Raw genomic sequence first — 54,749 nt, 5'->3', positions numbered from 1 at the left:
GCCCAGCACGTTGATGGTGAAGGCGATCACGCCCAGGTTGAAGACGAAGGCGGCGAGGCAGTGGAACAGCACCGTTTTCCGGATCTCCGTTCCCGTCACCGCCACGTCCGACGTCTGGAAGGTCATGCCCAGCGTGAAGCCGAAATAGAGAAAGTCCCAATAGCCGGGTTCCTCGACGCCGGGAAAATCCAGGCCGGCGCGATCCTTTCCCTTCCCGTCGGCCAGATACCAGATATGCGCATAGTGCATGGCATAGACGAGGTTGGAGAAGAGCCAGGCCAGCGCCAGCGTCGCCAGCACCAGCGCGATCGCGCCGGCACCGGCGCCCCCATGGCCCGCAACGGCGACTCCCACCGCGACCAGCACCACCAGCGACACGACGCCGGTCAGCAACAGCATCAGTTCGCGATTGGCGTCATTGGCCTGCGCCTTGCGCCGCATCTCCTGCGGATCGGCGCCGATCAGCGGCAGGAAGGCGATCAGGAAGGCGGCGGCGGCGATGTCGAACCCCGCCATCACGGCCTCGTGCCAGGGAATCGCCATGGCCAGCGGCACGGCGCTGAGCAGCAACAGCAGGAACATGCCATAGCGCCGGGGAAAGATGGGCGAGGCGGCGGCGCTGCGGTTCATGCACGCATAGAAGACCGCAAAGCGCCCCCGCGCAAGTCCCTCAGAGCACCGCCGCCACCAGGCCCATGGCCTGCGCCTCATTGGCTTCCAGATACCAGTTTTCCGGCGCCTTCTGCAGCAGCTCTTCCATCGTCACCTGCGATCCCAGGATCAGGTTCTGGAACCCCTCATTCTGGATCGCGATCGACGACTCGATCTCGTTCAGATTGGCCTTGAGCGTCGCGATGCAGGTGGACAGCGGTCCCGCCAGGTTGATCGTCTTGGTGATCAGCCGCTCGTGGATCATCAGCCGCGTGCCCCGCGTCAGATAGCGGTTCTCGGTCGCAAAGAAGCTCATGAAGGTCGCGCCGGCCGAATAGACCGCCGTCTTGCCCAGGAACACCAGCCGCCGCTGCGGATAGAGATCGGAATGGAAGCGGATGTCCTCGCCCATCATCCGCGCGATCTCGGGATCGCCGCCCAGCGTGGAAATCTCCACCACCACCAGCCCCTGCTGCGGCGCGGTGGACAGGCAGTTCTTGAAGTGCAGGTACATGCCGTGGTCGACGATGCCGGATAGCATGATCGCCGGAAATTCGAAATCCTTCGGGCCGAGAAGAGGCGCGGTCATGAATGTTTCCTCGTTGCAGATGGGGGATCGGGCTGCACTACGCACGGGGCGGCAGATATTTCCCGCTGGTGCCACGCGCATTTGGCTGTAAGGAACAGATCATGACCAAAGGGCATGGGGCATGATCGCGAAGCTGAAGGGGCGGCTGGACAGCACCGGCATCGACCATGCGATCATCGACGTGGGCGGTGTGGGCTATCTGGTCGGCGCGTCCTCCCGAACCCTCGCCGCGCTCGGCCCGGTCGGGGAAGCCGTCACCGTCCATACCGAAATGCTGGTGGCGGAGGATTCGATCCGCCTCGTCGGCTTCGCCCGGGCGGAGGAGCGCGACTGGTTCCGCCTGCTCACCGGCGTGCAGGGCGTGGGATCGCGCGTCGCGCTCGCCATCCTCTCGGCGCTGGAGCCGATCGAGCTGCACCGCGCGGTCGTCACGGGCGACAAGGCGATGATCGCCCGCGCCAACGGCGTTGGCCCCAAGCTTGCCCAGCGCATCGTCAACGAACTCAAGGACCGCATCGGCGCTGCTCCGACGCCGATGGGCGCCCCCGGCACGGCACCGATCGCAATCCCGGCCGCCGGCCATGCCGCCGACGCCCTCTCCGCCCTCCAGAATCTCGGCTTCAGGCCCGCCGAAGCCAGCACCGCCGTCGCCGCCGCGGAAGAGGAACTGGGTGAGGGCGCAACGCTCGACGCCCTCGTCCGCCTGGCGCTGCGGAAGGCGGCGAAGTGACCGAAGACCGTCTCCTCACCTCCTCCCGCCGGGCCGAGGATGTCGATGCCGCGCTGCGTCCGAAGTCGCTCGCCGAATTCATCGGCCAGCAGGCCGCGCGGGAGAATCTGCGCATCTTCATCGAAGCCGCGAAACAGCGCGGCGAAGCGCTCGATCATGTGCTCTTCTTCGGCCCGCCCGGCCTCGGCAAGACCACCCTTGCCCAGATCGTCGCGAAGGAAATGGGCGTCGGCTTCCGCGCCACCTCCGGCCCGGTCATCGCCAAGTCGGGCGACCTCGCCGCCCTACTGACCAATTTGGACGAGGGCGACGTGCTGTTCGTGGACGAGATCCACCGCCTCAACCCCGCGGTCGAAGAAGTGCTCTACCCCGCGATGGAGGATCGCGCGCTCGACCTGATGATCGGTGAGGGCCCCTCGGCCCGCTCTGTCCGCATCGACCTGCCGCACTTCACCCTGGTAGGCGCGACCACGCGGCAGGGCCTGCTGACGACGCCGCTGCGCGACCGCTTCGGCATTCCGGTGCGGCTGCAATTCTACACGGTCGAGGAACTGGAACTGGTCGTGCGCCGTGCCGCCCGGCTGCTCGACCTCGCCATCACCTCCGACGGCGCCATCGAGATCGCCCGGCGCTCGCGCGGGACGCCGCGCATCGCCGGGCGCCTGCTGCGCCGGGTGCGCGACTTCGCGCATGTCGCGGGTGCGAAGGCCGTGGACGCGAAGGTCGCCGACGCCTCGCTCAGCCGGCTGGAGATCGACCAGCTCGGCCTCGACCTGATGGACCGCCGCTATCTGATGATGATCGCCGACATCTATCGGGGCGGCCCGGTGGGCGTCGAGACGCTGGCCGCAGGCCTCTCGGAACCGCGCGACACGATCGAGGAAGTGATCGAGCCCTATCTGATCCAGCTCGGCCTCATCGCCCGCACGGCGCGCGGCCGCTGCCTCAATGGCCCGGGCTGGAAGCATCTCGGCCTCAACCCGCCCGCCGGATCGCAGGACGGACTGTTCGACTGACTTCGCCCATCCGAAACCCGTTCGGGCTGAGCCTGTCGAAGCCCCTTTCTTTTTTGAAGAGAAGTGCGGCCCTTCGACAAGCTCAGGGCGAACGGAGTGGAGGTTTAATCCGCCCGCATCGCCTCCGCCACCAGCGCCTCGGCCTCGATCAGCAGCGCATCGTCCACCGCGTGCTGCGCCACCTGCTCGCGCCCGATAAGGATCAGCACCGGCACCGCCAGCGGGCTCACCCGGTCGAGCGCGACATGCAGCATAGTCCCCGCCGCCCGGTCGATCAGGTCGCCCAGCCGGCCGACATCGGTCATCCGCGCCCGCGCATCGGCCCAGGCGGCCTGCAGCAGCATATGGTCGGGCTGGTACTTGCGCAGCACGTCGTAGATCAGGTCGGTGGAAAAGGTCACCTGCCGCCCGGTCTTGCGCTTGCCCGGATGCTGCCGCTCGATCAGGCCGGAGATCACCGCCACATCGCGGAAAGCCCGCTTGAGCAGGCTCGACTGCTCCACCCAGTCCACGAACTCATGGTCTAGGATGTCGGCGGAAAACAGGCTCTGCGGGTCGGTCACCGGCTTCAGGCCATAGACCGCCAGCGCATAGTCGTTGGACACGAAGCCGATCGGCATCAGCCCCAGCGCGTCCATGCGCCGCGTCAGCAACATGCCAAGCGACTGGTGCGCGTTCCACCCCTCGAAGCTGTAGCAGACCAGATAATGCCGCCCCTCATGGGGAAAGGTCTCCACCAGCAGCTGCCCCGGCTGCGGCAGCGCCGACCGGACCTTCTGCATCTCCAGCCATTCGCGCACATCCCCGGGAAAGCGGTGCCATTCGTCCGGCGAGGCGAGGAAATGGCGCACCCGGTCGGCGAGCCGGGTCGACATCGCCATGCGGGTCCCGCCCCAGCTGGGGATGCGGGCCTGTTTCGACGTCGCCCGCACCACGAGGTCGGTCGTGTCCATCCGCACCACCTCCACCGCCATGCCGGAAAAGAAGAAGCTGTCCCCCGGCCGCAACGTCGCGGCAAACGTCTCCTCCACCGTGCCGAGCTTGCGCCCGTTGGCGAAGCGCACGTCGAGCACCGGCTGGTCGACGATGATGCCCGCGTTCATCCGGTGCTGCTGGATGAAGCGGGGATGCGACACGCGCCATGTCCCGTCCGGATCGCGGGTCAGCCGCTTGAAGCGGTCATAGGCGCGCAGCGCATAGCCGCCGCCTTCGATGAAGTGCAGCACATGGGCGAAATCCTCTTCACCCAGCGCGCTATAGGGCGTGGCGGATCGCACCTCCGCCAGCAGTTCCTCCTCCCGGAACGGGCCGGCGCAGGCGATCGCCATCACATGCTGGGCCAGCACGTCCAGGCTCCCGGGCCGGAAATCGTCGGCATCGCGCTCGCCCGCCTCGATCGCATCGAGCGCCGCGCGCGCCTCCAGATATTCGAAGCGGTTGCCGGGGATCAGGATCGCCTCGCTCGGCATGTCGAGCCGGTGATTGGCCCGCCCGATCCGCTGGAGCAGGCGCGAGCTGCCCTTGGGCGCGCCCATCTGGATCACGCAATCGACATTGCCCCAGTCCACCCCCAGGTCGAGCGAGGCGGTCGCCACCAGCGCGCGCAGCTTGCCCGCCGCCATCGCGCTCTCGACCTTTCGCCGCGCCTCGATCGACAGGCTGCCATGGTGGATGGCGATCGGCAGGTTGTCGTCATTGGCCGACCACAATTCCTGGAAGATCAGTTCAGCCAGGCCCCGCGTGTTGCTGAAGACCAAAGTCGTCTGCCGCCGTGCGATCTCCTCCATCACCTGCTTCGCAGCATATTTGCCCGAATGACCCGACCAGGGCACCTTTCCTTCCGGGATCAGGATCGCGACGTTCGGCTCCGCCCCCGCCTCGCCCAGGACGGGCGTCACCGATCCGATGTCGCCATCGGGTGCCAGCCAGGCGCGATAGGCATCGACATCCGCGACCGTCGCCGACAGCGCCACCCGGCGCAGCCCGGGATTGATCGCCTGCAACCGCGCCATGGACAGGTTCAGCAGGTCGCCCCGCTTCTGCGTGGCAAAGGCATGGACCTCATCAACGATGACGGTGCGCAGATCGGAGAACAGCAGCGCCGCGTCCGGATAGGACAGCAGCAGCGACAGCGATTCGGGCGTCGTCAGCAGGATCTGCGGCGGCCGCACGCGCTGCCGTGCCTTGCGGTCGGACGGCGTGTCGCCGGTGCGGGTCTCGACCCGGATCGGCAGCCCCATCTCCTCGATCGGCGTCAACAGGTTGCGCCGCACGTCCACCGCCAGCGCCTTGAGCGGGGAGACGTAGAGGCTGTGCAGCCGGTCGGTCGGGTGAGCGATCAGGTCGGCCAGCGTCGGCAGGAACCCCGCCAGCGTCTTGCCCGCCCCGGTCGGCGCCACCAGCAACGCATGCTCGCCACGCTCCGCCGCCGCGAGCATCTCCGCCTGATGTGCCCGCACCCGCCATCCCCGCGCTGCGAACCAGCTTTCAAGGATGGAGGGGAGTGCGGGAGGCATTGAGGGAGATGTAGGGGGTACGCCCCCCGGACGGAAGTGGCTGCCGCCGTCCCCTGCCCCGCTGCACTCCGCTCAGTCGATCGTCACGCCCACGATGCGCCAGACGCCATCCTCGCGATCGAGCGAAACCGTCTCCACGGCATCGGTGGCCCTGTTGGCAAAGCGCGTGCGGAACTTCACCACCTCATAGCCATGCGGCGGCGCCGGCAGATTCTCCTGGCTGAGGAATGTGCGCGAGACCATCGCGCCGAGCGGCACCCTGCCCTTCTCCGACGCGTCGGCCCAGACCTGCACCGTGTTCATCTTGCGGAACGTCGCCCCGGTCGCCCGGTAGCTTTCCTCCCACCGCCCCTGATCGATCAGGGCCAGGAAGTTGCGGGCTGAATCCACCACCTCCGAATGGGCAGCCGCCTGCGCGGCGACCGGAGAGGGCGGGGAAGCGGCTTGGGGCAGGGCGGCAAGCGCCAGCAGGCCAAGAATCAGTGTCATGAGAAGACCTCCGATGATGATCCAGGGCTGGCGGAGCGCCCGCCCCGCGCCGCTGATCGGCGCGCTTCCCTGATCCTCCCCGGAACCGGCGGCGTCTTCCCCGATTCCCCTGTCCCCCGACAAATCGGGGGTCGCTGGTCCGAAATCGCCACCTTCCGCTTCCAGCAACAGGCGGGCGGCCTCGCGGCTGCTCGACACCGCCATCTTGCGTCGGGCATCGCGCAGCCGTTCGTTGATGGTATGGACCGACAGGCCCAGGCTGCGCGCGACCGATTTCGCGTCGTGCCCGCGGACGATCAGGCGAAGGGTCTGCTTCTCCTTCTCCGTCAGCGCCCAGAAATTCTCGTTCGCCTGCGCGTTCATGGCACGAGACCTAGGTCGGGCATCCTGCCGCAGCTACCCCGAAAAATTCGTATGCCCCCACAGATGGGCCGCCCGCCCATAATCCGGGCTATGTAGAAATATTCATGCCTGCCCGCGAAAGATTATATCTTTCTCCCTCTGGCTCCTTCCCCCGCTCCTGCGTTACACTCCTGTCACCCGAACGGCGCATCAGACGCCGCCGAACCGCAGGAGAAGCATATGACCGGCGAAACAGAAGCCGACCTCACCGGCGCCGAGCCCAGCCGCAACCGCCGCCGCCCCAAGCCCCCGATCATGGAGATCGACGGCCGCAAGCTGAAGCCGGCAACGCTGATGATGGGGCATGGCTATGACCCGACCCTCTCGGAGGGTTCGCTCAAGCCGCCGATCTTCCTCACCTCGACCTTCGCCTTCGAGAGCGCGGCGGCAGGCAAGCGCCATTTCGAGGGCGTCACCGGCATCCGTCCGGGCGGCGCGGAGGGCCTGGTCTATTCCCGCTTCAACGGCCCCAACCAGGAAATTTGCGAGGACCGCCTGTCAGTCTGGGAGGAGGCGGAGGATGCCCTGCTCTTTTCCAGCGGCATGTCTGCCATCGCGACCACGCTGCTGGCGCTGGTCCAGCCCGGTGACGTGATCGTCCATTCCGCGCCGCTCTATGCCGCGACGGAATCGCTGATCGGCCGCATCCTCGGTCGCTTTGGCGTCAAATGGCTGGATTTCCCTGCTGGCGCGACGGAGGAGGAGATCGGCGCGGTGATCGAGCAGGCGAAGGCCCTGGGCCGCGTCGCGCTGATTTATCTGGAAAGCCCTGCCAACCCCACCAACGTGCTGGTGGACCTCGATGCCGTAGTTGCGCGGCGCAACTTGTTGTTCGCGGCGGAGGCGCAACTGCCACCGATCGCCATCGACAACACCTTCCTCGGCCCGCTCTGGCATCATCCGATCTCGCACGGCGCGGACCTGGTGATCTACAGCCTCACCAAATATGCCGGCGGCCACAGCGACCTGGTGGCGGGCGGCGTGCTGGGGTCCAACGCGCTGATCAACACCATCCGCCTGATGCGCAACACGATCGGCACGATCCTCGACCCGCATTCGGCGTGGATGCTGCTGCGTTCGCTCGAGACGCTGGAACTGCGCATGACCCGCGCCGGCGAGAATGCCGCGAAGGTCTGCGCCTGGCTGCGCGACCAGCCGCAGGTGGAAAAGGTCGTCTATCTCGGCTTCCCGGAGGACGACCGGCAGGCCGACATCTACCGCCGTCATTGCACCGGCGCCGGCTCCACCTTCTCGCTCTACCTCAAGGGCGGAGAAGCGGAGGCCTTCGCCTTCCTCGACGCGCTCAAGATCGCCAAGCTCGCCGTCAGTCTCGGCGGCACGGAGACGCTCGCCAGCCATCCCGCCGCGATGACGCACCTGTCAGTGCCCGCCGAACGCAAGCGTGCGCTCGCCATCAGCGACAATATGGTGCGTATCTCGATCGGCTGCGAGGATCCCGACGACCTGATCGCCGACTTCGCCCAGGCGCTGCGGACCATCGCATGAGCGATCGTCCCGTGGTGCTGGTGGGACAGCCGCTGCTTGGTCCGCTGATCCCTCTACTGTCCGCGCACTATGATGCCGTCCCGCTGTGGGAGGAAACGGGCCACGCCCGCCTGGGCGAGGCGCGCGCCATCGTGTGGGCCGGCGAGTTCCCGCTGGAGCAAGCGCTGGTGGAGGCGATGCCCCGCCTCGGCCTCATCGCCTGCTTCACCGTCGGCTATGACGGCGTCGACCTGGACGATGCCCGCGCGCGCGGCATCGCCGTCACCCATGGCGGCGATGCCAATGCAGAAGATGTCGCTGACCATGCGATCGGCCTCATCCTCGCCCACCGCCGCTGGATCGTGGAGGGCGACCGCCAGCTGCGCGCCGGCGGCTGGACGATCGAGGCGAAGACCCGCACCCATTCGCTGGGCGGCGCCCGGCTCGGCATCGTTGGCATGGGTGGGATCGGCATGGCGACGGCAAGGCGCGCGGAAGTGATGCGCATGCGGATCGGCTGGTGGGGGCCGCGCGACAAGCCTGACCTGCCCTGGCCCCGCGCCGAAAGCCTGCTGGCGCTGGCGCAGGACAGCGACATCCTGCTGGTCGCGGCGCGTGCCGACGAGAGCAACCGGCGGATGATCGACGCGGGGGTGATGGACGCGCTGGGGCCGCAGGGCGTGCTGGTCAATGTCGCCCGCGGCCAGCTGGTCGACGAGCCCGCGCTGGTGGAGGCGCTCCGGTCCGGCCGCCTGGGCGGCGCGGCGCTCGACGTCTTCGATCCGGAACCCACCGATCCCGCGCGCTGGGCCGATGTCCCCAACTGCGTGCTCACGCCCCACACCGGCGGCGCCACGCATGAGGCGGTCGGCCGCATGGCGTCATCGCTGCTGGCGAACCTCGCCGCGCATTTCGCCGGGGATCCGCTCCCGAACCGGATCGCCTGACAGGGCGCGTGTCGCAGAGGGAAAGCTTATGCCCAGTCCACCCGCGGCCATCCGCGCGCCTGCGCCAGCAGGGCGAGCGGCTTGTGCGGATTGGCGGCGAAGGGCTCGTCGGCGAATTCCAGCATCGGCGCGTCCGACACATGGTCGGAATAGGCCCGGATATGCGCCTGGCTCCGGTCGATCGCCTCCGCCGCCATCCAGGCCTTGATCATGCGCAGCTTGCCCGTGTCGTAGCAATTTTCACCCGCGATCTTCGCTCGCACATAGCGCAGGTCCTGGCTGAGGTGATCGGTCGCGATCACCGCGTCGAAGCCCAGCCGCCGCGCGATCGGCTCCACATAGAGCCGGTAGGAAGCGGTCGCGAGCACCAGGGTGCAACCGTCGGCGCGATCCCTTTCGATCTGCGCCACTGCCCCGTTGCGCAGGTTGGTCGCGATCACCGTCTCCGCATAGCTCTCCACATGCGGCATCAGCTTTGCGCGTTCCACGTTGAACCCGATCATCAGCCCCTGATTCAGTTCCTTGAGCCGCGCCCGCGTCACCAGCCTCAGCACATAGGCAAGCATCAGCAGCAGGACGCCGGGGAACAGGACCAGCCGCCACGGCGCCATTCGCCGCGCGACGTGCAGGAGGAACCCCGTATAGGTCCCGCTGAAGGTGACCGTGCGGTCCATGTCGTATATCGCCAGCCTGCGCCTCATGCCGTTTCCGAAACTTTCTCGCTGCCCCTTCGTTCTGGCTTGCGGATGGGCCGTTTCGGCTTGCCGTGCAACCGATATTGGACCACTACTCCTCCCGCATGAACAAAGCCGCTGATCTGGTCGAGGAAACGCGTGACGGCAGCAGCGTCATCCGCCTTTCCGGCACGCTGTCGGTCGCCTGCCTGCGCGATCTGCCCGCGCGGCTGGATGCGGTGACGGGGCCGGTCGGCGCGATCGACCTGGGCGACATATCCCATATCGATACCATCGGCGCCTGGACCGTCCACCGCACCGCCCGGCGCCTCGGCGCGAAGGTCATCAACGCGAGCGACGATGCGCGCCGCCTGATCGACACCGTGGCCGGGTATGACGAGCCGATGGCCATCCGTCCCGACCATGTCTCCCCACTGCAGCGGATCGTCGGACAGATCGGCGAGGCGGTGATCAACTCCGGCACCACCCTGGTCGGCCTGCTCGGTTTCTTCGGGAGCACGCTGGTGGCCAGCTGGAGCCTGCTGCGCCATCCGCGCCGCTTCCGGCTCAATGCCGTCGTGCAGCGTTTCGAGGTCGTCGGCGTCTCGGCGCTGGGCATCATCGGCCTCATGAGCTTCCTCATCGGCATCGTCATCGCGCAGCAAGGCTCGGTGCAGCTCAAGCAGTTCGGTATGGAGGTGCTGACGATCAACCTGGTTGGCCGCCTCACCTTCCGCGAACTGGGCGTGCTGATGACCGCGATCATGGTTGCCGGCCGATCCGGATCCGCGTTCGCCGCGCAGCTCGGGACCATGAAGCTGACCGAGGAGATCGACGCCATGCGAACCATCGGCGTGTCGCCGATGGAGGCGCTGGTGCTGCCGCGCACCCTGGCGGTGGTGGTGATGATGCCGCTGCTCGGCTTCTATTCGTCGATCGTCGCGATCATCGGCGGCGGGTTCCTCTGCGCCGTGGCGCTGGACATTCCGCCCATCACCTTCGTCCAGCGACTGCGCGAAGTGGTGCCGATCACCGATCTCTATGTCGGGCTCATCAAGGCGCCGGTTTTCGGCGTCATCATCGCGCTTGCCGGCTGCTTCCAGGGGATGCAGGTCAAGGCCAATGCGGAGGAGGTGGGGCTGCGCACCACCGCCGCCGTAGTCCAGGCGATCTTTCTCGTGATCGTGATCGATTCCTTCTTTGCGGTTTTCTTCACCTGGGTGGGCTGGGTCTGATGGCGCCGCCGGCAGTCGAGGAGGAACGCGTCGAGTGCGCGGTCGAGCATGGCGATATCGCCATCTCCGTGCGCGGTCTCAGGAACAGTTTCGGCGACCAGCTGGTGCATGACGGGCTGGACCTCGACGTGCGCAAGGGCGAGATATTGGGCGTGGTCGGCGGATCCGGCACCGGCAAGTCGGTGCTGATGCGCTCCATCATCGGCCTGCAGACGCCCGATGCGGGCGAAGTCCATGTCTTCGGCGAATCAATGATCGGCCGCCTGGATGACGAGGCGCTGGCCATCCGCAAGCGCTGGGGCGTGCTGTTCCAGGGCGGCGCGCTGTTCTCGACCCTGACGGTGGCGGAGAATGTCGAGGTGCCGATCCGGGAATATTATCCCAATATCGGGCCGCAACTGCGCGACGAGATCGCCGCCTACAAGATCCGCATGACCGGCCTGCCGGAAGAGGCGGGGCCGAAATTCCCGTCCGAGCTGTCGGGCGGCATGAAGAAGCGCGCCGGTTTGGCCCGCGCGCTGGCGCTCGATCCCGATCTGCTGTTCCTCGACGAGCCGACCGCGGGGCTCGATCCCATCGGCGCGGCGGCGTTCGACGATCAGACCCGCAAGCTGCAGCAGACGCTGGGGCTTACCGTCTTTCTCATCACCCACGACCTCGATACGCTCTATTCGATCTGTGACCGGGTGGCGGTGCTGGCGGACAGGCAAGTGATCGCGGTAGGAACCATCCCGGAGCTGCTGGCGCTCGACCATCCGTGGATCCAGGAATATTTCAACGGCCCGCGCGGCCGGGCCGCCACGGCGGCGGTGGAGCGCGAACGCGACAGGTCCGCCGCCGCACAGGACGGCCAGGGGAACGGCCAAGGGAACGGAAAGCGATAGGATATGGAAACCCGCTCCAATCATGTGCTGGTCGGCGTCGTCACGCTGCTGCTGCTGGCGGCGGTCATGGTCACCGCCTTCTGGTTCTCGCGCCTGTCACAGGGCGACAACGCGGAATATGACATCTTCTTCAAGCAGTCGGTGAACGGCCTCGCCAAGGGATCGGGTGTCAATTATTCGGGCGTCCCCTCCGGCCAGGTCGAACGGATCGAGCTGTGGGACCGCGATCCCAGCTTCGTGAAGGTGCGCATTTCCGTGAAGGAAGGTACGCCCGTGCTGCAGGGCACCACCGCTACCATCCAGGGTGTCGGCTTTACCGGCGTGTCGGAGATCGTGCTGGACGGCGCGGTGAAGGGCGCGCCGCCCATCGGCTGCCCCGCCAACAACCCGCTGTCGGCCTGCCCCGACGGCGTCCCCGTCATCCCGACCAAGCCGGGCGCGCTCGGCGAGCTGCTCAACAATGCCCCGCAGCTGCTGGAGCGGCTCTCGACGCTTACCGAGCGCCTGACCGAGCTGCTGAACGACAAGAACCAGCAGTCGATCGCCGGCATCCTCGCCAATGTCGAGCGGGTGTCGGGCGCACTGGCCGACCGCAGCCCGGAGATCGCCGCTACTCTCGCGGAGGCGCGCATCGCCGTTCAGCGCACCGGCATCGCCGCCGAGCAGATCGGCAAGCTTGCCTCCACCACCGATTCGCTGCTGAATGATCAGGGCCGCCCGCTGATGGCCGACCTGCGCAAGAGCGTGCAGGCCGCGACCAGCACCATCGATCAGCTCGACAAGACGATCGCGGAGGCGCAGCCGGGCGTCCACGCCTTCAGCAACCAGACGATGCCGGAAGTGAACCGCCTGGTGCGCGACCTGCGGGAAATGTCGCGCGCCTTCCGCGGTGTCGCCGAAAAGCTCGACCAGCAGGGCGCGGGATCCATCGTCGGATCGCCCGCTTTGCCCGACTACAAGCCTTGAAAGGGAGCCGGATGATGTTCCACAAAAAACCCTATGCACCGGGCTCCGTGTTCCTGCTCGCGACGGCCTTCGCGCTCGCCGGCTGCGTCTCGATCGGGGGGAAGCCGCCGCAGCAGCTGCTGACGCTCGATCCTGCGCAGAAGGTTCAGGCCGGTACGCCGCGTGCCGCCGCCACGGGGCCAGGCCTCATCATCCTCGATCCGGAAGCGCCCCGGGTGATCGACACGATCCGCGTGGCGGTCCAGACGACGCCGACGTCCGCCGCCTATGTGACGAAGGTGCAGTGGGCCGAAACCCCTCGCCACCTGTTCCAGCGCCTGCTGGCGGAAACGGTCTCCGCGACCAGCAACCGCATGGTACTCGATCCCGGCCAGTCCGGGGATGAGCGCACGCAACGCCTTACCGGGGAACTGATCTCCTTCGGGCTCGACGCGCGCACCAACAGCGCGGTCGTGACCTATGAGGCGGTGCTCACCAATATCACCGGCACCGTGGTCGCCCGGCAGCGCTTTACCGCCACCCAGCCCGTGGGCGGCAAGATCGAGGCGAACACCATCGGCGCCCCCCTGAACGCGGCAGCCAACAAGGTCGCGGCCGACGTGGCCGCCTGGCTGGGGATCGCGGGCGGCTGATCCTCGCGATGCGCGGCGCTCCTGCGAAGGCAGGGCGCGCCGCCGCCCTGCATCGCCTTACTCCAGGCTTTTGCTTGCCTGCTCGGTCACGTCCTTCGACAGGCCGGGCTCGGCAAGGATATGCTGCAGTTCCGCCCGCATCATCGCTCCGCGCATGTCGTCGAAGCGCCGCCAGCGCCCCAGCGGCGGAACCAGCCGGGCCGCCGTCTGCGGGTTGAGTTTGTCGAGCGCGATGATGCAGTCCGCCACCAGCCGATATCCCTTGCCCGACTTGTGGTGAAACGCCCACTGATTGCCCGCGAAGGCACCATAGAGCGAGCGCACGCGGTTGGGATTGGTCATGGTGAAGTCCCGGTGCCGCCCCAGTTCCTCGACCAGATCCACCGTTTCGGGATAGAAGGCGAAGGCCTGGGTCTGGAACCATTTGTCGAGCGTAAGCGCATCATCCCGATAGCGATTGTAGAAGATGTCGAGCGCCGCTTCCCGTTCAGCGCTGGTGCCGTTGGCGAGGGTCGCCAGCGCCGCCTGCCGCTCGGTCATGTTGTCGGCCTCGTCGAACTGCGCATAGGCGACCGCCGGGCCGTCCACCACCCCTGAGGCGACGAGGTAGTGCAGTGCCGTGTTGCGCAGCTTGCGCGCGCCCTTTGCCGTCGAGGACAGGGAGAAACCGTTAGCCTTTGTCTTCGCATGAATGTCGCGCCACAGCGGCTCCAGCTCGGCGCCGATGCGCTGCTGCAGCCCATCGCGCGCGGCGTGGATGGCATCGGGATCGACCACGCGCATCTGGTCGCCCAGATAGGCCTCGCTCGGCAGGCGGATCGTCTCCGCGATGAAGGCCGGGTCGAGCGCCGGATCGGTCACGGTATGGCGAACTGCCGCGATCACCGCAGCCTCGTCGACCGCATGCCCGCCGATCTTGCCGATCAGTACGTTGACCATCAGCTGCTGCATCGCCTCGTAGCGGGCGAAGGGATCGTCGTCATGCGCCGACAGGAATGCCAGGTCGGCCTGATCATGGTTGGTTTCGACGATGACCGGGGCGGAGAAGCCGCGGTTGATCGACAGCACCGGCGCATCGGTGAAACCCTTGAAGGAAAAGCGCTCACTCGCCTCCGTCAGCATCAGCAATTCGTCGCCATGGTGGGTTCCGCTCGCCCGATCGAACAGGGCGACGCGCAGCGGGATCGCCATCGGCTGCTTGTCAGGCTGGCCCGGCGTGGCGGGAACCGCCTGCTCCAGCGCCAGCTCCGCGATGCCCGTGGCGGGATCGTGCGACAGTGACGCACGCACGCGCGGCGTGCCCGCCTGTTCGTACCAGAGGCGGAACTGGCCGAGGTCGATCTCCCCGCCCTCCTCCATGGCCTGCACGAAATCCTCGCAGGTCGCCGCCTGCCCGTCATGCCGCTCGAAATAGAGGTCTGTGCCTTTGCGGAAGCGTTCCGGGCCCAGCATCAGCGCCATCATGCGAATGACTTCCGCACCTTTGTTGTAGATGGTCGCGGTATAGAAGTTACTGATTTCCATATAGGATTCCGGTCGAATCGGATGCGCGAGCGGCCCCGAATCCTCCTGGAACTGCGCTGCGCGCAGGATGCGGACATCTTCGATCCGCTTGACCGCATGACTCCCCATGTCTGCCGAAAAGCTCTGGTCGCGGAAGACGGTGAAGCCTTCCTTGAGGCTCAGCTGGAACCAGTCGCGGCAGGTGACGCGGTTACCCGACCAGTTGTGGAAATATTCATGCGCCACCACACCCTCGACACCGTCATAGTCGATGTCGGTCGCCGTTTCCGGATCGGCGAGAATATAACGCGAATTGAATATATTGAGCCCCTTGTTCTCCATCGCGCCAAAGTTGAAGTCGGCCACGGCGACGATGTTGAACACGTCCAGATCATATTCGCGTCCATAGACCCGTTCGTCCCAGGCCATGCTGTTCTTGAGCGCCTGCATGGCGTGGGCGGTACGCGGCAGATCGGCTTCCTTGACCCATATGCCGAGCTTTACCTCGCGCCCGCTCATCGTCACGAAGCGATCAGCATTGCAGGCCAGATCGCCTGCCACCAGCGCGAAGAGATAGCAGGGCTTGGGAAACGGATCGTTCCAGCGCGCCCAGTGCCGCCCGTCCGGCAGGTCGCCCTGGTCGACCGGATCGCCATTCGCAAGGAGTATGGGGTAGCGCGCCTTGTCCGCAGCCATCCGCACCGAATAGCGCGACAGGACATCGGGCCGGTCGGGGAAGAAGGTGATGCGACGGAATCCCTCCGCCTCGCACTGGGTGCAGAGCAGCCCGCCGCTGGCATAAAGCCCCATCAGCTTGCTGTTCCCCTCGGGCGCGATCTCCACCAGCGTCTCGATGCTGTGGCTTTCGCCCGTAAGCGGGATGAGCAGCGCCCCCGCTTCCATCGACCATTGGCCGGTGTCGAGCAGCTGCCCGTCGACCTTCACCTCAAGCGGCACCAGCCTGTCGCCATCGAGCCGCAGCGGCCTGTCATGATCGCCGTTGCGCCGCACCGCCAGCATCCCCCTTATCCGGGTCGCCGCCGGGTCGAGATCGAAGTCGAGGGTGATATCGGGTACCAACCAATCGGGCGGACGATAGTCGGAACGGCGGATGATCGCAGGGGCTGCGGCGGCGGTGGATTGCATATCGGCCATGCGGCCAAGCTAGGCATTCAGGAGGAAAAAGGCCAGTGCCGCGCACGCATTTGCGCGCCTTGGCCGGAGCCCTGATCTAAATCCGTTCCCCGGACAGGCGCTGGCACAGCATGTCGAGCTGGTCCAGATTGGCGTAGCGCAGCGACAGCGCGCCGCCGGTCGCGCTGCCTTCATGGGCGATCTCGACCTTCAGCCCCAATATGTCCGCCAGATGCTGCTCCAGGGCAGCGATGTCCGGGTCCTTTTCGCCCGCCCCTGCTGCCGATTGCCGACTGGCGGGTGCCGCATCTTCACCTTTGCGGGCACGTCGCACCAGCGCCTCGGTCTCGCGGACCGAGAGACCCTTATGCTGCACTTGCTGTGCCAGCTGCTCGCAGTCGGGCACGCCGATCAGGGCGCGGGCATGGCCCATGGAAATGCCCTTCGTCATCACTGCCTGCTGCACCGATTTCGGTAGTTCCAGCAGCCGCATCAGATTGGCGATATGGCTGCGCGACTTGCCGACGATCCGGCCCAGCGCTTCCTGGCTGTGGTGGAATTCGGCGATCAGCTTGCGATAGGCCTCCGCCTCCTCGATGGGATTGAGGTCCTCGCGCTGGATATTCTCGACCAGCGCGATCTCGAGCGTCTCCTGCTCGTCGAAGTCGCGAACCAGCGCTGGAATACGATGCAGTTGCGCCCGCTGCGCCGCACGCCAGCGCCGCTCGCCCGCGACGATCTGGAAGCCGGCGCCGTCCGGCCGCACGATGATCGGCTGGATCACGCCCCGCTTGGCGATGCTTTCCGCCAGCTCCTGCAAGGCGCCTTCATCGAAATGGCGGCGCGGCTGCTCGGGATGAGGGTGGATCAGCGCCACTTCGATGTTCTGCACCGCCTTGCCGTTGGGGGCAGCGGGCGTCCCCGCCTCCGCGACGGGTTCCTCGCGCTGGACATCCCCCAGCAGCGCCGACAATCCCCGGCCCAGCCCGTGCGGCCGCTTGGTGACCTTCGCCTTTTCTCCCGCCTCGGTGCTCAAGCCGCCGCCTCCTGGCGAGGCAGGCGTGCAATCAATTCACGTGAAAGGCTCATATAGGCTTCGGACCCCGAACAGCGAAAATCATAGATCAGCGCCGGAACGCCGTGGCTGGGCGCTTCGGACAGGCGGACATTGCGTGGAATGACAGTGGTGAAGACGAGGTCGCCCAGCACGGCGCGAACATCGTCCGCCACTTGGTCCGTCAGCCGGTTCCGCTTGTCGTACATGGTCAGCGCCACCCCCAGGATTGACAGGCCCGTATTGAACCGGCTGCGAATCCGCTCGACCGTCTGGAGCAATTGCGACAGACCCTCGAGCGCAAAGAATTCGCACTGCAATGGCACCAGCAGCGACTGCGCCGCGACCATCGCATTGATCGTCAGCAGACCCAGCGACGGCGGGCAGTCGATCAGGCAGACGTCCCATCGTGCTGGGGGCGCCTCATCCAATACGCGGTTAAGCCGATGGGTCCGTTGCTCATAGTCGATCAACTCGATCTCGGCGCCCGACAGATCCTGCGTTGCCGGTACGATGTCCAACTTGGGCACGCGCGTGGGGATGACCGCATCCTCCAGTGCGCAATTGCCGACCAGCAGATCATAGCTGGAATGCACACGGTCGGACTGGCCGATGCCCAGCCCGGTCGAAGCGTTACCCTGCGGGTCGAGATCCACCAGCAGAACGCGAAGCCCCGTGGCCGCCAGACCGGTGGCGAGGTTGATCGCGGTTGTGGTCTTGCCGACGCCTCCCTTCTGGTTGGCGATAGCGATGGTGATCATGCCCTTGCCCTCCTGGTGACCGGTTCAACCCCGCGCGCCACGATGATGGCGCTTTCGACATCGGTCACGCTGCGTTCCACGTGAAACGCACCTTGCCATGCCGGACGCGCGGTCTCCAGCTCAATTTCCGCATTTCGTCCCTTTGGAAGCACCCACAGAGTGTTTTTGTCCCCAATATGGACAGCGGACTCAAGCAGCCGAGGCAAAGGGGCATAGGCACGCGCGCTGATAACAGCGGCAGCCTGAGGCGGCACCACCTCGACCCGCCCGCCAAATACAGACGCATTGCGAAGGTCCAGCTCCCCGATCACCTCCTCCAGAAAGCCGATCCGCTTTCGCCGCGACTCGACCATCAGGACAGAACGTTCGCCAAGGCAGGCAATCACCATACCCGGCAACCCGGCGCCTGATCCCAGGTCCACCCAGCCGCCCTCCCCGGCTTCCTCTGCCAACAGGAGGAGCTGCGCGGAATCGACAATGTGCCGGGCCCATATATGCGCCTTGGTGGATTCGGCGATCAGATTCTGCTCTTCGGCCGCGTGCAACAGCAAGGCGACATAGCGCTCCAGCCGGTCCCATGTTTCACGTGGAACAGAAAATTGCGCCCGGAGCCAGGCCCGCGCCTCATCCTCGGTCATGCCGCCTCGCGCCGGAGATGGACCAGGATCGCCGCCAAGGCTGCCGGCGTGATGCCGCGCACCCGCCCCGCGGCCGCGAGACTGTCGGGGCGCGCTCCCTCCAAGCGCTCAATCATCTCGGCCGAGAGGCCGCCAATGCACCGATAATCAAAAGCGGCGGGAATAGTTACGCGTTCGTTCCGCCGCAGATCGGCAATTTCGGCATCCTGCCTCTCGAGATAGGGCGCGTAATGCGCATCTTCCCAGATCTCGTCCCGCAGATCCTCGGGTGCGTCCCGCAGAGAGGGCGCTAGGTCGAACAGCAGGGCCCGCCCCACTTCGGGAAAACGCGCCCAGTCGAACAGACTGCGCCGTGCTCCGTCCTGCCGCACGGCCGCGCCGACCCGCGCCATCTCGCTCGCTGTCATGCAGCGACGCAGCTCCGCATCGATCAGCCCGCGCCGGTCCTGCCGCGCCGCGTATCGCCTTCGCCGCTCCTCTCCGACGAACCCATGTTCCAACCCGATTGGCACCAGACGCGTCTCCGCATTGTCCGCCCGCAGGCGCAGCCGATACTCCGCCCGTGCCGTGAGCATGCGATAGGGCTCGGTCACGCCCTGGAGCACAAGATCATCGATCATCACGCCGATGTAGCTGCTCGCCCGGTCCAGGATCATCGGCATCTCGTCGCGCGCATGGGCGGCTGCGTTCACCCCCGCCACCAGCCCCTGGGCAGCGGCTTCCTCATAGCCAGTGGTACCGTTGATCTGCCCGGCACAGAAGAGGCCCGGCATGGCCCTCACCGCCAGGGACGAGTCGAGAGCGCGCGGATCGATATGGTCATACTCCACCGCATAGCCGGGAACGACGATCTCCGCCTTGTCCAACCCGTGCATCGACCGGACCATGGCCTGCTGCACATCGGTGGGCAAGGATGTGCTGATCCCGTTGGGATAGACCAGCCGATCGTCGAGGCCTTCCGGCTCCAGGAAAATCTGGTGCCCGTCGCGGTCGCCGAAGCGGAGGATCTTGTCCTCGATGGACGGACAATAGCGGGGGCCCCGCCCCTCGATGGCGCCGCTGAACAGCGGCGACCGGCCCAACCCCTCGCGGATGATCTGGTGCGTCGCCTCGTTCGTCCGGGTAATGGCGCAAGCAAGCTGTGGTAACACGCGCGTTGATGACAGGGGCGACATCGTCCAATTGCGTGAATCGGACGGCTGCTCTTCCAGCGCACCCCAATCGATGGTTCGTCCATCAAGGCGCGGCGGGGTGCCGGTCTTCAGTCGAGCGATCGGCAGGCCCAGATCGCGTAGCTGATGCCCCAATGCCGTGGCAGCCCGTTCGCCGGTGCGTCCGCCTTCATTCCGCTCCTCCCCGCGGAACAGGCGGCCGCCCAGAAAGGTGCCGGTCGCCAGCACCACGGCGCGTCCCGTCAGCGCCGTGCCATCAGCGAGAATCAGTCCGGTGACGCGGCCGTGCTCCGTCGCCAGCGCTACGGCCTCGCCTTCCAACAGCGTCAATCCCGACTGCTGCGCCAGCATTGCCTGGATCGCCCCCTTGTACCGCTTGCGATCGGCCTGAACGCGCGGTCCCTGCACTGCGCTCCCCTTGCTGCTGTTGAGCATCCGGTAGTGGATGGCCGCAGCATCGGCCGCGCGGGCGATCAACCCGTCCAGCGCGTCCACCTCGCGCACCAGATGCCCCTTGCCCAGGCCGCCGATCGCCGGATTGCAGGACATGGCGCCGACGGTGTTTCTGTCGAACGTAAGGAGCGCGACGGCGGCCCCCTTGCGCGCCGCGGCGGCAGCCGCTTCGCAACCGGCATGGCCGCCACCGACCACAATCACATCATAGCTTGTGTGCATGGCAGCGCCTTTACCAGATTCCCCCGGAGAAGGTCAAAAGCGTTCCACGTGGAACAGCCGCCTATTTGCCGATGCAGAATCCGGCGAAAAGGCGGTCGAGCATATCCTCCGTCCCTGCCTGCCCGGTCAGTGTGTCGATGGCGCGGCGCGCCTGTCGCAGATCCTCTGCCAGCATCAACAAATCGGCCTGCCTGCCGGCCTGCCCGAGATACCGGAGGAGCGCGGTCACTCCCTGCCTCTGACGGGCGTGCAGGGCATAATCCCCCTCTCGCGGCAGAAGCGCGGCGGCCTTCTCCAGCAACAGACGAGCCAGCGCGTCCATTCCTTCTCCACTCAGCGCCGACAACTTCAGCCCCGGATGGCCCCGATGATCCATCCGGTCGCTTTGCGCCGCAATCGGCACGGCGTCTTCGCGCGGCAACGCGTCCGGGTCGCCGAGCCAGAGGAGAATATCGGCAGCATCCATCGCCGCGCGCGCGCGGTCCATTCCGATCGCTTCCACCGCATCGCCTGCTTCCGCACGGAGGCCGGCAGTATCCGTGAACAGGAAAGCGACGCCGCCCAGTGCCGCAGGCACCTCGATCCTATCGCGCGTAGTCCCGGCCACATCAGACACGATTGCCGCGTCCCGACCGACCAGCGCATTCAACAGGGTGGACTTTCCAGCATTGGGCGGTCCCGCGAGCACCACCCGGACACCATCCCGCAAGCGCTCTGCCGAAGGGGCGGCGAGCACCTGCGCCACATCTTGGGCCAGCGCCGCGATCCCCTCTCCGATCCGTGCCTCGATCGCCGCGTCGGGCACATCGTCCTCGTCAGAGAAATCCAGCGCCGCCTCCGCCATGGCCGACAGATCCAGCAATCGCAGCCGCCATCCCTCGATCCGTCGGGAAAAATGGCCTTCCGTCATCAACAGCGCCGCGCGCCGCTGTTGCTCCGTCTCGGCCGCCAGCAGGTCTGCCAGTCCCTCGACGGCGTTCAAGTCCATCCGGCCGTTGGCCAGGGCGCGGCGCGTGAACTCACCCGGCTCGGCGCGCCGCAATCCCGCCATTCGTCCGAGCGCCCGCTCCACCGCCGCCACCACCGCGCGCCCGCCATGGCAGTGCAACTCCCCCATGTCCTCGCCGGTGGCCGTCCCGGGGCCGGGCAGCCACAGCAGCAGGGCCCGATCCAACGGTGCGCCGTCAGACGGATCGGATAAAAGCGCCAGGCTCGCCCGGCGTGGTTCTGGCAGCCGGCCCGCCAGCGCGCTCAACGCGGTGGCCGCATCCCCACCGCTGATCCGGATAACCCCGATTCCCGCCGGTGGTGCGCCACTCGACAGGGCAAAGATCGTGTCGGCCACGCGGCTATTTCTTTTCTCCGCTGCCGCCGGGCACGCCGGACAGGCCGATGTCCATCATCTGCTTGAATAGCCGCATTCCCGCATCGCCCAGGGGGGAGAAGCTCTTGAACAGCGTCTCCATCTGCTCGGCGCTCGCGACGCCATCGAAGCTGCTCAACACGCTCTGGATATATTTGTCATGGATCGGCGTGACATCGGGCAGGCCCAGAAAGGCACGGGCTTCGGCCGGCGTGCAATCGACATCCACACTCACCTTCATCTCACGCCCTCCATTCGCCGCCACCCGGGACGGTGCACCCTCATGCCGCAACTTTCCTGCGCAACGCAAATTTTTTGGTACGTCTGGCGGTTGCGTCCAGCGACGCCCGCGTCAATATGCGGCTGAAAGCACGGATTTCTCGAACGGAAAGGATGATCATGGCCGAGTTCTCCCCGATCGCCACATTGGAAGGTGACGCCCGGTTCGACGCTTATGTCGCCGAGCCCGCAGGGCAGGCCAAGGCCGCGATCATCATCATCCAGGAAATCTTTGGCGTGAACGAAGGCATCCGTCGTAAGACCGAAAGCTGGGCGGAGGCCGGCTACCTCGCCCTCGCGCCGGACCTGTTCTGGCGCATTGAGCCGCATATCGAACTCGACCCCGATGTGCCCGATGAGATGAGCAAGGGGCTCAGCCTCTTCCCCCGCTTTGACCAGGATGCCGGGATCCGCGACCTGGAGGCAACCATCAAGGCCGCACGCGCCCGACTGGGAGGGGATGCGAAAGTGGGGCTTGTCGGCTATTGCCTCGGCGGCCGGCTGGCATTCATGGCCGCGTGCCGCACGGATGGGGACGCCTTCGTCGGCTATTATGGCGTCGGTATTGATGGCCTGATCGGTGAGAGCAAGGCGATCGGGAAGCCGACGATGCTGCACATTGCCGGGGCGGATCATTTTGTGTCGGCGGAGGTCCAGCAGAAGATGCATGATGGGCTGGGCCCCAATCGCCATATCACCCTGCATGATTATGAAGGCCTGGACCACGGCTTCGCGACGGAGATGGGCAATCGCCGTGACCCGGCGGGCGCGCAGCTCGCGGATAGTCGTACGGTGGCGTTCTTCGCGGAGCATCTGGACTGATGGCGGACGGCGCTCCCTGGCGCATGGTCGTGCGCACCCATGGCGGGCCGGAAGTGATCGAGCGTGAGGCGTTCGATCCTGGCCTGCCCAAGCAAGGCGAGGTGCTGGTCGAGCAGGACGCGGTCGGCCTCAACTTCATCGATACCTATTATCGCACCGGCCTTTACCCAGCCGATCTTCCGCTCACCTTGGGTTCGGAAAGTGCCGGCTTGGTTGCCGCTGTCGGACCAGGGGTCACGGGCTTCGACGTCGGCGACAAGGTGGGCTGTGCGAGCGGCCTGGGCGCCTATGCCACCCATCGCGTCGTCCCCGCCGACCGTCTCGTCCGTATCCCCGATGGCGTCAGCACCCAGGACGCGGCCGCCATGATGCTGAAGGGGATGACCGCCTGCTATCTGGCGGAGGACACTATCAATCTGGCAGCGGGCCAGACCGCGCTCGTTCACGCGGCCGCCGGGGGCGTCGGATCGGTGCTCGTGCCGTGGCTGCGCGACAAGGGCGTCATCGTGATCGCCCATAGCGGCTCCGCGGAAAAGGCGGCCATGGTGAACGCCGAACACAGCCTGCATGGTCCGTTGGAGCAGCTTGCGGATGCCGTCCGTGACCTCACCAGGGGCATAGGTGTCGATGTCGTCTATGACGGCGTGGGCAAGGACAGCTGGAGCGCGTCACTCGCCAGCCTCAAGCGCCGCGGCCTGATGGTGAGCTATGGCAATGCCTCGGGCGCCGTTCCGCCCATCAGCCTGCTGGATCTCAGCCGCGGCGGCTCGCTCTATGTCACCCGCCCCACCCTGTTCGACTATATCGCCACGGCGGAGGAATTGGCCCGTACCGCAGACCGCCTGTTCGACCGCATGCAGCGCGGCGTGGTGAAGGCAGTGATCGGCCAGCGCTTTGCCTTGGCCGACGCGGCTGACGCCCATCGCGCCCTGGAAGCGCGACGGACCACCGGGTCGACACTCCTCCTCCCTTAAACAGAATCGGGCTCGCGGATCGCCTCTCGAAAAGCGATCCGCATCACCCTTCCTATCTTCCGGCGATCGCCTCGCGACTAACCAGGGGTGTGAATTTGATCTTATCCTTTTCTAGAAGGGTCGGCAGCTTGGTGCAGATCATCACATCCTGAAGAGAGGATCCGATCCCACCGCCCATCCAGCAACCATATTCCACCTTGCTGATCGCCAGGCCGGCATCCCACACGAGCTTTTCGACAAGACTGCGATCAAAGGCGATGAACGCAAGCGGATCGTTCGCATCTCCAACCAAAATCTGCCCCCCTTCCCACCAAGCCTTATTGGCCAGAGGGAAAATGGTTTGCTGATGCTCGATCATGTATCGCGAAAATTCGTTCAGCTCGAAACAGGTCATCAGAAAACGGCCGCCCGGCACCATCATCGATGAAATGAACTTCAGAAGACCTGCAAAGTCGTGCTTCGTGACATGGGTAAAAACGGAAAAGGCGCAGCCATCGGTGAAATAATCCTGATATTGGCTGGAGAGAGCCTCGCGTGTCTTGCCGGCGTTTGTCTCTATGAAATGATCGTAATGATCGTTCTTGTCATTGACCAACTCAAAGGTTGTATTCGTAAGGTTCGGTTTCAGATGTTGATTACAAAAATCGATCACCGGGGGCATAATGTCCATGCCCACGATATTTTTGGGATCTGGCCCATCTTTCTTCAAGGCTGCGAGCACCCGTCCAATACCACAGCCAAAATCCAGGACCTTGGAATTGCCGTTCAGCGGCAGCAGGCGACGCATGACATTGGCCGAGGCATTTCCCACGGTTTCCGGGTCGGATCCTCCCACCCAGTCGTTCATGGGAGTATTGCGCATAGCGTCAAAAATTTGCGCGAAATTCGACATTCCTGACCTTCCGCTCCAGAGAGAGAGACTGCTAACTGCTAGACATGACACTGGCGTTCCACAAGTGTAGACCCGCTCGGTAAGGTGATCGGGTGGCGCCACGAACGGCACCCACCGCTATCAGGAAAACAGGGTGAGGACGCCGACCTGGTGATCGATGATTCCGTCGTAGATCATCTTGATCGCCACATAGACGATGACCGCCAGGCCCAGATAGGCAATCCAGCGGAAGCGCTCGATATATTTGGCGATGATGTTCGCCGCGACACCCATCAGCGCCACCGACAGGATCAGGCCGATGATGAGGATGCCGGGATGGTCGCGCGCGGCGCCGGCGACTGCCAGGACATTGTCCAGGCTCATGCTGACGTCCGCCACCGCTACGGCCCAGGCGGCTCCGGCAAAGCTCTTGGCAGGCCGCAGCCCGGAAACATCGTCGTCGCTGGGGTCGTTGGGCGTTTCCGCACCCCGCTTGGGATGCAGTTCGCGCCACATCTTCCAGCTCACCCAGAGCAGCAGAAGCCCGCCCGCCAGGATCAGCCCGACGATCTGCATCAGTTGCGTCACCACCAATGCGAAGGCGATGCGCAGCACCAGCGCGGCAACGATACCGATCATGATGACCCGTTGCCGCTGAGCGGCCGGCAAGCCCGCGGCCAACGCGCCGACGACGATCGCATTGTCGCCCGCCAGCAGGATGTCGATCATCAGCACCTGACCGAAGGCAGCAAGCGCCGTAGGTGAGGTTATATTACTGAAATCATTGACTATATGCGCCCATATGTCGGCGGGAGAGCCAATCCCCTGGGCGGCGGCGGCGGCAGTGGCGAACAGGTCGAGCATGGCGGCCTAACGAAGCTCCCGCTTACTGGTTCATCGAGTCGAAGAAATCCTCGTTGGTCTTGGAATCCTTCATCTTGTCGAGCAAGAACTCCATCGCGTCGACGGTGCCCATCTGCATGAGGATACGGCGCAGGACCCACATCTTGCTGAGCTTCGCCTTGTCCACCAGCAGCTCCTCCTTGCGGGTGCCGGACTTGCCGACGTCCAGCGCCGGGAAGATGCGCTTGTCCGCCACCTTGCGGTCGAGCACGATCTCGCTGTTGCCGGTGCCCTTGAACTCTTCGAAGATCACTTCGTCCATGCGGCTGCCGGTGTCGATCAGGGCCGTGGCGATGATGGAGAGCGATCCGCCCTCCTCGATGTTGCGCGCCGCGCCGAAGAAGCGCTTGGGTCGCTGCAGCGCGTTGGCGTCCACGCCGCCGGTCAGCACCTTGCCCGACGAGGGAACGACGGTGTTGTAGGCGCGACCGAGGCGCGTGATCGAATCGAGCAGGATGACCACGTCCTTCTTGTGCTCGACCAGACGCTTGGCCTTCTCGATCACCATCTCGGCGACCTGGACGTGGCGGCTGGCCGGCTCGTCGAAGGTAGAAGACACGACCTCGCCCTTCACGCTGCGCTGCATGTCGGTGACTTCCTCGGGCCGCTCGTCGATCAGCAGCACGATCAGGAAGACTTCGGGATGGTTGTCGGTGATCGCCTTGGCGATATTCTGCAGCAGCACGGTCTTGCCGGTGCGCGGCGGCGCGACGATCAGCGCGCGCTGGCCCTTGCCCTGCGGCGACACGATGTCGATGACGCGGGCCGACTTGTCCTTGACCGTCGGGTCGGTCGCGTCGAGCGTCAGCTTCTGGGTCGGATAGAGCGGCGTCAGATTGTCGAAATTGACGCGGTGGCGGACCACGTCGGGATCATCGAAGTTCACCGAGACGAGGCGGGTCAGCGCGAAATAGCGTTCCCCGTCCTTCGGGCCCCGGATCTCACCCTCCACCGTGTCGCCTGTGCGCAGGCCGAATTTCCGTACCTGGTTGGGGGAGACATAGATATCGTCCGGCCCGGCCAGGAAATTCGCTTCGGGGCTGCGAAGGAAGCCGAATCCGTCTGGCAGCACCTCGATCGTGCCCTCGCCCATGATCTGCTCGCCATTCTCGGCCTCAGCCTTGAGGATCGCGAACATCAGGTCCTGCTTGCGCAGCGTGGAAGCGCCCTCGACGCCCAGCTCCTCCGCCATGGTCACGAGTTCGGCGGGCGCTTTTTTCTTGAGGTCCTTGAGATGCATGTCGATGGTCCAGTGGCGAGAGACGAGAAACGAAGGAAGGGAGGTTTGGGAACCCGGGGAAGGAACCGGATCAACCCGCGCCGGACGGGCGGGTGCATAGGTCTGCGTTTAACGATCCGGCCGCGGTCAAGTCAAGGCGGCACGGTGGGACGCGCCGCAAAAAGCGGAAGCCCTTCCGGCAACAGCGGCAGGCCGTGCATCGAATGCGGTGATGGACCGCCTCCCCCGTTCCGTGATATAGGGAAGCTATAACGATATTGCGAGGATGAGGCCATGAAGCGATTTCGCGCGCTCGCTGCCGCCGGGGCGGCACTGCTCTGCGCCCCGCTCGCCGCCGCCCAGGACACCGTGGCCCTCGATCCCGCCGATCCGCCCGCTCTCGTGCGTACGGGTGTATCGGTCGACGAGCGCGTGACCATTCCGATCGTGATCGACGGCAAGGGGCCTTGGAACTTCGTGATCGACACCGGTGCACAGCGCACCGTCATCTCGGACGAGCTTGCGCGGGCACTCGCGCTCCCCGCCCTCAATCAGGTGACGATCCTCAGCATGACCGACCGGGCGGAGACGCACACCGTGTCGCTTCCGCGGCTCGGCTTCGGCACTGCGCGGATCGACGATATAGAGGCGCCGGTGCTCCAAGGCCATCATCTCGGCGCACCTGGGCTGCTCGGGCTGGACAGCCTGCATGCCAAGCGCGTTCTGCTCAACTTCCGCACCGGCCGGATGGAAATCAGCGACAGCAAGCGGCGCATCGCCCGCGATCCCGACACGATCATCGTCGAGGCCCGGCGCCGGCGCGGCCAGCTGATCCTGCTCGATTCGGAAGTGAACGGGACGAAGGTCAACATCGTGCTCGACACCGGCACCAGTTTCAGCGTCGGCAATCTGGCCCTGATGCAGAAGCTGACCCGCAAGAAGCGCGCCCCCGCTCTGGTCGAGGCCAGCCTGACCAGCGTCACCGGCGGCGTGCTGACAGGGCCGGTGGGTCGGATCGACAAGGTGCGGATGGGCCGGGTGCAGATGACGCAGCTACCGGTGCTGTTCGCCGACGCGATACCCTTCGCCCAGCTCGGCCTTCAGAACAAGCCGGCCCTGCTGCTCGGCATCAACGCCCTGCGGACCTTCGACCGGGTGGCGATCGACTTCGCCCGGGGCAAGGTCGATTTCCTTCTGCCCGACAGCGGCGCGCTCGACGGCACCCGCTTCGCCGCGACGGACTTGCCTACGGGTTAGGCTGGCTGGGCCTCGGCGTGGCGGGCGGTGGCGCCTGGCGCTGCCGATCGCGGCCCAGCACGCGGTCGATCCATTGCTGGTCCAGCCGCGGCGGCACGGGCTGTTCGGGCACGTCGCCATCGGCTTGGTCGGGCTCCTCGTCCTCCCGCTGGTCGGGACGGGCGCGCTCGACCGGCAGGCCGTTCTCGTCGACCATCATGCCGCCCTCCATGCCGTTGTCGGGCTGGCCGTAATAGGCTTCCTCGTCGGGCTCCAGCTGCCATTCGGGCAGGGTCACCTGCGTTTCGAACTGTTCCACGGGCCGCTTTGCCACTGCGACCTTCATATAATCGGCGAAGGCGCGGGCGGGCGCCCGGCCGCCTTGCAGCACCGACACGGCGCGCGCATCGTCGCGGCCCATCCAGACGCCGGTGGTGATCCCGCTTGAAAATCCCAGGAACCAGCCGTCCTTGTTGCTGGTGGTGGTGCCGGTCTTGCCGGCCACCGGCCGCCCGATCTGCGCCGCCCGGCCGGTGCCGGTGCTGACGGCGGTCTGCATCAGGTCGGTCATGCCCGCCGCGACCCAGGGCGCGACCAGCACGCGGCTGGTGTCGTCCTGATGCTCGTAGAGCGTCCGTCCGTCCGCCGTCGTCACCTTGGTGATGCCATAGGGCGTCACCGCGATCCCCTTGCGCGCAATCGAGGCGAAGGCGCGCGTCATGTCGATCAGTCGGACGTCCGACGTGCCGAGCACCATCGAGGGATGGGTGTTGATCGGCGTGCTGATGCCGAAGCGGCGCGCCATGTCCGCGACCGTTGGGAAACCGACCTCCACGCCCAGCTTGGCCGCCACGGTGTTGACCGAATAGGCAAAGGCGGTGCGGATATCGATGTCGCCGGAGAATCGCCCGGAACTGTTGCGCGGCGACCAGCCGTTGATTGTCACCGGCTCGTCGGTGACGCCGGTGTCCGGCGTATAGCCCGCTTCCAGCGCCGCCATATAGACGAAGATCTTCCAAGCCGATCCCGGCTGGCGCGTGGCGGTGGTGGCGCGGTTGTAGTTCGACGTCACATAGTCGAGGCCGCCGACCATCGCCCGCACCGCACCGTCGCGGTCCAGGCTGACAAGCGCGCCCTGCGTGCCCGAGGGGACATTGGCCTGGATCGCCGCCGTCGCCGCGCGCTGCATGCCAAGGTCGATGGTGGTGTAGACCTCCAGCGGCTCGTTGGGCTCGTCGACCAGCACGTCCAGCTGGGGCAGCGCCCAGTCGGTGAAGTAACGCACGCTGTTCTGGGGCGGCTCGGGCGCCATCTTCACGCCCGCCAGGTTGGCGTTCGCATGCTCGGCGGCGCTGATCACGCCATTTTCCTGCATCAGGTCCAGCACGACCCCTGCGCGGCCGATCGCCGCCTCCGCATCCGCAGTGGGCGAATAGCTCGACGGCGCCTTGACCAGACCGGCGATGATCGCCGCTTCCGGCAGGTCGAGCGTCGTCGCCGGATGGCCGAAGAATTTGCGGCTGGCCGCGTCGATGCCATAGGCGCCGCCGCCAAAATAAACCTTGTTGAGGTACAGTTCCAGGATCTGCCGCTTGGAGAATTTCCTCTCCAGCGCCAGCGCCAGGATCATCTCCCGCACCTTGCGGCCCCAGCTGTAGCTGTTGTTGAGGAAGATGTTGCGCGTCACCTGCTGGGTGATGGTGGAGGCACCCTGCAACCGGCGACCGCTGCCCCGCCGCTCGATCGCCACCCACGCGGCGCGCGCCATGCCGATCGGATCGACACCGGGATGGTGATAGAAGCGCTTGTCCTCGGTCGATATCATGGCGTCTACCATGACCTGCGGGATCTGGTCGTAACTCAGCCACCGCCCGAAACTCGGCCCCAGCGAGACGATGACGGAGCCATCGGCGGCGTGGACGCGGATCATCTGTCCGTTGGGGGAGGATTTGAGCGCGCTGTAATCGGGCAGCGACTGCATCGCGATGACGACCGCGATCACGATCGCCACGAGCCCGCCGACCGCCGCCATCAGGCCGAATTTCAGCCCGCGCACCAGCCACAGCTTTGCCCTGCCCGGCGCTTCCTTGCTCTTGCCCGATCGTGCCATGATGTTTCGCCGCCCCGGATACCCGCATGCAGGCCGGGCTACAAGCGCAACGCGGCTTTATCGGGGATGAACGATTATTCGGCGGCTTCGCCGGGCTTGAAGTCCAGCGACGCGCTGTTCATGCAATAGCGCAGGCCGGTGACGCCCGGCCCGTCGGGAAACACATGGCCCAGATGCCCGCCGCATCGGGCACAGCGCACCTCGGTGCGGACCATGCCGTGACTCGTGTCCCGCAATTCCTCAACGGCGTCGCCGTCGACCGGCGCGGTGAAGCTCGGCCAGCCGGAGCCGCTGTCATATTTCTCGTCCGATTCGAACAATTCCGCGCCGCATCCCGCGCAGAGATACAGGCCCTCGGCCTTGTTCGCATTATACTTGCCAGTGAACGCCCGTTCGGTCCCGCCTTCGCGCAGGATATGATATTGTTCCGGCGACAGGCGTGCGCGCCATTCGGCGTCGGTCAGATTGAGCTTTTCCATGGCCGCAATATGGTCTTCCGCGCGGCCGCGATCAAGCGCTCAGCGCTCGCGCGACGCCTGTCTTGCGATGGTCAGCAGTTCGTGCCGGACCATCAGGTCGCCCAGCCCCCGGCCGGAGCGGCTGGCCCGCTCCGCCTGCGCCAGCCGGTGGATCACCCGCGCGATCCCGGCGGCGTCCCACAGCCGCACCTGCCGGCTGACCAGGCCCTTCTCTTTCCAGAACACCGCCTTGCCCGCCGCTTCGACCGCCGCCTCCAGCCGTCCGTCCCGGTCGAAGTCCGCGCGGATCCCGGCGATCAGCATCGCCCGCGTCAGCAACGGCCGGATGACCGAAGCCATGGCCGTGCCGACCTCCGCCAGCCGCCCCAGTTCGCGATGCATGGCCTTCAGGTCTCCGCCCAACACCGCATTGACCAGCGGCACGGCGTCGGTCTCGGGATTCTCGGCGGACAGGGCATCCAGCGCCTCGGCCGTGGCCTCGCGCGGCTGTTCCGGCGCAGCGTCCAGATAGAGGACCAGCTTCTCGATCTCGCCAGCCATCAGCGCGCGATCCCCGCCGCTGATGGCGACGATCCGCCGCGCGAGATCGGGCGACAGCCTCAGCCCCCCGTCCCGCGCGATCGCGACGGCGATCTGCTCGGCTTCGCGCGCATCGGGCTGATAGGAGATGAAGGCCTGCGCCGCCTTATGGTCGAGCGCCAGCTTCAGCAGCTTCGACGCGGGCTTGAGTGCCCCCGCGACCGCGATCACGGGATTGCCCGCCGCTTCCGCCTCCAGCAGCGCCGTCAGCGCCGGCACAGATTCCTCGCCCATGCCGTTGACCCGGATCCAGCGCCGGTCGCCGAACATGGAAAAGGCCGCCGCTTCGTCCGACAACCGCGCGGGGTCTTCGCGCAGGGTTGCTCCGTCCAGGTCGATGCGCTCGGCCTGCGGGCCCATCGCCCGTTCCAGCCGCTTTGCCAGCGCGAGACTGCCCGCCTCGTCGGGCCCATAGAGCAGGAAGAAACGGACATCGGCCGGCGGCGCGTCCAGCGCCCTTTCGATCTGGCCCCTATTGGCCTTCACGGCCCGTATCCCGCGCCGCGTACAGCGACAGCCGCGCGACGATCTGGTCCGCCACCGTCTGCGACAGCCGCTCCAGGGCCGTGTCCTCCGCCGCGATGGTCGCATATTCGCTCGACGTCACGTCGATGCCTGCGTCCGATCCCGCCGTGTCGTCCAGCACCTGCGCTCCGGTCGCCGCATCGATCAGCTGGTAGCGCGCGCGCAGCGTTCTTCGCTCGCGCGTGATCGCCGCGTCGGCGCGCAGGCCGAAACCTCTGATCTGGTCGTCCAGCTTGACCACCAGCTTATAGGCCGGCCCGGTCCCGCGCATCGGCGCCAGCCGGTCGTTCAGCGCATTGCGCATAAGCCAGCCGGCCTTGCCCTCGATCGCCTGCACCTCGACATTGCCCAGCGACCGCGCCACCGCGCCCTGGCTGCCACCGCTATAGACCGGACGCAGCCCGCAGGCGGTGAGGAGACAGAGGGCAAGCAGGGGCAAAGCACGGTTCATGAGCCAGTCCTATATCCGTTCGGGCTGAGCTTGTCGAAGCCCCGCACTGCGCAAACGGATGTTGCGTCAAACCACCAGATTGACCAGCCGGTCGGGCACCACGATCACCTTCTTGGGCACCGCTCCGTCCAGCGTCCGCACGACATTGGGCGCGGCCAGCGCCAGCCTCTCCAGCTCCTCCTTCGCCGTCCCCTTGGGCACGGTGATGGTGTCACGCAGCTTGCCCATGACCTGGCAGGCGATGGTGACCTCATCCTCGACCAGCAGCGCCGGGTCGACCGCCGGCCAGGCGGCGTCGGCGATCAGGCCCTGTTCGCCCATATCGGCCCAGGCTTCCTCGGCCAGATGCGGCGTCATCGGCGCGACCAGCAGCGCCAGCGTACGGATCGCGCCGGTGCGCGACGCGGACGGCTTCGCCTTCTCCACCGCATTGGTCAGCTCGTATATCTTGGCGACCGCCTTGTTGAAGCTCAGCGCCTCGATATCCTTCGCCACGCCATCGATGGTCTGGTGCAGCTTGCGGTCGAGCGCCCTATCCTGCCCTTCCGCGGCGCCGTCCGCTTCGCCGAACAGCCGCCACAGCCGGTTGACGAAGCGCCACGATCCCTCGATCCCCGCCTCGGTCCAGGGCAGGTCGCGCTCGGGCGGACTGTCCGACAGCATGAACCATCGCACCGCGTCCGCGCCATATTGGGCGATGATGTCATCGGGATCGACGACATTCTTCTTGGACTTGGACATCTTTTCGACGCGGCCCACCGTTACCGGCGCGCCGCTCTCGATATGGACATAATCGTCGCCGGTCTTCTTGACCTCGCCCGGCGACAGCCAGCTGCCATCGCCCGCCTTGTAGGTCTCGTGCGTCACCATGCCCTGGGTGAACAGGCCGGTGAACGGCTCGGCGAAACCCAGCTGCCCCATATGCTGCAACGCGCGGGTCCAGAAACGGGCGTAGAGCAGGTGCAGGATCGCATGTTCCACGCCGCCGATATACTGGCCGACGGGCAGCCATTTCTCCACCGTCTCGCGGTCGAACGGCCGGTCCTGCGGCTGGCTGGCGAAGCGGATGAAGTACCAGCTCGAATCGGCGAAGGTGTCCAGCGTGTCGGTCTCGCGCCGCGCCGCTTTGCCGCATCGCGGGCAATCGACATGCTTCCAGGTCGGATGCCGGTCCAGCGGATTGCCGGGAATGTCGAAGGTCACATCCTCGGGCAGCAGCACGGGCAGCTGGTCCTTGGGGACGCCCACGGGGCCGCAATCGTCGCAATGGATGACCGGGATCGGGGTGCCCCAATAACGCTGGCGCGACACGCCCCAGTCGCGCAGGCGGAACACGGTGGTGCCCTGGCCCCAGCCCTCCGCCTCGGCGCGGCGGATCACCTCGGCCTTGGCGTCTTCCACCGCCATGCCGTCCAGGAATCGGCTGTTCACCAGCCGGCCCGGCCCAACATAGGCCTCGTCATGAATCGGCGCCTGCGCGTCGCCTTCGGCGGCGACCACGCGTTCGACCGGCAGCATATATTTGCGCGCGAAATCCAGGTCGCGCTGGTCGTGCGCCGGCACGCCCATCACCGCGCCGGTGCCATAGTCCATCAGCACGAAGTTCGCGATGAAGACGGGCAGCTGCCATTCCGGGTCGAACGGATGGACCATCGACAGGCCGGTGTCGAAGCCTAGCTTCTCCGCCGTCTCCAGCTCGGCCGCGGTGGTGCCGCCTTCCTTGCACTTTTCGATGAAGGCCGCGGCTGCTGGATTATCCTTCGCAATCCGCTGCGCCACCGGATGGTCCGCCGCGATCGCCACGAAGCTCGCGCCGAAGATGGTGTCGGGCCGGGTCGAATAGACCTCGATCTCCTGGTCGAAGGGCGCGACGGGGGCGAAGCGGAACTGCAGGCCGACCGACCGGCCGATCCAGTTCTCCTGCATCAGCCGCACCTTCTCGGGCCACTGGTCGAGCGTCTTCAGCCCTTCCAGCAGGTCGTCGGCGAACTGGGTGATCTTCAGGAACCACTGGCTGAGCTTGCGCTTCTCGACCGGCGCGCCCGACCGCCAGCCCTTGCCGTCGATCACCTGCTCGTTGGCCAGCACGGTCATGTCGACCGGGTCCCAGTTGACCGCGCTCTCCTTGCGATAGACCAGGCCCGCTTCCAGCATGTCGAGGAACAGCGCCTGCTCCTGCCCGTAATAATCGGGCTCGCACGTCGCCAGCTCGCGGCTCCAGTCCAGCGCGAATCCCAGCTTCTTCAGCTGCGCCTTCATGTTGGCGATATTCTCGCGGGTCCAGCTTCCCGGATGGACCTTCTTCTCCATCGCGGCATTCTCGGCCGGCATGCCGAAGGCGTCCCAGCCCATCGGGTGCAGCACCTCATGCCCGGTCATCCGGCGGAACCGCGCCAGCACGTCGCCCATCGAATAGTTGCGGACATGGCCGATATGGATGCGCCCCGAGGGGTAAGGGAACATCTCCAGCACATAGGATCGCGGCTTGTCGCTGACGTCGGACGCCCGGAACGTCTGCTTCTCGTCCCAGGCGGCCTGCCAGCGGGCATCGGCCTCGAACGGGTTGAAGCGCCTTTGCATAGTCTTTCCTGCCAAATGCGTTCGGGCTGAGCTTTCGAAAAGCCCAGCCCTTCATTGAGACTCGAAAACGAAGAAAACGAAGAAGCGGGAGCTTATCCGGAAATCGCCATGCGGCGCAGGTCGCGGGCCTTGGTAAGGATGATTTCCTCCAGCTTCTGCACGGTCGCGGCCTGCACCGGGGCGTCGACCCACTGGCCGCCCTGGCTCACCTGCCGGCTCGCCGCGACGCGCAGCGCGTCGGCGCGCAGGTCCTGATCCAGGATCGACACGGTCAGCTTCATCCGCTCATTGGGGCTGTTCGGATTGGCGTACCAGTCGGTGACGATCACGCCACCGTTCGAATCCGTCTGCACCAGCGGCATGAAGCCGATGGTGTCGAGCGTCGCCCGCCACAAATAGCTGTTGACGCCGATCGTCGTGACCTTCGACGCGGCGAGATCCGCCTTGGGCCGGTCCTTCGATCCGCCCCCGCAAGCGGCGAGCGGCAGGATCGCGGCCAGCAGCAGACCGGCGGAAAGGGGAGCGGAAACACGGCGGGCCATCAGGCTTGTCCTGTCAGAACGGAGAAAAACGCCCCGCTTCTATAGTCGACGCGCATCATTGGGCAAGGGGGAGCGGCCGGGATAGGGGCAGGTGACGCGCCCCTTCGGCATCCAGCGTGAGCGGAGTCTGTGTGCTCTGTGCAACAGCTCAGACAAAAAGGGATTCCCCGCCCTAGCCAATGGTGCCTTTTCCCGGCTAATGCGTCTTGTAAATCAGTCGGCGGGGACGAGATTCGCACCATGCGCGTGAATAGGGGACATTTGGCATTGGCGGGAGCGGCTGCGGCTGTGGCCGGCTTCATGCTGTCTCCGGCGATCGGTGCCGGCGCCAACCTCGCGCAGCTTCGGTCCCAGGTCCCGGTCTCGCTCGGCGCGCTCGGCAGCATCTCCTCCTTCACGCCCAGCATCAAGGATCCGCGCCTTGCGGCCGCCTATGCGAAGGTCGCGGCCTCGGCGGGGGGGGAACGGTTCCGCTTTACCCCGACCAGCGGGTCGGTCAGCGGCCAGCGGTCGATCACCGTGATGGTGCGCGCCGACGATGCCCGGGTGGCGATCAACCGCACCATCGACCCGGTCGACATCAAGCCGATGGCCTTCACGCTGAACAGCGCCCACAACTGGCGCAAGTTCGCCCTGCCCGAATCGGTCGGCCGCAAGGCGCTCGATCCCGTGCCGGTCGAAACCATGGTGGACGCCAAGAATTTCTCGCTGGATGACGGGAAGAAAGATCGTTTCAGCACCAAGGTGCTGCTCGAAAGCCGGCGCGAACCGGCGGCGACCGTCCGCAATCCCAGCGGCGAGAAGGATTATTCGCTGGATCTTGCCAGCTCCTATTCGCTGACCCGCAATCTCAACGTCACCGCCGGCGTGCGCCTGAACAACAACGCCGCCCGCCTGACGCCGATGACCGACGACCGCCAGGACAGCCAGGCCGTCTATCTGGGCACCATCTTCAAATTCTGATCGCTTGACCGCTTCGCCCTGACGGCGGAACGGCCCCGGCAAGGGAGCGACGCATGAATGATCCCCGCACATGGTTCGGCCCGAAACGGATCGGCTTCGGCTGGTGTCCCCGGACATGGGAGGGATGGGCCGTGATCGCGCTTTTCGTCATCGCGGTGCTCCCGATAAAGCAGATCCTTGGCTGACGACCTGTCTGTTATGGTGAGCACTGTGCTCCTGCCACAGTAGGAGCGTATACAGACCGGACAAATGCCAAGGACGCTCAACGGCGGGAACTTGGGTGGGAAGGGGACTGGCAGGTTTCGGGACGAATATGAGGAAAGCCGCCGTCAATTTGGAGGCAAGTTCTCAGCGCTGACACTGATGTTCCGTGCAGCGATAACCCAAAATGTGAGCGAAAAGACCAAAGCCAGTGTCACGACCAGTAAACCACTAACACCAACCGAATGTATAAGCACCACAGCAGCCCTTCGAACTGGAAGAAAGACTGATCGCAGCAACCTGCCAATGAAAGGCACCAATGTCAGGCCCCTTAGCCACTGGTCAAAGGTGAAGAGCAGCGCAATTCCACCAGCAATCAGCGTGGCAAGTCGCGGCGTACCATGCCACGCTCTAATCCCATCAGGCAAACAGCTTAGTGCGATCAACGTGGCTAGCAGCATAGTGAGAACGGCCAATGGTCCTGCTATGATGATGACGCCAAGTGCAAAGCTCGCCCCCCAGAAGTTACCAAACGCAAAAAGAAAAGGAAGCGCCGCGAAATACATTAAAACGACAAATATGAACACCCAAGGATGCGCGCCAACTAATTGTGATCGTTTCCAAGTTAGGCTCAGGACCCATTGATTGGCTGAGAGCGATGTGATTCAGGCTCCGCGAGGAGACTGAGCATGAGCGACCTGTATTGGCTGACGGACGAGCAGATGGCGCGTTTGTCGCCGTATTTTCCCAAGAGTCACGGCAAGCCTCGGGTTGATGACCGGCGGGTGCTGAGCGGGATCATCTTCGTCAATCGCAACGGGCTGCGCTGGCGAGACGCGCCCAGGGAATACGGTCCGCACAAGACGCTCTACAACCGATGGAAACGGTGGGGCGAGATGGGCGTGTTTGGCCGGATGATGGAGGGTCTGTCCGCCCAGAAAGCCGAACCGCAGACCCTCATGATCGATGCGACCTATCTCAAGGCCCACCGCACGGCTTCCAGCCTTGGGGTAAAAAAGGGGATCTCGGCCGCCTGATCGGACGGACCAAGGGCGGCATGAACACCAAGCTTCACGCCGTCACCGATGCCAACGGCCGCCCCTTGAGCTTCTTCATCACGGCCGGCCAGATCAGCGATTACACCGGCGCGGCAGCCCTGCTCGATGATCTGCCCAAGGCGCAGTGGATGCTGGCTGACCGGGGCTATGACGCCGAATGGTTCAGGGACGCGCTCGAGCAAAAGGGCATCACGCCCTGCATCCCGGGCCGGAAATCCCGTTCCTTTCCAGTGAAATACGACAAGCGCCGATACAAACGCCGCAGCCGCATCGAGATCATGTTCGGCCGCCTGAAAGACTGGCGCCGTGTGGCAACCCGCTACGACCGCTGCCCAACCGTCTTCTTCTCCGCCATCGCTCTCGCAGCTACCGTGCTCTTCTGGCTGTGATCAACGAGTCCTGAGCCTAGGAACGCGAGATAGCCGCCGACGCCCATCACGACAGGAAACCGCAAATAGATGCCCAAAACTAGAGCCATCGCTCCACAGGCGCCTCCTACTTTCTCACATCCGGTCGCGCGAACCAGAGGTGGGAGAACAAAGGGAAATGCGAGGACAAAAAGCAGCAGCATGACGACTGCTAAAAGCCAGCGGAATGTAAATCGGCGTGCCGTCATATAGCCCCCGAGGCTCATGCATCGAGGCTTCCGTTTATGTGCGACTAATTAACAATTTGCCATGCCGATACCTTAAGGCAATGCATCCTATTAAGTCTGCTAACGGGAAACGGCAGGCGCAAGCCCAAGCGCAAAAAATGGTCGTTTGCCGACCATCCAGATTTCTACCAGTCTCCGGGCCGACGTTCCAACTGAGTGCGGCCCTTCACAGCAGAACCACTTCAAAGCCTAACCCGTCAGCCCGTCGATCGCCGCCCATCCCGCTGCGCCTATTGTCGGCAGCAACCGGCGATGGCTGGCCCGCACACCGCCCAGCGCCATGACGGGAACGTCGATGCCCCTCGCCAACGCTGAAAACCGCACACGACCCAAGGCCCGGCCCCCGGGATGGGAGCGGGTCGGAAACAACGGCGACAGGAAAACCACATCGGCCCTCGCCCGCCGCGCCGCCACAACCTCGCGGGCATCATGCACCGCCATGCCGTGAAGCCACTTGCCCCCTTGGTGCCGCCCCGGCCCATGCCAGCCATCCGCCCCCCAAACCATCGCCCGCCGCGCCGATCCCGCCAGCAGCAGCACCAGCCGCCGTCGCCGCGCGATCGCCCGGAACCGCAGGAACAGGGCGCGCCGCTCGGCCGCCGCCGTCCGGTAATGGCGGAACACGATGCCCCCCCGCCCCTTCGGCAGCCTGGCCGCAGCCGCCAGCAGCGCCGCCGCGTCCACCCGCTCGTCGGTCATCAGCCAGGTCGTCGGCACGGATTTGCGGTGGCGGCGGGTCATGCCGCTGGCCTATAGCAGCCCGCATGACGACCGACAGCATCGAAGCCGCAGAACGCCTCTCCGCCGTGCGCGACGCCATGGACCGCGCCGCCCGCCTCACTGGCCGCACCGCGGACGACGTCACCCTCATCGCCATATCCAAGACCCAGGACGCCAACGCGATCCGCCCGCTGATCGCAGCCGGCCAGCGCGTCTATGGCGAGAATCGCGTGCAGGAGGCGCAGGCCAAATGGCCCGCCCTGCGCGAGGAGCATGCCGACATCGCCCTGCATCTCGTCGGCCAGCTTCAGTCGAACAAGGCGGAGGACGCCGTCGCCCTGTTCGACGTCATCCACTCGCTCGACCGCCCCTCGCTGCTTGCCGCGCTGGCGAAGGCGATGGACAAGGCGGGCCGCCGCATCCCCTGCTATGTCCAGGTCAATATCGGCGGCGAGGCGCAGAAGGGCGGCTGTCCCATCGCCGAAACGCCCGCGCTGATCGCAGTCGCCCGCGCAGCGGACATCCCGCTGCTCGGCCTGATGTGCGTGCCCCCCGCCGATGTCGAGCCCGCGCCCTATTTCGCCCTGCTCGCGAAGATGGCGCGGGAGGAAGGACTCCCGCGCCTCTCCATGGGCATGTCGGGCGATTTCGAGACCGCCATCATGCTCGGCGCCACCGACATCCGCGTCGGTACCGCGCTGTTCGGCGAACGTCCCGCTCCCGCCCGCCCGGTGCCGGCGAGCGGGAGGGGAATGCTCAGAAACTCCCGCGCAGCGTGATGCCGTAGGTGCGCGGTTCCGCCAGATAGGCGGAGACGAGCTGGTTCGCCATCGGCGCGCCCTGCGCGAACTGCCCCGTGGTCGACGTCGCCGGGCTGCTCGACTGGAGCGGGCTGCTGAACGCCACCTGCGTATAGTCCTGGTTGAAGATGTTCTGGCCCCAGAACTCCACCGCCCAGCGCTGGTCCTTGCCGCGGATGCCGACGCGGGCGTTCACGATGGCATAGCCGTCCTGATATTTCTCCGGGAACAGGTCGGACCCGGTATTGTACCCGCTGGTCATGCGGCCATCGACATAGAACAGCGCGGAAAGCCCGCTCGATCCGATCTCCGGCGTCCAGGAAACGCTGGCGGTCGTCACCGATTGCGGCGCGTTGGAATTGATCGCGCCGGGCAGCAGGAACAGCGCGGGATCGAGCGGCACCCGGCCGTCGCCGCTGCCCACCAGCCGGTCGGCGAACTTCGCCCGCGCCCAGGTGAAGCCGCCCGTCACCCGGAAATTGCGGATCGGCGTGGCGGACAGCTCCAGCTCGATGCCCTGGCTGACCAGCCCCGGCGCCACATCCTCCTCCGCGCAGGTCCGCGCCGCGCTCAGCGCGCTGTCGCACCCGTTGATGTTCTGCACGACGAAGCTGGTGCCGTTGAAGGTGTTCAGCTGGAAATTCTTGAACTCCTGCCGGAACGCCGCGATATTCGCGCTCCATTTGGGCTGGCTGTATTTCAGGCCGATCTCGAAGGCATCGACCTTCTCCGCCGCGAAGCGCAGGCTGGTGACGTCGGCGTTGGTCCGCGGCGCGAACACCGCGGGAATGACGTTCAGCCCGGTCGATCCGAGCTGGAAGCGGTCGAGATTGTAACCGCCCGCCTTGTACCCCTTCGAATAGCTGCCGTAGAGCAGCAGCGCGTCGATCGGCTTCCACGACAGCACCGCCGTACCCGACAGCTCGCCGTCGCTGATCCGGTCGTTGAGGTCGAGGGCGTTGAGAGTCGTCGACGCGTTGCCCAGGCATCCCAGCGTCAGGATGCCGCCGGCCAGCGCCGCCGCGCTGCCCAGCTGCGGGTTGGTCGCGATCGGCGACAGCGCCGGCTGCAACGCCGCGCAGGTCGCGTTGTTGTTGTTGAAATCGGCGGAAAAGCGCTTGCTTTCATGCGTGTAGCGCAGCCCCAGGGTCAGATCGAGCCGGCGGGTCAGATGGATGATATTATGCGTGAACAGCGCCCAGTTCTCGCTGGTCTGATAATAGCGCGACGCCACGTCGCCGCTCCCTTCCGGGATCGCCGCGAGCGCGCGCAGGCCGTTGCCGAGCCCGGTCGAGATCGCGCCGGCCTGTGCGTTCGCGACCGCCGTCGCCTGCGCCGCGGGCATGCCCTGCGCGATCAGGCTCGCGCGGATGGCGGGCGCCAGGCCGGCATTCAGATTGGCCTGCGTGCCGGTGATCAGCGCCTGCGTCGCCAGCCCGCTGCCGCAGGCGGCAAGCTGCTGTGCGGTGAAGTTGCTGGTCGCGCCCGCGCCCGCCATCAGGCGGCAGGCCGCGAAGCGCCCATAGTCGGCGCCGAAGCGGATATTGTCCTCCAGCGTCAGCTTCTCATGGGCGTAATAGCCGCCGACGAGCCAGTCGAGCATCTCGCCGAACGCCGATCCCTGCAGCCGCAATTCCTGGGTGAAGGTGCGGAACTGCCGGAAGGTGTTGGGATCGCGGTAGAGCAGGTCCGCGCCGGAATAGTCGTAGTCGCCATAGTCGCGGGACTTGTAGTTGCGATAGGCGGTGATGCTGGTCAGCTTCGCTGCGCCCAGATCATAGTTGATCTCGCCCGACACGCCCCAGTCCTTGAGCTTGCTCACATAGTTACGGCCCTCGGTGATGGTCAGCTCGCGGTCATAGGGATCGGCCGGAAAGACGCTGCCCTGCCCGGCCAGGATCGCCGAGATGCGATTGAACGGCGCAGTTGTGTAGCCGCCCCCTGCCGCCGGCCGCCGCTCGCGCGTCTCCACATAGGACGCGCCGCAGCAGCTCTCGTCGCGATGGGTGTAATCGCCGATCAGTCGGATGGAGAGCGCGTCGCTCGGCTCGATCAGCGCCTGCCCGCGCAGGAAATAGCGGTCGCGGTCGTTCGTGTCGCCCACCTTGTTGCCGCTCGCGTCCACCAGCTTGTAGAAGCCGTCGCGCTTCGACCAGACCCCGTCCAGGCTCAGCGCGATCGACTGGCTGATCGGCCCGGTCACACGGCCCGACAGCCGCCAGAAGTCGTAATTACCGTAAGTGATCTCACCCTTGGCGCCAAAGGTGAATTCCGGCGCCTTGCTGACGATGTTGATCAGGCCCGCCGACGCATTGCGACCGAACAGCGTTCCCTGCGGCCCGCGCAGCACCTCGACCCGCTCGATCTCGCCCAGCTCGTTCAGGCCCGCGCCGGTGCGCGACCGATAGACGCCGTCGATGAACACCGCGACGGAGCTTTCCAGGCCGGGATTGTCGCCCACCGTGCCGATGCCGCGGATGCGGGCCGAACCATTGGCCTCCGTACCGGTGGACGACACCAGCAGCGACGGCGCCAGCTGGTTGAGCGTGCGAATGTCGGTCGCGCCGCTGTTCTGCATCGCCTGCGCCGTCACTGCCGACACGGCGATCGGCACGTCGGACAGCGGGCTCGCGCGGCGGGTGGCGGTAACGATGATATCGGCGCCGCTCTGCTCCTCGGCAGCCTGGGGCGCAGCTTCATCCTGCGCATAGGCCGGGGAAACGGCAGCCGCCAGCGCGTAAATACCGGCTGACAGCAGCCAAAGGCTCCTGTGTGTCATATCAGATGCTCCTCTCCTGCACCGCGTCGCTTTGCCACGTCGGTTGTCGGACCCTGACTATGATGCCACAGGGGACCAAAGGCAAGAGTCGCCAGCTTTTCTGCGGATTTCGGAATAGGAAGTGACCGATCTCTCATGCCTTGTGACATAAGGGCAACGGCTTAAATTCGGGTTTCCGTAGCGGAAACCTTACGTAAGGGGAAAGCGCAGCAGCCGATCGGAAACCGGGACCAGCGCCGCCGCGCCCGGCCCCACCGCCCGGCGGATCTCGCCATGGCCCGCATCCAGCCCGCCGGTCAGTGCCCCCAGCGCCGGCAGGATGAGCTTCGATTCGCTTCCCACGAAGCAGCGCCGCGACACATGCCGCCCGCGCAGCGTGACCCGCAGCTTGGGATGGAAGTGGCCGGAAATCTCCGGGCGGCGTTCATCGGGTTCCGCCTCGTGGCGCAGCAGAATGCCGGCGACCTCCGCCTCCGCCACCCGCCGGCCTCCCGGGGTCTCGGCCATGGCGACGTCATGATTGCCGGTGATCCACATCCAGTCCAGCGTCCCGGTCAGCGCCTCCAGCCTGTGCCGCGTCGCCCGGTCCAGTCGCGCCGCGCCATCCGCATCGTGGAAGCTGTCTCCCAGCGACCATACCGCCCTTGCCCCGGTACGCCGCACCAGCACTTCGATCATGTCCAGCGTGGCCTGGCTGTCGTGCGGCGGCAGGAACTGGCCGAAGCGCGCGAACCAGCTCGCCTTTTCGAAATGCAGGTCGGCGACCAGCAGCGCGCGCTGCGCCGGCCAGTAGAGCGCCGCTTCCGGCAGCGCCAGGAAATCATGACCCGCGAACGAAAGGGGAACCATCACCCCGCTATGCGCGCCTTGGCCGCCGCTTTCAAGAGGGCGGCGGACCCGCTATGGGCGTGCGATGGACTCCCCCATGATCATTGCCGCGCTCTACCGCTTCGCCCGTTTCGACGATCCCGATCTTATGGCCGCCTCGCTGTCCGCCTTGTGTGCCAACCTCGGCACCTGCGGCACGCTGATCCTCGCCAAAGAAGGGATCAACGGCACCGTGGCGGGCAGTGCCAAGGGCATTGATGCCCTCATCGCCCATATCCGCGCGCTGCCGGACTGCGCCGATCTGGACGTCAAATATGCGACGGCCGACAGCCCGCCCTTTGCCCGCATGAAGGTGAAGGTGAAGGCGGAGATCGTGACCCTTGGCGCTGGCGACCTCGATCCCGCAGCGCAGGCCGGCACCCATATCGACCCTGTCGAATGGAACGCCCTCCTCGCCGATCCCGACACGATCGTCATCGACACCCGCAACGCCTATGAGGTCGCCTGCGGCACCTTCGACCGGGCGCTCGATCCGGGCACGCGCTCCTTTCGCGAATTTCCCGCCTGGTTCGACGATTTCGCCGCAAGGCTGCGGGACCAGGGCCGCTCGCCGAAGATCGCGATGTTCTGCACCGGCGGCATACGGTGCGAAAAGTCGACCGCGCTGGCGAAGGCGCGCGGTTTCGACCAGGTCTATCACCTGCGCGGCGGCATCCTGCGCTATCTGGAAGAAATGCCGGTGGAGGACAGCCGCTGGCAGGGCGACTGCTATGTCTTCGACGAACGCGTGGCCGTGACCCACGGCCTCATGCCGGGCAGCCATGTCTCCTGCCCCGACTGCGGCTTGCCCTATCCCAGGGACCGCGATCATCTTTGCCCGGAAGCGACTCCTCAAGCCGTGTAGCGGTGCAATCCAGCGCCCTGCGCCCGTAGCCAGGCCCGCGCCGGCCGGGGGTCGGCTCCATAGATCCGCGCATGGGCCGCATGAAAGGCCGGGCTGTGGTCCATGTGCAGCAGGTGCGCCAGTTCGTGCGCCACCGTCGCCCGCCGGACCTCTGGCGGGCAGAGGATCAGCCGCCAGCTGTAGCGGATCGCCCCGCTCGACGCGCAGCTTCCCCAACGGCTGCGCGGATCGCCCACGCCCACCGATGCGACGCGCAGCCCGTGCCGCTCCGCCAGCTCCCGCGTCTCGGCCTCCAGCACCGCCTTAGCCCGCGCCTGCAGCCAGCGCAGCACCCGCCCGCCCACTGCCTCGGCCGGACCGCCCAGCAACAGCTGGTCCTCCTCCAGCCGGCCCTCCTCCAGCTTGATCGTCCGCGTGGCGCCCTCGATCCAGCGGATGCGCACCTCGCGCCCTTCCAGCGGAAAGACCGCGCCGTCCACCAGCCGGGTCACCGCCGGCCGCGCCGCCATCTGCGCCCGCACCCAGCCTTCATGTCCCTGTGCCCAGCCCAGCGCGCGCTTCAGGCTGGCCCGTGCCGGCATCGACAGCCGCAGCTCGCCCTTCACCCCGTCGAGCGACAGCCGATAGCCCCGCGCCCGCGCCGACCGCCGCACCCGCACCGGCAGCGCGACGCCATCAATCAGGATCGCCGCTTCAGAGCTCCCGGTCGACAAGATGATGCTCCCAGTCGCCCGCCTCCGCTTCGGCCACGGTCCATCCCCGCACGGATTCCCCCGCGCGGTGCACCGCTTCCCGGTCTCCGCAGATCAGATAATGCCATTCCGGCAGCGGCTTGCCCTCGCCCCGCAGGCGATAGGCGCAGGTGCGCGGCAGCCAGCTGATGGTCCGCACCTTCGCCGGCGTCAGCCGCACGCAGTCGGGCACGAAGGTCCGGCGCTCGCGGTAGTTGGTGCATTGCCCGCTATGCCGGTCGAGCAGGCGGCAGGCGACGTTGGTGGGATAGATGCGCCCGGTATCCTCGTCCTCGGCCTTGTGCAGGCAGCATTTGCCGCAGCCGTCGCACAGCGCTTCCCACTGTGCGCGGTCGAGCTGGTCCAGCGGCTTTTCCCAGAAGTCCGTCACTTCACCCATTTCTCGAGGAAGGCGAGCACCGCGTCGGGCGCACCCTCGTCCACCGGCGTCGCCGGATCGTCGACCGGCACCAGCGCGACCGGCTTGCCGTCAGGATCGAACAGATAGGGCGTGCGGCTGTGGCTTACCAGATAGCCGCTCGCCCCCTCGGCCTTCTCGGCATTGTAGAGCACGGCGAAATCCTTCGCGACCTTCGCGATCTCCTGCGGCGTGCCGGTCAGGCCGATCAGGCGCGGGTGGAAAGCCGCGGCATAGATCTTCACGACCGCAGGAGTGTCGCGCTCGGGATCGACGCTGATGAAGATCGGCTGCACCTTCGCGGCCAGGGCCGGCTCGGCCTTCTCGAACCGGGTGAAGGCCTGCATGATGCGTTGCAGGTCGATCGGGCAGACGTCGGGGCAATAGGTATAGCCGAAATAGACGATCCGGTACTTGCCCCGGAAATCGTCCCATTTCACCCTTTTCCCATCCTGGTCGGTCAGGGTGAAGGGCGCGCCGATCCGCGCGCCTGCCAGCTCGCCCTGCTCACTTGATGCATTGCCGCCACCTCCCATATTGCAGGCGGCGAGCAGCGCCAGGACGGGCAGGGCGACAAGGGTCAGAGCTTTGTTCATGGCACCGCCAGCCATGCCCTGCTATGGGCGCTTTTGCAAACAAGACGGGGCGCAGGACGATGAAGAACGGGTTTTCGGCTTGGATGGGCATCGGCCGGGCAGCGGCGCTTGCCCTGGCGGCGGCGGCTCCCATGGCCGCCCATGCGCAGTTTTCGGACAATTATAATTTCCTCAAGGCCGTGAAGGAAAAGGACGGGCAGAAGGTTACCGACTTCCTTCAGAAGCCCGGCTCCACCCTCGTCAACAGCCGCGACGTCAACAGCGGGGAAACCGCGCTGCACATTGTCGTTGCCCGCCGGGACAACACCTGGCTCGGCTTCCTGCTCGCCAAGGGCGCCAACCCCAACCTCACCGACAATGACGGCAACACGCCCCTCATGGACGCGGTGCAGGCCCGTTTCGAGGAAGGGGTGACCACGCTGCTGACCTACAAGGCGCAGGTGGACAAGGCGAATAGCAGCGGCGAAACCCCGCTCATCCGCGCGGTACAGTTGCGCGACGTCGGCCTCGTCCGCCTTCTGGTCGCCAACGGCGCCAGCCCCGACAAGCGCGACACCCTCGCCGGCATGTCCGCCAAGGACTATGCGACCCGCGACAACCGGACTCCGGGCCTGGTCGAGGCGCTGGAAGCCGCCAAGACGACCGCCAAGCCCACAGGCCCCGTACAAGGCCCCGTGTTCTGAAAAAAGGACGGTCATAAGCCAACGACGCACGCCATTAGCTTGTTCGCTAGTGATCCTGATATGACGGTATCACAGGACTTAGGTTGTGCCGATTTCCGTATCAGTCCACCAGCGCAGGGCCTGTGCCTTCCCGCACTGGCTGATGCTTTCTTCAAGCGCCGTAGCTAGCCTCTCCACCACGGTCTCGGTGGGAATTCTTCGAAACCAGCGACGCACATAACGGGTGGATGGCTCGATGAAGCAAAGATGACCGTCCGCATACTCCAGATAGCGCCCACACCCGATCCAAAGCGGAAAGCGCTCATTGGCGACCAGCAAGCGCCATCCCCAATCCTCCGGTGCGACTCCTTCGATCTGGAAGCCATAGCGAGGCAAGGCTTCCGCCAGCAAACGCGCAACCGTTTCTCCCGCCGGACTATCGACGCTTTCGGAGGAATCGATTAATTCCACCGAGCGAAACTCCAAATGTGAACGCATATTCGCTTGCTCCGTTCAAGCTACCACCCGATCTCGGCGGCATGATCCGGGTCGGCGAGCGCGGTCAGGCGCCGTGCCGCGCGCCGGGCGAAGCGCAGCGTCTCCGCCTTGCGCCGTGCCGCCGCCAGCGGCTCCATCGGCGCGGGCCGCACCAGTTCGGCATCATATTGGTCCGCGACGATCAGCCCGGTGCGCCCCGGCCATAGCGCCTCGCTCTCGAACAGCCCCAACTCGAACCCGGACGGCACCGCCCAGAAGAAGCGGTCGCAATAATCGAAATAGTCCGGCCACTTCATGTCGCCCAGCAGGTCGGCGCGGCTGCACTTGATCTCGACGATGGTAATCCGACCGGCCCCGTCGATCGCCATGATGTCGGCCCGCCGTCCATTGGGCAGTGGCACTTCCAGGATGCCGCTCATGTCATGGCGGAAGAACAGGCGCAGCGTGCCGCGCGCCACGGCCAGCGCCGTGCCGTCTGTCAGCGGCGAGCAACTGTCGGTCAGGTCGGACTCCATGGCCCCACCCTAGAACAGGAAGGGAACAAATGAAAAGGCCGATTCGAGCCTTCCCGAATCGGCCTCTCAACCCGCGATCAGATCGCCGATCAGCGGTAAAAGACGTGATTGTCGATCAGCGCCAGGCGGGCCTTGCCCCAGCCCGGCGAAACGCGGCGGGCGTGGAAGAACAGCGCGCCTTCGGCCTTGCTGTCCCAGCTGTCAGCCATGGCGATTCTGGCGATGGCGACGGCCTCGCGCCAGTCGCGGCTCTCCAGGCGGATCGGGGGCATGCCGCGGCCGCGCACGAAGCTGAACTGGCTGGGCTGGTACACCACGCCGCACAGGCTGTCGGCGAAACGGCCGGATTTGGCGCGGTTGATGATCACGCGCGCAACGGCCAGCTGGCCTTCCAGGCTCTCGCCTTTGGATTCGAAATAGACGGCGCCGGCCAGGCACTTCATCTCGTCGTCCAGCGCCTCGGGCGCGCCTTGCGCGTCGACCAGGGCAGCCAGGCTGGATGCCGGCTCGGAACCTTCGTTGAAATTGGGCGTATCGCTCTTGTGGACCGGGGCGGTCGGCTGCACGATCTCGCGCGGCGCCGCAAAGACCACGGCGGGCTTCCGGCCAGCCGCAGGAGCTTCAAGCTCGGTGATCCCCGGGAGGGATCCAGTCGACAGCGTCGCTTCGGCAGCACGCGTCATGTCGGAAGAAGTGGCCGCCGCAGTAGCGGACAGCAGAAGGGCCACGGCAATCGCGGCTTTCAGTCGAAAACTCATTGAAACTCTGGAACATGCGGTTCTTGGCCGAAAACGCCGCGTTCTAAAACCCATCTCGTGCGACGTCGGGCCGCCCCCCGTCTGCGTGTTTACCGCGTCCGCCCCCCATGGACGAATGCGGCAACCTGCGCATTGAAGCGTGCGCGCGCCTCTGCCCGCCTCATCGCGGGCTGTCAACGATCAGCAGATCGTTTCAGCGGCGAACCGTTCTGCTTCCGCGATGTCGAGTTCGATGATCCACAGGTCCGGATCGGCGCGGCGGCGGCGTTCCACATAGGCGGATCTCGCTTCGGCGTCGGCCTCGGGGCCAGGCCCGCAGGGCACCAGGCGATAGCCGCCCTCATAGTCGGGGACTCGCTCGAACAGGCCCTTTTCCTGGCCTTTTTCGACCGCCTGGACCAGGATGACACCGCTGGTCGGGTCCCCCTTTACCAGCACCGTCGCAAAGCCCCCCGCCGCCCCGGCGCGGCGCAGCAGCGCGCCCGCCAGCATGGCGCTGGTCAGCCGTTCAGCGGCCATAGCCAGGCAGCGACGACAGCGCGAATTGCGACCGCATGAAGGTGCCGGTGCCGCGCCCCACTTCCTCGCCGTCCGAATCGATCAGGCTGGCTTCGGCCACGAAGACCCGGCGCCGGCCGCTGATCCAGCGGCCCTCCGCGCGAATGCGTCCCGGCCCGATCGGCCGGGTGAACAGCAGGTTGAACGCCGTGGTCAGCAGGAAGCGGTCGCTCACCAGGCTGTTGGCGGCATAGAAGGCCGCATCGTCCAGCATCTTGAAATAGACCGTGCCGTGAACCGCGCCCGCGGCATGGAATTGGCTTTCGTCGACATCGAACTCGATGATTGACCGCCCGGCCTCCGGAATCACCAGCTCCGAGCGGAACAGCCGGTTGATCGGCGCCGAACGGTAGAGATTTTCAAGCGCGCGGAAATGCGCCGCCTCGCCGCTGGGCGGTGCGCCAGCCTCAAGCCGCGTCACGCGTCCCGCCGCCCGACAGCAGCGCATGCAGCGCCTCGGCCGATTTGGCGCCGCGCAGCCGGACCACCTGGGCTTCGTCGCGAAGATAACGCGAGACCCGCGCCAGCGTCTTGAGGTGCTCGGCACCGCTGTCGACCGGGGAAAGCAGCGCGAAGACGATGTCCACCGGCGCCTCGTCCACCGCGTCGAAGGGCACCGGCGGATCGAGCAGGACGACCACGCCGCACATCCGGTCGAGCCCCGGGATCTTCGCATGGGGAATGGCCACGCCGCCACCGAAACCGGTCGAGCCCAGCTTCTCGCGTTCCGCCAGCGCATCGCCCACCATATCGGCCTGCAACCCATAAGCCTGGGCGGCGATCGAGGCGATCTTCTGGAACAATTGCTTCTTGCCGTTCGCCGACAGGCTCGTTGCGAGCGCGTCGGGCGCGACGATATCGTTGAAATGCACCATGTCTAATCCGGAAGCAGCCGAGCCCCGCCCAGCCTCATGTCATCCTGTGCGCTGTCCGGGGATACCAAAGCCCGGCCCCATAGGCCGCCGGCCGGCAAAGGTCAACCGGCGGCCCGTTTTCCAGTCGTGTCAGCCGCGCGGCTCGACCCAGCCGATCGTCCCGTCCTGGCGGCGATAGACCATGTTGTAGGCCGCCGTCCCCGCGTTGACGAACAGCAGCGCATTGGTGTTGCGCAGGTCCAGCATCATCACGGCATCCGACACCGTGGCCTCCGGGATGTCCACCCTGGTCTCGGCGACGATCAGCGGCGCCTCCGCCGGCTCCTCCTCGTCCTCCGCGACGGCGAAGATCGTGTAGCCCGCGCCGTCGATCTCGTCGGCGCTATAGCCATTGGCCCGCTGCGCCTCGGCGGCCGCCGCCTGCATGCTGCGATCCTTCAGGCGGCGCATGTAGCGGCGCAGCTGCTTCTCGATCCGGTCGGCCGCCTGGTCGAAGGCCGGATGTGCCTCCTGCGCCTCGCCCGCTCCCTTCAGGATCAGGCCGGTCATCACATGACAGACGATGTCGCAGTGGAAGGCACCGTGCGGCGCAGGTCGGAAAGTCACCTGAGCGGAAAGCGCGCGGGAAAAATATTTCTCGGCCACCGCCTCCAGCCGGGTCCAGACATGCTCCTTGAGCGCCTCGCCCGTCTCGACCTGATGCCCGGAAACACGAATATCCATATGCCTTCTCCTTGTTCTTGCCGGACCGCGACGGATGCGCGGGCCGGTGGACATGGAACGCAGGCGGTTCAGCCGGGCTGCGCTCCTTCCAGCCAGAGCGGATTTGCCAGCGTCGCGATGAACGCGGCATGCCGCTCCAGTTCCTCCGCGCTCGCCGCAAAGACGCGCGCGGGCCTAACAGGGCGAACCATGGCGGTTTCCACCAGTTCCACCCTGACGGTCTCTTTCGCTTCCTCCTGTGCAAGGCCGAGGCCGATCTGACGGCCGCCGGTCAGTTCGATGTAGAGCTGGGCGAGCAATTCGGCGTCGAGCAACGCGCCATGCTTGACGCGATGACTGCGGTCGATGCCGTAGCGGGTGCAAAGCGCGTCGAGCGAATGCTTGGCGCCGGGGTGAAGCTGCCGGGCGATCGCCACCGTGTCGATCATCCGATCCAGCGAAATTTCGGGCCGACCGCACAGCCGCAGCTCGTGATTGAGGAATCCGAAATCGAACCGCGCATTGTGCGCGACGAGCATGGAGTCCTCGAGGAAGGCCAGCAGCTCCTCGACGCCATGGGCGAAATGGGGTTTGTCGGACAGGAAGATGTCGGACAGGCCGTGCACCGCCTCCGCCGCCGCCGGCATCGGCCGCTGCGGATTGTAATAGGCATGGAAGGTACGTCCGGTCGGCACGCGGTTGAACAGTTCGATGCAGCCGATCTCGACCATGCGGTCACCCGTGGCGGGATCGAACCCTGTCGTTTCGGTATCGAAAATGATCTCGCGCATCGCCCTCTTCAACCGAGTCTGACCGGACCTTCTCTTATCGGCCCGTCTTGGCCGCAAGGCAAGCGACCAGACGGCGGACCTGCCCCCGCGTCGCGGCGAAGGTCGTGCCCGTTTGGATGATATAGTCGGCCCTTCGCCGCTTTTCAGCATCGGGCATTTGCAGATGGACAATCCGGCGGAACCGTGCCTGCGTCATGCCCGGCCGCGCGAGCACGCGCTTGCGCTGCTTCCAGGCGGGTGCGGTGACGACGATCACGCCGTCCAGCCGGCGCTCCCCGTGGGTTTCGAACAGCAGCGGGATGTCCAGCACCACGAAGCGACGGGACCGGAACCGTTGCAGGAACCGCCTGCGCGACGCCTGCACCGCCGGATGGACGATCGCCTCCAGCGCCTTCAGTTCCTGCGGTTGACCGAACACCGCCGCGCCCAGCTTCGCGCGATCGACGCCCTTCGGCCCGGTGGTGCCGGGAAAGCGGGCCTCGATCGCTGCGACCAGCGCCCCGCCCGGCCCCTGCAGCCGGTGCACCTCCGCATCGGCATCGAACAGCGGCACGCCCTCGCGCCGCAGCATCGCCGCGACCGCGGATTTGCCCATGCCGATGGAGCCGGTGAGGCCGTAAATCCTCATGCCTCGCGGGTGAGCAGCGCCCGCAATTCCTCGTCATGCTCGCGCGGCGCTTCGGCATCGAAGAAGATATCGAAGGCGAGCGCAGCCTGTCCAATCAGCATCTCGAGGCCGTCGAGCGTGCGCAGTCCCCGCGCCCGCGCAGCCTTGAGAAGCCCGGTTTCCAGCGGGACATAGACGATGTCGTACACGGTGGCAGTCTCGGGCAGCGGCGCCAGATCCAGATCCAGGTCCGGTTGCCCGACCATGCCCAGCGGGCTGCTGTTGACCAGCAGGTCGACGGCGGGAAGCGGTGAATCCATCCCGATCGTCCGGCCCTTCACCCCCGCCCGGTCGAGCAGCGCCTGCCCCTTGGCCGGATCACGCGCCATGACGGTGATGTCGGTCACGCCCAGGCTCGCCAGCGCGAACAGGATCGCCCGCGCTGCCCCTCCCGCGCCGACCAGCAGGGCGCTGTCGCCCTTCCACTTGTCGCGCAGCAGCGGCTGAAGGAACCCGCCCGCATCGGTATTGGTGCCGATCAGCGGCCCGCCGGTCTCGCTGGCAATCGTGTTCATCGCGCCGATCCGCTCGCGCACGCCGCCCGGATCGTCGGTATAGTCCATCACCGCGATCTTGTGCGGAATGGTGACGTTACATCCCAGCCAGTCGGGATCGGCCCGCCGCGCGAGGAAATAGGCGGCCAGTCCGTCCGGTGTCACATGCGTCTTGCGATACTCCGCCTCGATATCCAGCTTCTCCAGCCAGAAATTATGGATCAGCGGCGATTTGCTGTGCGCGATCGGGTCGCCGATCACTTCGGCATAGGGGAGTGGGGCATAGGGAAGGGTCTCGCTCATGCCGCCAGAACGCCCCGCACGCGCAGAAAGTCAAGCAGCGGCAGCAAGGGCAGGCCCTGAATCGCGAACTGGCTGCCCTCCACCTTCGCGAAGAGCTGCGCGCCCGGGCCTTCGATCCGGTAGCAGCCGACGCACCAGCGGCATTCGTCCCAATCGCCGTCCAGATAGGTGCGGATGAAATCCTCCGACAGCGGCCGCACCGTCATCCGCACCCGTTCGACATGGCGCCAGACCGGCTCCCCGTTCAGCGCCATCACTGCCGCGCTGTGGAGATGATGGACCCGCCCCGACAACAACCGCAGGATGCGCTCCGCGTCCGCCCTGTCGACCGCCTTGTCGATCATGGTGCCGTCTTCCAGGCTCAGCGTCTGGTCGCAGCCCAGCACCAGCGCGCCCGGCACGCGGCGCGACACCCGCAGCGCCTTCAGCTCCGCCAGCGCATCGGCCAGCGCCCGCGCGTCCAGCCCGTCCGCTCGCAGCGCCTCCTTCGCCGCCTCCTCGTCCACGCCGGGCGACATCGCCTCGAACGGCACGCCCGCCGCTTCCAGCAGCGCCCGCCGACTCGCGCTCTGCGACGCCAGGATGATGGTCATGCGTCCTACCCTTCTGCCAGCACCCGGTCGTTGAACAGGTTGATGATCGCCGCCGCCGCTTCCTCGATCGACCGCCGGGTCATATCGATCACCGGCCAGCCATTGTCGGCGAACATCCGCCGCGCAAAGGCCAGCTCCTCCTGCACCTTGTCGCTGTCGACATAGCTGGTCTCGGGCGCCTGATTCAGCGACAGTAGCCGGTTTCGCCGGATCTGGATCAGCCGCTCCGAACTGACGGTCAGCCCGACCACCATCGGATGCTTGAGCGTGAAGAGGGTGCGCGGCGGCGGCGATTGCGGCACCAGCGGGATATTGGCGGTCTTGTACCCACGATTGGCGAGGTAGATGGAGGTGGGCGTCTTCGATGCGCGCGACACGCCGGCCAGCACGATGTCGGCTTCCTCCCAATTCTCGTGCCCGACGCCGTCGTCATGGGCGATAGTGAACTGGATCGCTTCGATCCGCGCGAAATAGGCTTCGTCCAGGATGTGCTTGCGCCCCGGCCGGGTGCGGGTTTCCTGCCCCAATATGTTGGATAGGGCGTCCGCCACCCCGTCCAGCGCGGCGACATGGGGCAGGCCCAGCGCCCGGCATCGCGCCTCCAGCCGCCGCCGCAGCGGATGGTTGGTAAGGGTGAAGAGCACCAAGCCCGGATTGGCAGCGATCTCCTCCATGATGCGGTCCAAATGGACTTCGGATCGCACCATGGGCCAGAAATGGCGGATCGCCTCGACATTCTCGAACAGCCCGATCGCCGCCTTCGCGATATTCTCCAGCGTCTCGCCGGTGGAATCCGAAAGCAGGTGCAGGTGAATGCGGGACATGATGACAGTTTTGTGAGCAGGCTGTGGATAAAGCAAGGGATCGGGTGCGGACGAAATCACCGTCCGTTTCCGCTCCACATTCACCGGATTCTTGTCCACAGGCCTCCCACAGCCGGGCGATTCCATCCACAGCCTGTGGATTGCGTGGACGAGGATGATGACTCATTCGGGAATCAGCCCCCTTCCGGAGTCAAGCTGTTGGCAAATCCGGGCACAGCGCATAAACCCCGCTGCCAACCGCGCTACTATCTCCATCATCCTTTTTCAGAATCTTATATTAAGAGAGTCCATGTCGGGTCCTTCCGTTCAGCCGGCCACGCTTCCGGGAAAACCGCTCCTGTCCGTCCTGCAGGGCAAGGTGCCGGCCGTGCCGCCAATGTGGCTCATGCGCCAGGCGGGACGCTACCTGCCCGAATATCGCGCGCTGCGGGCGCAGAAGGGTGGGTTCCTGGAACTCGTCTATGACAGCGCCGCTGCGGCAGAGGTCACGCTCCAGCCATTGCGCCGCTTCGGCTTCGATGGCGCCATCCTCTTTTCCGACATCCTGATCGTGCCCTATGCCATGGGCCAGCATCTCTGGTTCGAAACGGGGGAGGGGCCGCGCCTCGCACCGACGCTGGACGCGACCGATCTGTCAGCCCTCGTCCCCGACTTCACCCGCTTCGACGCGGTCTATGAAACGGTGCGCCAGGTGAAGGCCGCGCTCGACCCGTCGGTCACCTTCCTCGGCTTCGCGGGAAGCCCCTGGACCATCGCGACCTATATGGTGG

58 protein-coding genes (2 of these 58 only partly in view) are annotated in these 54,749 nt (G+C 65.9%); 18 read left to right on the top strand and 40 right to left on the bottom strand.

Features of this window, described 5'->3' with window-relative positions; genetic code table 11:
- Positions 1–630 carry the 5' portion of a DUF1345 domain-containing protein gene (locus tag M529_RS41440; RefSeq protein WP_021319122.1) on the bottom strand. It extends 9 nt beyond the left edge of the window, so the window shows 630 of its 639 coding nt (coding positions 1–630); it begins with the start codon at positions 628–630; its stop codon lies beyond the left edge, outside the window.
- 40 nt (positions 631–670) lie between these two features.
- A complete protein-coding gene (locus tag M529_RS41435; protein ID WP_021319121.1) occupies positions 671–1,240 on the bottom strand; it encodes a hypothetical protein in 570 nt (189 codons plus the stop codon).
- A gap of 121 nt (positions 1,241–1,361) precedes the next feature.
- On the opposite strand from M529_RS41435, the gene ruvA reads away from it, so the two are divergent.
- Both ruvA and ruvB read left to right on the top strand, forming a co-directional pair.
- The gene (gene ruvA / locus M529_RS41430) at positions 1,362–1,970 is read left to right on the top strand and encodes a Holliday junction branch migration protein RuvA (RefSeq protein WP_021319120.1); all 609 of its coding nucleotides are present in this window, start codon (positions 1,362–1,364) and stop codon (positions 1,968–1,970) included.
- On the top strand, positions 1,967–2,986 hold the full coding sequence (gene ruvB, locus M529_RS41425; RefSeq protein WP_021319119.1) for a Holliday junction branch migration DNA helicase RuvB: 1,020 nt from the start codon (positions 1,967–1,969) through the stop codon (positions 2,984–2,986). Before ruvA ends, ruvB begins: the two co-directional genes overlap by 4 nt.
- A 104-nt stretch (positions 2,987–3,090) precedes the next feature.
- Here the strand turns inward: ruvB and M529_RS41420 are convergent, their stop codons facing one another.
- Positions 3,091–5,502, bottom strand: a complete 2,412-nt coding sequence (locus M529_RS41420) for a ligase-associated DNA damage response DEXH box helicase (protein ID WP_031295234.1) — start codon at positions 5,500–5,502, stop codon at positions 3,091–3,093.
- Positions 5,503–5,574: 72 nt separating this feature from the next.
- Complete coding sequence (locus M529_RS41415; RefSeq protein ID WP_021319117.1) at positions 5,575–6,354, bottom strand: helix-turn-helix domain-containing protein; 780 nt, start codon at positions 6,352–6,354, stop codon at positions 5,575–5,577.
- A gap of 219 nt (positions 6,355–6,573) precedes the next feature.
- Here M529_RS41415 and M529_RS41410 point away from each other — a divergent pair, with 219 nt between their 5' ends.
- Both M529_RS41410 and M529_RS41405 read left to right on the top strand, forming a co-directional pair.
- Positions 6,574–7,899 (top strand): cystathionine gamma-synthase family protein, encoded by a 1,326-nt coding sequence (locus tag M529_RS41410; RefSeq protein WP_021319116.1) that lies wholly within the window; start codon positions 6,574–6,576, stop codon positions 7,897–7,899.
- A complete protein-coding gene (locus tag M529_RS41405; RefSeq protein WP_021319115.1) occupies positions 7,896–8,825 on the top strand; it encodes a 2-hydroxyacid dehydrogenase in 930 nt (309 codons plus the stop codon). The genes M529_RS41410 and M529_RS41405 overlap by 4 nt, the downstream gene beginning before the upstream one ends.
- A gap of 26 nt (positions 8,826–8,851) precedes the next feature.
- Here M529_RS41405 and M529_RS41400 read toward each other — a convergent pair whose 3' ends face one another.
- The gene (locus tag M529_RS41400; protein ID WP_021319114.1) at positions 8,852–9,526 is read right to left on the bottom strand and encodes an HAD family hydrolase; all 675 of its coding nucleotides are present in this window, start codon (positions 9,524–9,526) and stop codon (positions 8,852–8,854) included.
- A gap of 98 nt (positions 9,527–9,624) precedes the next feature.
- Here M529_RS41400 and M529_RS41395 point away from each other — a divergent pair, with 98 nt between their 5' ends.
- Genes M529_RS41395 through M529_RS41380 form a run of 4 tightly spaced genes read left to right on the top strand, consistent with a single transcriptional unit; the run spans position 9,625 to position 13,216 of the window.
- Complete coding sequence (locus M529_RS41395; protein WP_021319113.1) at positions 9,625–10,734, top strand: ABC transporter permease; 1,110 nt, start codon at positions 9,625–9,627, stop codon at positions 10,732–10,734.
- Positions 10,734–11,618 (top strand): ABC transporter ATP-binding protein, encoded by an 885-nt coding sequence (locus tag M529_RS41390; protein WP_021319112.1) that lies wholly within the window; start codon positions 10,734–10,736, stop codon positions 11,616–11,618. Before M529_RS41395 ends, M529_RS41390 begins: the two co-directional genes overlap by 1 nt.
- Positions 11,619–11,621: 3 nt before the next feature.
- Entirely contained in the window at positions 11,622–12,584 is a 963-nt protein-coding gene (locus tag M529_RS41385; RefSeq protein ID WP_021319111.1) for an MlaD family protein, read from the top strand.
- Positions 12,585–12,595: 11 nt separating this feature from the next.
- Complete coding sequence (locus M529_RS41380; protein ID WP_021319110.1) at positions 12,596–13,216, top strand: ABC-type transport auxiliary lipoprotein family protein; 621 nt, start codon at positions 12,596–12,598, stop codon at positions 13,214–13,216.
- Positions 13,217–13,273: 57 nt separating this feature from the next.
- Here the strand turns inward: M529_RS41380 and pepN are convergent, their stop codons facing one another.
- The 7 genes from pepN to M529_RS41345 all read right to left on the bottom strand — a co-directional run bounded on the left by pepN (position 13,274) and on the right by M529_RS41345 (position 21,757).
- Positions 13,274–15,874, bottom strand: a complete 2,601-nt coding sequence (pepN, locus tag M529_RS41375) for an aminopeptidase N (protein ID WP_021319109.1) — start codon at positions 15,872–15,874, stop codon at positions 13,274–13,276.
- Positions 15,875–15,950: 76 nt separating this feature from the next.
- Positions 15,951–16,889 carry a ParB/RepB/Spo0J family partition protein gene (locus tag M529_RS41370; protein ID WP_021319108.1) on the bottom strand — a complete coding sequence of 313 codons (939 nt, stop codon included), beginning with the start codon at positions 16,887–16,889 and terminating at the stop codon, positions 15,951–15,953.
- Entirely contained in the window at positions 16,886–17,668 is a 783-nt protein-coding gene (locus M529_RS41365; RefSeq protein WP_021319107.1) for a ParA family protein, read from the bottom strand. The genes M529_RS41370 and M529_RS41365 overlap by 4 nt, the downstream gene beginning before the upstream one ends.
- Complete coding sequence (gene rsmG, locus M529_RS41360; protein ID WP_021319106.1) at positions 17,665–18,306, bottom strand: 16S rRNA (guanine(527)-N(7))-methyltransferase RsmG; 642 nt, start codon at positions 18,304–18,306, stop codon at positions 17,665–17,667. Before rsmG ends, M529_RS41365 begins: the two co-directional genes overlap by 4 nt.
- Entirely contained in the window at positions 18,303–20,153 is a 1,851-nt protein-coding gene (mnmG, locus tag M529_RS41355; protein WP_021319105.1) for a tRNA uridine-5-carboxymethylaminomethyl(34) synthesis enzyme MnmG, read from the bottom strand. The genes rsmG and mnmG overlap by 4 nt, the downstream gene beginning before the upstream one ends.
- Before the next feature lie 61 nt (positions 20,154–20,214).
- Positions 20,215–21,498: a tRNA uridine-5-carboxymethylaminomethyl(34) synthesis GTPase MnmE gene (gene mnmE, locus M529_RS41350; RefSeq protein WP_021319104.1), complete on the bottom strand. Its 1,284-nt coding sequence runs from the start codon at positions 21,496–21,498 to the stop codon at positions 20,215–20,217.
- Between the two features lie 4 nt (positions 21,499–21,502).
- The gene (locus tag M529_RS41345; protein ID WP_021319103.1) at positions 21,503–21,757 is read right to left on the bottom strand and encodes a DUF6489 family protein; all 255 of its coding nucleotides are present in this window, start codon (positions 21,755–21,757) and stop codon (positions 21,503–21,505) included.
- Between the two features lie 158 nt (positions 21,758–21,915).
- Between M529_RS41345 and M529_RS41340 the strand changes: the two genes are divergently transcribed.
- Together M529_RS41340 and M529_RS41335 are read left to right on the top strand one after the other, a co-directional pair.
- On the top strand, positions 21,916–22,617 hold the full coding sequence (locus M529_RS41340; RefSeq protein ID WP_031295231.1) for a dienelactone hydrolase family protein: 702 nt from the start codon (positions 21,916–21,918) through the stop codon (positions 22,615–22,617).
- A 23-nt stretch (positions 22,618–22,640) separates the two neighbouring features.
- Positions 22,641–23,591: a quinone oxidoreductase family protein gene (locus M529_RS41335; RefSeq protein ID WP_031295229.1), complete on the top strand. Its 951-nt coding sequence runs from the start codon at positions 22,641–22,643 to the stop codon at positions 23,589–23,591.
- Between the two features lie 52 nt (positions 23,592–23,643).
- Here the strand turns inward: M529_RS41335 and M529_RS41330 are convergent, their stop codons facing one another.
- The 3 genes from M529_RS41330 to rho all read right to left on the bottom strand — a co-directional run bounded on the left by M529_RS41330 (position 23,644) and on the right by rho (position 26,605).
- Positions 23,644–24,438, bottom strand: coding sequence for a class I SAM-dependent methyltransferase (locus tag M529_RS41330; RefSeq protein ID WP_161626367.1), 795 nt, complete (start codon positions 24,436–24,438; stop codon positions 23,644–23,646).
- Between the two features lie 165 nt (positions 24,439–24,603).
- Complete coding sequence (locus M529_RS41325) at positions 24,604–25,326, bottom strand: YjbE family putative metal transport protein (RefSeq protein WP_021319099.1); 723 nt, start codon at positions 25,324–25,326, stop codon at positions 24,604–24,606.
- A gap of 22 nt (positions 25,327–25,348) precedes the next feature.
- Entirely contained in the window at positions 25,349–26,605 is a 1,257-nt protein-coding gene (gene rho / locus M529_RS41320) for a transcription termination factor Rho (protein WP_021319098.1), read from the bottom strand.
- Positions 26,606–26,878: 273 nt separating this feature from the next.
- Here rho and M529_RS41315 point away from each other — a divergent pair, with 273 nt between their 5' ends.
- Complete coding sequence (locus tag M529_RS41315; protein ID WP_021319097.1) at positions 26,879–27,841, top strand: retroviral-like aspartic protease family protein; 963 nt, start codon at positions 26,879–26,881, stop codon at positions 27,839–27,841.
- On the opposite strand, the gene M529_RS41310 is transcribed toward M529_RS41315, so the two are convergent.
- The 6 genes from M529_RS41310 to M529_RS41285 form a co-directional block, all read right to left on the bottom strand.
- Entirely contained in the window at positions 27,831–29,930 is a 2,100-nt protein-coding gene (locus tag M529_RS41310; protein ID WP_021319096.1) for a transglycosylase domain-containing protein, read from the bottom strand. The two genes, M529_RS41315 and M529_RS41310, sit on opposite strands and share 11 nt — an antisense overlap.
- A gap of 74 nt (positions 29,931–30,004) precedes the next feature.
- Complete coding sequence (gene msrB / locus M529_RS41305) at positions 30,005–30,409, bottom strand: peptide-methionine (R)-S-oxide reductase MsrB (protein WP_021319095.1); 405 nt, start codon at positions 30,407–30,409, stop codon at positions 30,005–30,007.
- A 39-nt stretch (positions 30,410–30,448) separates the two neighbouring features.
- Positions 30,449–31,474, bottom strand: coding sequence for a DNA polymerase III subunit delta (gene holA, locus M529_RS41300; protein ID WP_021319094.1), 1,026 nt, complete (start codon positions 31,472–31,474; stop codon positions 30,449–30,451).
- Complete coding sequence (lptE, locus tag M529_RS41295) at positions 31,461–31,964, bottom strand: LPS assembly lipoprotein LptE (RefSeq protein WP_021319093.1); 504 nt, start codon at positions 31,962–31,964, stop codon at positions 31,461–31,463. The genes holA and lptE overlap by 14 nt, the downstream gene beginning before the upstream one ends.
- 66 nt (positions 31,965–32,030) lie before the next feature.
- Positions 32,031–34,544, bottom strand: a complete 2,514-nt coding sequence (gene leuS, locus M529_RS41290; RefSeq protein WP_021319092.1) for a leucine--tRNA ligase — start codon at positions 34,542–34,544, stop codon at positions 32,031–32,033.
- 92 nt (positions 34,545–34,636) lie between these two features.
- Positions 34,637–35,086 (bottom strand): DUF3576 domain-containing protein, encoded by a 450-nt coding sequence (locus M529_RS41285; RefSeq protein ID WP_021319091.1) that lies wholly within the window; start codon positions 35,084–35,086, stop codon positions 34,637–34,639.
- 240 nt (positions 35,087–35,326) lie between these two features.
- Here M529_RS41285 and M529_RS41280 point away from each other — a divergent pair, with 240 nt between their 5' ends.
- Together M529_RS41280 and M529_RS50610 are read left to right on the top strand one after the other, a co-directional pair.
- Positions 35,327–36,049: a hypothetical protein gene (locus M529_RS41280; protein WP_031295227.1), complete on the top strand. Its 723-nt coding sequence runs from the start codon at positions 35,327–35,329 to the stop codon at positions 36,047–36,049.
- Positions 36,050–36,102: 53 nt separating this feature from the next.
- Positions 36,103–36,234 (top strand): hypothetical protein, encoded by a 132-nt coding sequence (locus tag M529_RS50610; protein WP_021319089.1) that lies wholly within the window; start codon positions 36,103–36,105, stop codon positions 36,232–36,234.
- Positions 36,235–36,378: 144 nt separating this feature from the next.
- On the opposite strand, the gene M529_RS49375 is transcribed toward M529_RS50610, so the two are convergent.
- A complete protein-coding gene (locus M529_RS49375) occupies positions 36,379–36,837 on the bottom strand; it encodes a hypothetical protein (RefSeq protein WP_152522637.1) in 459 nt (152 codons plus the stop codon).
- 102 nt (positions 36,838–36,939) lie between these two features.
- Between M529_RS49375 and M529_RS48540 the strand changes: the two genes are divergently transcribed.
- A protein-coding gene (locus tag M529_RS48540; RefSeq protein ID WP_128830903.1) for an IS5 family transposase occupies positions 36,940–37,697 on the top strand; the annotation gives its coding sequence in 2 pieces (ribosomal slippage) (positions 36,940–37,273 and positions 37,273–37,697; 759 coding nt in all).
- Between the two features lie 455 nt (positions 37,698–38,152).
- Here M529_RS48540 and M529_RS41265 read toward each other — a convergent pair.
- The gene (locus M529_RS41265; RefSeq protein WP_021319088.1) at positions 38,153–38,704 is read right to left on the bottom strand and encodes a thiamine phosphate synthase; all 552 of its coding nucleotides are present in this window, start codon (positions 38,702–38,704) and stop codon (positions 38,153–38,155) included.
- Between the two features lie 23 nt (positions 38,705–38,727).
- Here M529_RS41265 and M529_RS41260 point away from each other — a divergent pair, with 23 nt between their 5' ends.
- Positions 38,728–39,462 (top strand): YggS family pyridoxal phosphate-dependent enzyme, encoded by a 735-nt coding sequence (locus tag M529_RS41260; RefSeq protein ID WP_021319087.1) that lies wholly within the window; start codon positions 38,728–38,730, stop codon positions 39,460–39,462.
- Here M529_RS41260 and M529_RS41255 read toward each other — a convergent pair.
- Positions 39,440–42,262 (bottom strand): TonB-dependent receptor, encoded by a 2,823-nt coding sequence (locus tag M529_RS41255; protein ID WP_021319086.1) that lies wholly within the window; start codon positions 42,260–42,262, stop codon positions 39,440–39,442. The genes M529_RS41260 and M529_RS41255 overlap by 23 nt on opposite strands.
- Positions 42,263–42,451: 189 nt before the next feature.
- Positions 42,452–43,111 carry a ligase-associated DNA damage response endonuclease PdeM gene (gene pdeM / locus M529_RS41250; RefSeq protein ID WP_021319085.1) on the bottom strand — a complete coding sequence of 220 codons (660 nt, stop codon included), beginning with the start codon at positions 43,109–43,111 and terminating at the stop codon, positions 42,452–42,454.
- Between the two features lie 64 nt (positions 43,112–43,175).
- On the opposite strand from pdeM, the gene trhO reads away from it, so the two are divergent.
- Positions 43,176–43,994, top strand: a complete 819-nt coding sequence (gene trhO, locus M529_RS41245; RefSeq protein WP_084491229.1) for an oxygen-dependent tRNA uridine(34) hydroxylase TrhO — start codon at positions 43,176–43,178, stop codon at positions 43,992–43,994.
- Here trhO and M529_RS41240 read toward each other — a convergent pair.
- From M529_RS41240 to M529_RS41230, 3 genes are read right to left on the bottom strand one after another with little or no spacing between them, the layout of a single operon-like run.
- The gene (locus M529_RS41240; protein WP_021319083.1) at positions 43,982–44,707 is read right to left on the bottom strand and encodes a M48 family metallopeptidase; all 726 of its coding nucleotides are present in this window, start codon (positions 44,705–44,707) and stop codon (positions 43,982–43,984) included. The genes trhO and M529_RS41240 overlap by 13 nt on opposite strands.
- Entirely contained in the window at positions 44,688–45,125 is a 438-nt protein-coding gene (locus M529_RS41235; RefSeq protein WP_031295223.1) for a YcgN family cysteine cluster protein, read from the bottom strand. Before M529_RS41235 ends, M529_RS41240 begins: the two co-directional genes overlap by 20 nt.
- Complete coding sequence (locus M529_RS41230; protein ID WP_021319081.1) at positions 45,113–45,754, bottom strand: SCO family protein; 642 nt, start codon at positions 45,752–45,754, stop codon at positions 45,113–45,115. Before M529_RS41230 ends, M529_RS41235 begins: the two co-directional genes overlap by 13 nt.
- 44 nt (positions 45,755–45,798) lie before the next feature.
- Between M529_RS41230 and M529_RS41225 the strand changes: the two genes are divergently transcribed.
- A complete protein-coding gene (locus M529_RS41225; RefSeq protein WP_021319080.1) occupies positions 45,799–46,422 on the top strand; it encodes an ankyrin repeat domain-containing protein in 624 nt (207 codons plus the stop codon).
- Between the two features lie 78 nt (positions 46,423–46,500).
- Here M529_RS41225 and M529_RS41220 read toward each other — a convergent pair whose 3' ends face one another.
- From M529_RS41220 to M529_RS41165, 12 genes are all read right to left on the bottom strand, one after another.
- Positions 46,501–46,899 carry a hypothetical protein gene (locus M529_RS41220; RefSeq protein WP_152522636.1) on the bottom strand — a complete coding sequence of 133 codons (399 nt, stop codon included), beginning with the start codon at positions 46,897–46,899 and terminating at the stop codon, positions 46,501–46,503.
- A 20-nt stretch (positions 46,900–46,919) separates the two neighbouring features.
- Positions 46,920–47,414, bottom strand: a complete 495-nt coding sequence (locus M529_RS41215; protein ID WP_021319078.1) for an MmcB family DNA repair protein — start codon at positions 47,412–47,414, stop codon at positions 46,920–46,922.
- Between the two features lie 89 nt (positions 47,415–47,503).
- Positions 47,504–48,172 carry a cell wall hydrolase gene (locus M529_RS41210; protein WP_021319077.1) on the bottom strand — a complete coding sequence of 223 codons (669 nt, stop codon included), beginning with the start codon at positions 48,170–48,172 and terminating at the stop codon, positions 47,504–47,506.
- Positions 48,173–48,352: 180 nt separating this feature from the next.
- Positions 48,353–48,691 carry a DUF1491 family protein gene (locus M529_RS41205; protein ID WP_021319076.1) on the bottom strand — a complete coding sequence of 113 codons (339 nt, stop codon included), beginning with the start codon at positions 48,689–48,691 and terminating at the stop codon, positions 48,353–48,355.
- The gene (locus tag M529_RS41200) at positions 48,681–49,178 is read right to left on the bottom strand and encodes a PaaI family thioesterase (protein WP_031295221.1); all 498 of its coding nucleotides are present in this window, start codon (positions 49,176–49,178) and stop codon (positions 48,681–48,683) included. The genes M529_RS41205 and M529_RS41200 overlap by 11 nt, the downstream gene beginning before the upstream one ends.
- Positions 49,138–49,605 carry a PTS sugar transporter subunit IIA gene (locus M529_RS41195; protein WP_021319074.1) on the bottom strand — a complete coding sequence of 156 codons (468 nt, stop codon included), beginning with the start codon at positions 49,603–49,605 and terminating at the stop codon, positions 49,138–49,140. The genes M529_RS41200 and M529_RS41195 overlap by 41 nt, the downstream gene beginning before the upstream one ends.
- Before the next feature lie 129 nt (positions 49,606–49,734).
- Positions 49,735–50,328 carry a ribosome hibernation-promoting factor, HPF/YfiA family gene (gene hpf, locus M529_RS41190; protein WP_021319073.1) on the bottom strand — a complete coding sequence of 198 codons (594 nt, stop codon included), beginning with the start codon at positions 50,326–50,328 and terminating at the stop codon, positions 49,735–49,737.
- Between the two features lie 68 nt (positions 50,329–50,396).
- Positions 50,397–51,098, bottom strand: coding sequence for a DNA polymerase III subunit epsilon (gene dnaQ / locus M529_RS41185; RefSeq protein WP_021319072.1), 702 nt, complete (start codon positions 51,096–51,098; stop codon positions 50,397–50,399).
- A 34-nt stretch (positions 51,099–51,132) separates the two neighbouring features.
- Positions 51,133–51,726 carry a dephospho-CoA kinase gene (gene coaE, locus M529_RS41180; protein ID WP_021319071.1) on the bottom strand — a complete coding sequence of 198 codons (594 nt, stop codon included), beginning with the start codon at positions 51,724–51,726 and terminating at the stop codon, positions 51,133–51,135.
- On the bottom strand, positions 51,723–52,562 hold the full coding sequence (gene aroE / locus M529_RS41175; protein WP_021319070.1) for a shikimate dehydrogenase: 840 nt from the start codon (positions 52,560–52,562) through the stop codon (positions 51,723–51,725). Before aroE ends, coaE begins: the two co-directional genes overlap by 4 nt.
- Positions 52,559–53,155 (bottom strand): Maf family protein, encoded by a 597-nt coding sequence (locus tag M529_RS41170; RefSeq protein WP_021319069.1) that lies wholly within the window; start codon positions 53,153–53,155, stop codon positions 52,559–52,561. Before M529_RS41170 ends, aroE begins: the two co-directional genes overlap by 4 nt.
- A gap of 5 nt (positions 53,156–53,160) precedes the next feature.
- Positions 53,161–53,979, bottom strand: coding sequence for a pyruvate, water dikinase regulatory protein (locus M529_RS41165; RefSeq protein ID WP_031295218.1), 819 nt, complete (start codon positions 53,977–53,979; stop codon positions 53,161–53,163).
- A 289-nt stretch (positions 53,980–54,268) separates the two neighbouring features.
- Here M529_RS41165 and hemE point away from each other — a divergent pair, with 289 nt between their 5' ends.
- On the top strand, positions 54,269–54,749 hold the beginning of the coding sequence (gene hemE, locus M529_RS41160) for a uroporphyrinogen decarboxylase (protein WP_021319067.1). Its footprint extends 581 nt past the window's final position; 481 of the gene's 1,062 nt are visible here — the first part of the coding sequence; the start codon lies at positions 54,269–54,271; the stop codon falls past the right edge of the window.

The sequence above is a fragment of the Sphingobium ummariense RL-3 genome (assembly GCF_000447205.1).
Taxonomy (GTDB): domain Bacteria; phylum Pseudomonadota; class Alphaproteobacteria; order Sphingomonadales; family Sphingomonadaceae; genus Sphingobium; species Sphingobium ummariense.
The sequence above is the reverse complement of the archived record's forward strand: the minus strand, read 5'-3'. Positions and strand labels throughout refer to the sequence as shown.

Excerpts from the sequence above, each read along its gene's own strand:
- M529_RS41420 (WP_031295234.1), bottom strand. The coding sequence starts at position 5,502 with ATGCCTCCCGCACTCCCCTCCATCCTTGAAAGCTGGTTCGCAGCGCGG.
- aroE (WP_021319070.1), bottom strand. The coding sequence starts at position 52,562 with ATGAGCGAGACCCTTCCCTATGCCCCACTCCCCTATGCCGAAGTGATC.
- M529_RS41380 (WP_021319110.1), top strand. The coding sequence starts at position 12,596 with ATGATGTTCCACAAAAAACCCTATGCACCGGGCTCCGTGTTCCTGCTC.
- M529_RS41195 (WP_021319074.1), bottom strand. The coding sequence starts at position 49,605 with ATGGTGCATTTCAACGATATCGTCGCGCCCGACGCGCTCGCAACGAGC.
- M529_RS41200 (WP_031295221.1), bottom strand. The coding sequence starts at position 49,178 with ATGCGCTGCTGTCGGGCGGCGGGACGCGTGACGCGGCTTGAGGCTGGC.
- M529_RS41365 (WP_021319107.1), bottom strand. The coding sequence starts at position 17,668 with ATGATCACCATCGCTATCGCCAACCAGAAGGGAGGCGTCGGCAAGACC.
- M529_RS41280 (WP_031295227.1), top strand. The coding sequence starts at position 35,327 with ATGCGCGTGAATAGGGGACATTTGGCATTGGCGGGAGCGGCTGCGGCT.
- ruvA (WP_021319120.1), top strand. The coding sequence starts at position 1,362 with ATGATCGCGAAGCTGAAGGGGCGGCTGGACAGCACCGGCATCGACCAT.
- M529_RS41345 (WP_021319103.1), bottom strand. The coding sequence starts at position 21,757 with ATGAAGGTGAGTGTGGATGTCGATTGCACGCCGGCCGAAGCCCGTGCC.
- hpf (WP_021319073.1), bottom strand. The coding sequence starts at position 50,328 with ATGGATATTCGTGTTTCCGGGCATCAGGTCGAGACGGGCGAGGCGCTC.
- rho (WP_021319098.1), bottom strand. The coding sequence starts at position 26,605 with ATGCATCTCAAGGACCTCAAGAAAAAAGCGCCCGCCGAACTCGTGACC.
- coaE (WP_021319071.1), bottom strand. The coding sequence starts at position 51,726 with ATGAGGATTTACGGCCTCACCGGCTCCATCGGCATGGGCAAATCCGCG.
- M529_RS41390 (WP_021319112.1), top strand. The coding sequence starts at position 10,734 with ATGGCGCCGCCGGCAGTCGAGGAGGAACGCGTCGAGTGCGCGGTCGAG.
- M529_RS41260 (WP_021319087.1), top strand. The coding sequence starts at position 38,728 with ATGACGACCGACAGCATCGAAGCCGCAGAACGCCTCTCCGCCGTGCGC.
- M529_RS41400 (WP_021319114.1), bottom strand. The coding sequence starts at position 9,526 with ATGAGGCGCAGGCTGGCGATATACGACATGGACCGCACGGTCACCTTC.
- M529_RS41340 (WP_031295231.1), top strand. The coding sequence starts at position 21,916 with ATGGCCGAGTTCTCCCCGATCGCCACATTGGAAGGTGACGCCCGGTTC.
- M529_RS41405 (WP_021319115.1), top strand. The coding sequence starts at position 7,896 with ATGAGCGATCGTCCCGTGGTGCTGGTGGGACAGCCGCTGCTTGGTCCG.
- M529_RS41415 (WP_021319117.1), bottom strand. The coding sequence starts at position 6,354 with ATGAACGCGCAGGCGAACGAGAATTTCTGGGCGCTGACGGAGAAGGAG.
- M529_RS41330 (WP_161626367.1), bottom strand. The coding sequence starts at position 24,438 with ATGAACGACTGGGTGGGAGGATCCGACCCGGAAACCGTGGGAAATGCC.
- M529_RS41435 (WP_021319121.1), bottom strand. The coding sequence starts at position 1,240 with ATGACCGCGCCTCTTCTCGGCCCGAAGGATTTCGAATTTCCGGCGATC.
- M529_RS41165 (WP_031295218.1), bottom strand. The coding sequence starts at position 53,979 with ATGTCCCGCATTCACCTGCACCTGCTTTCGGATTCCACCGGCGAGACG.
- M529_RS50610 (WP_021319089.1), top strand. The coding sequence starts at position 36,103 with ATGAATGATCCCCGCACATGGTTCGGCCCGAAACGGATCGGCTTCGGC.
- M529_RS41235 (WP_031295223.1), bottom strand. The coding sequence starts at position 45,125 with ATGGGTGAAGTGACGGACTTCTGGGAAAAGCCGCTGGACCAGCTCGAC.
- M529_RS41385 (WP_021319111.1), top strand. The coding sequence starts at position 11,622 with ATGGAAACCCGCTCCAATCATGTGCTGGTCGGCGTCGTCACGCTGCTG.
- M529_RS41410 (WP_021319116.1), top strand. The coding sequence starts at position 6,574 with ATGACCGGCGAAACAGAAGCCGACCTCACCGGCGCCGAGCCCAGCCGC.
- trhO (WP_084491229.1), top strand. The coding sequence starts at position 43,176 with ATGGACTCCCCCATGATCATTGCCGCGCTCTACCGCTTCGCCCGTTTC.
- M529_RS41335 (WP_031295229.1), top strand. The coding sequence starts at position 22,641 with ATGGTCGTGCGCACCCATGGCGGGCCGGAAGTGATCGAGCGTGAGGCG.
- M529_RS41215 (WP_021319078.1), bottom strand. The coding sequence starts at position 47,414 with ATGGAGTCCGACCTGACCGACAGTTGCTCGCCGCTGACAGACGGCACG.
- lptE (WP_021319093.1), bottom strand. The coding sequence starts at position 31,964 with ATGAACCGTGCTTTGCCCCTGCTTGCCCTCTGTCTCCTCACCGCCTGC.
- M529_RS41265 (WP_021319088.1), bottom strand. The coding sequence starts at position 38,704 with ATGACCCGCCGCCACCGCAAATCCGTGCCGACGACCTGGCTGATGACC.
- M529_RS41395 (WP_021319113.1), top strand. The coding sequence starts at position 9,625 with ATGAACAAAGCCGCTGATCTGGTCGAGGAAACGCGTGACGGCAGCAGC.
- M529_RS41315 (WP_021319097.1), top strand. The coding sequence starts at position 26,879 with ATGAAGCGATTTCGCGCGCTCGCTGCCGCCGGGGCGGCACTGCTCTGC.
- M529_RS41225 (WP_021319080.1), top strand. The coding sequence starts at position 45,799 with ATGAAGAACGGGTTTTCGGCTTGGATGGGCATCGGCCGGGCAGCGGCG.
- M529_RS41230 (WP_021319081.1), bottom strand. The coding sequence starts at position 45,754 with ATGGCTGGCGGTGCCATGAACAAAGCTCTGACCCTTGTCGCCCTGCCC.
- M529_RS41255 (WP_021319086.1), bottom strand. The coding sequence starts at position 42,262 with ATGACACACAGGAGCCTTTGGCTGCTGTCAGCCGGTATTTACGCGCTG.
- M529_RS41285 (WP_021319091.1), bottom strand. The coding sequence starts at position 35,086 with ATGGCCCGCCGTGTTTCCGCTCCCCTTTCCGCCGGTCTGCTGCTGGCC.
- msrB (WP_021319095.1), bottom strand. The coding sequence starts at position 30,409 with ATGGAAAAGCTCAATCTGACCGACGCCGAATGGCGCGCACGCCTGTCG.
- pepN (WP_021319109.1), bottom strand. The coding sequence starts at position 15,874 with ATGGCCGATATGCAATCCACCGCCGCCGCAGCCCCTGCGATCATCCGC.
- pdeM (WP_021319085.1), bottom strand. The coding sequence starts at position 43,111 with ATGGTTCCCCTTTCGTTCGCGGGTCATGATTTCCTGGCGCTGCCGGAA.
- M529_RS41325 (WP_021319099.1), bottom strand. The coding sequence starts at position 25,326 with ATGCTCGACCTGTTCGCCACTGCCGCCGCCGCCGCCCAGGGGATTGGC.
- M529_RS41170 (WP_021319069.1), bottom strand. The coding sequence starts at position 53,155 with ATGACCATCATCCTGGCGTCGCAGAGCGCGAGTCGGCGGGCGCTGCTG.
- leuS (WP_021319092.1), bottom strand. The coding sequence starts at position 34,544 with ATGCAAAGGCGCTTCAACCCGTTCGAGGCCGATGCCCGCTGGCAGGCC.
- M529_RS41220 (WP_152522636.1), bottom strand. The coding sequence starts at position 46,899 with ATGCGTTCACATTTGGAGTTTCGCTCGGTGGAATTAATCGATTCCTCC.
- mnmG (WP_021319105.1), bottom strand. The coding sequence starts at position 20,153 with ATGCACACAAGCTATGATGTGATTGTGGTCGGTGGCGGCCATGCCGGT.
- M529_RS41310 (WP_021319096.1), bottom strand. The coding sequence starts at position 29,930 with ATGGCACGATCGGGCAAGAGCAAGGAAGCGCCGGGCAGGGCAAAGCTG.
- rsmG (WP_021319106.1), bottom strand. The coding sequence starts at position 18,306 with ATGACCGAGGATGAGGCGCGGGCCTGGCTCCGGGCGCAATTTTCTGTT.
- M529_RS41205 (WP_021319076.1), bottom strand. The coding sequence starts at position 48,691 with ATGGCCGCTGAACGGCTGACCAGCGCCATGCTGGCGGGCGCGCTGCTG.
- M529_RS41210 (WP_021319077.1), bottom strand. The coding sequence starts at position 48,172 with ATGAGTTTTCGACTGAAAGCCGCGATTGCCGTGGCCCTTCTGCTGTCC.
- dnaQ (WP_021319072.1), bottom strand. The coding sequence starts at position 51,098 with ATGCGCGAGATCATTTTCGATACCGAAACGACAGGGTTCGATCCCGCC.